At 50.7% G+C, this 55,468-nt stretch carries 61 protein-coding genes (2 of these 61 only partly in view); 39 read left to right on the forward strand and 22 right to left on the reverse strand.

Going from position 1 to position 55,468, the window contains the following annotated elements; translation table 11 throughout:
• Positions 1–181, forward strand: the final stretch of a protein-coding gene (locus AB4876_RS08285) for an acyl-CoA dehydrogenase C-terminal domain-containing protein (RefSeq protein ID WP_368381176.1). Its footprint begins 1,610 nt before the window's first position; 181 of the gene's 1,791 nt are visible here — the last part of the coding sequence; its start codon lies off the left edge, out of view; it ends in the stop codon at positions 179–181.
• Between the two features lie 124 nt (positions 182–305).
• On the forward strand, positions 306–494 hold the full coding sequence (locus tag AB4876_RS08290; protein WP_368381177.1) for a DUF3094 family protein: 189 nt from the start codon (positions 306–308) through the stop codon (positions 492–494).
• A gap of 83 nt (positions 495–577) precedes the next feature.
• On the opposite strand, the gene AB4876_RS08295 is transcribed toward AB4876_RS08290, so the two are convergent.
• The gene (locus AB4876_RS08295; protein ID WP_368381178.1) at positions 578–1,438 is read right to left on the reverse strand and encodes a sterol desaturase family protein; all 861 of its coding nucleotides are present in this window, start codon (positions 1,436–1,438) and stop codon (positions 578–580) included.
• 115 nt (positions 1,439–1,553) lie between these two features.
• Here AB4876_RS08295 and AB4876_RS08300 point away from each other — a divergent pair, with 115 nt between their 5' ends.
• The 5 genes from AB4876_RS08300 (at position 1,554) to cobB (ending at position 4,519) form a co-directional block, all read left to right on the forward strand.
• Positions 1,554–2,468, forward strand: a complete 915-nt coding sequence (locus AB4876_RS08300) for a LysR substrate-binding domain-containing protein (RefSeq protein ID WP_368381179.1) — start codon at positions 1,554–1,556, stop codon at positions 2,466–2,468.
• Positions 2,469–2,562: 94 nt separating this feature from the next.
• A complete protein-coding gene (locus AB4876_RS08305; protein WP_368381180.1) occupies positions 2,563–2,988 on the forward strand; it encodes a VOC family protein in 426 nt (141 codons plus the stop codon).
• Positions 2,989–3,003: 15 nt separating this feature from the next.
• The gene (locus AB4876_RS08310; protein ID WP_368381181.1) at positions 3,004–3,483 is read left to right on the forward strand and encodes a GNAT family N-acetyltransferase; all 480 of its coding nucleotides are present in this window, start codon (positions 3,004–3,006) and stop codon (positions 3,481–3,483) included.
• A gap of 71 nt (positions 3,484–3,554) precedes the next feature.
• Entirely contained in the window at positions 3,555–3,806 is a 252-nt protein-coding gene (locus AB4876_RS08315) for an NINE protein (RefSeq protein WP_301030485.1), read from the forward strand.
• 2 nt (positions 3,807–3,808) lie between these two features.
• Entirely contained in the window at positions 3,809–4,519 is a 711-nt protein-coding gene (cobB, locus tag AB4876_RS08320; RefSeq protein ID WP_368381182.1) for a Sir2 family NAD+-dependent deacetylase, read from the forward strand.
• 4 nt (positions 4,520–4,523) lie between these two features.
• On the opposite strand, the gene AB4876_RS08325 is transcribed toward cobB, so the two are convergent.
• Positions 4,524–5,942: an aminotransferase-like domain-containing protein gene (locus AB4876_RS08325; protein WP_368381183.1), complete on the reverse strand. Its 1,419-nt coding sequence runs from the start codon at positions 5,940–5,942 to the stop codon at positions 4,524–4,526.
• A gap of 158 nt (positions 5,943–6,100) precedes the next feature.
• Between AB4876_RS08325 and AB4876_RS08330 the strand changes: the two genes are divergently transcribed.
• Together AB4876_RS08330 and AB4876_RS08335 are read left to right on the forward strand one after the other, a co-directional pair.
• Entirely contained in the window at positions 6,101–6,268 is a 168-nt protein-coding gene (locus AB4876_RS08330) for a hypothetical protein (RefSeq protein WP_301030481.1), read from the forward strand.
• Positions 6,269–6,278: 10 nt separating this feature from the next.
• Positions 6,279–7,067, forward strand: a complete 789-nt coding sequence (locus AB4876_RS08335; protein WP_368381184.1) for a PhzF family phenazine biosynthesis protein — start codon at positions 6,279–6,281, stop codon at positions 7,065–7,067.
• A 5-nt stretch (positions 7,068–7,072) separates the two neighbouring features.
• On the opposite strand, the gene AB4876_RS08340 is transcribed toward AB4876_RS08335, so the two are convergent.
• Positions 7,073–7,948 (reverse strand): AraC family transcriptional regulator, encoded by an 876-nt coding sequence (locus AB4876_RS08340; RefSeq protein WP_301030483.1) that lies wholly within the window; start codon positions 7,946–7,948, stop codon positions 7,073–7,075.
• 206 nt (positions 7,949–8,154) lie between these two features.
• Between AB4876_RS08340 and AB4876_RS08345 the strand changes: the two genes are divergently transcribed.
• The 11 genes from AB4876_RS08345 (at position 8,155) to AB4876_RS08395 (ending at position 21,129) form a co-directional block, all read left to right on the forward strand.
• Positions 8,155–9,573, forward strand: a complete 1,419-nt coding sequence (locus AB4876_RS08345; RefSeq protein WP_368381185.1) for an aldehyde dehydrogenase family protein — start codon at positions 8,155–8,157, stop codon at positions 9,571–9,573.
• A 97-nt stretch (positions 9,574–9,670) separates the two neighbouring features.
• Positions 9,671–10,831, forward strand: a complete 1,161-nt coding sequence (locus AB4876_RS08350; RefSeq protein ID WP_368381186.1) for an acyl-CoA dehydrogenase family protein — start codon at positions 9,671–9,673, stop codon at positions 10,829–10,831.
• On the forward strand, positions 10,828–11,619 hold the full coding sequence (locus AB4876_RS08355; RefSeq protein WP_368381187.1) for an enoyl-CoA hydratase: 792 nt from the start codon (positions 10,828–10,830) through the stop codon (positions 11,617–11,619). The genes AB4876_RS08350 and AB4876_RS08355 overlap by 4 nt, the downstream gene beginning before the upstream one ends.
• On the forward strand, positions 11,619–12,740 hold the full coding sequence (locus AB4876_RS08360) for an enoyl-CoA hydratase/isomerase family protein (RefSeq protein WP_368381188.1): 1,122 nt from the start codon (positions 11,619–11,621) through the stop codon (positions 12,738–12,740). The genes AB4876_RS08355 and AB4876_RS08360 overlap by 1 nt, the downstream gene beginning before the upstream one ends.
• Positions 12,741–12,866: 126 nt before the next feature.
• The gene (mmsB, locus tag AB4876_RS08365) at positions 12,867–13,751 is read left to right on the forward strand and encodes a 3-hydroxyisobutyrate dehydrogenase (RefSeq protein WP_368381189.1); all 885 of its coding nucleotides are present in this window, start codon (positions 12,867–12,869) and stop codon (positions 13,749–13,751) included.
• Positions 13,752–13,940: 189 nt separating this feature from the next.
• Positions 13,941–14,465 carry a shikimate kinase gene (locus AB4876_RS08370; RefSeq protein ID WP_368381190.1) on the forward strand — a complete coding sequence of 175 codons (525 nt, stop codon included), beginning with the start codon at positions 13,941–13,943 and terminating at the stop codon, positions 14,463–14,465.
• Positions 14,466–14,600: 135 nt separating this feature from the next.
• Positions 14,601–15,098: a 6-pyruvoyl trahydropterin synthase family protein gene (locus tag AB4876_RS08375; protein WP_368381191.1), complete on the forward strand. Its 498-nt coding sequence runs from the start codon at positions 14,601–14,603 to the stop codon at positions 15,096–15,098.
• A 21-nt stretch (positions 15,099–15,119) separates the two neighbouring features.
• On the forward strand, positions 15,120–15,824 hold the full coding sequence (locus AB4876_RS08380) for an SDR family NAD(P)-dependent oxidoreductase (RefSeq protein WP_368381192.1): 705 nt from the start codon (positions 15,120–15,122) through the stop codon (positions 15,822–15,824).
• Between the two features lie 618 nt (positions 15,825–16,442).
• Positions 16,443–18,365, forward strand: a complete 1,923-nt coding sequence (locus AB4876_RS08385; protein WP_301027628.1) for a PrkA family serine protein kinase — start codon at positions 16,443–16,445, stop codon at positions 18,363–18,365.
• A gap of 26 nt (positions 18,366–18,391) precedes the next feature.
• Positions 18,392–19,615 carry a YeaH/YhbH family protein gene (locus tag AB4876_RS08390; protein WP_368381193.1) on the forward strand — a complete coding sequence of 408 codons (1,224 nt, stop codon included), beginning with the start codon at positions 18,392–18,394 and terminating at the stop codon, positions 19,613–19,615.
• A complete protein-coding gene (locus AB4876_RS08395) occupies positions 19,612–21,129 on the forward strand; it encodes a SpoVR family protein (protein WP_368381194.1) in 1,518 nt (505 codons plus the stop codon). Before AB4876_RS08390 ends, AB4876_RS08395 begins: the two co-directional genes overlap by 4 nt.
• Before the next feature lie 44 nt (positions 21,130–21,173).
• Here the strand turns inward: AB4876_RS08395 and AB4876_RS08400 are convergent, their stop codons facing one another.
• Complete coding sequence (locus AB4876_RS08400) at positions 21,174–21,989, reverse strand: enoyl-CoA hydratase-related protein (protein WP_368381195.1); 816 nt, start codon at positions 21,987–21,989, stop codon at positions 21,174–21,176.
• A gap of 278 nt (positions 21,990–22,267) precedes the next feature.
• Here AB4876_RS08400 and AB4876_RS08405 point away from each other — a divergent pair, with 278 nt between their 5' ends.
• Positions 22,268–22,558, forward strand: coding sequence for a DUF6482 family protein (locus tag AB4876_RS08405; protein ID WP_368381196.1), 291 nt, complete (start codon positions 22,268–22,270; stop codon positions 22,556–22,558).
• 349 nt (positions 22,559–22,907) lie between these two features.
• Here AB4876_RS08405 and AB4876_RS08410 read toward each other — a convergent pair whose 3' ends face one another.
• The gene (locus AB4876_RS08410; RefSeq protein WP_368381197.1) at positions 22,908–23,285 is read right to left on the reverse strand and encodes a hypothetical protein; all 378 of its coding nucleotides are present in this window, start codon (positions 23,283–23,285) and stop codon (positions 22,908–22,910) included.
• Positions 23,286–23,752: 467 nt separating this feature from the next.
• On the opposite strand from AB4876_RS08410, the gene AB4876_RS08415 reads away from it, so the two are divergent.
• Entirely contained in the window at positions 23,753–27,934 is a 4,182-nt protein-coding gene (locus AB4876_RS08415; RefSeq protein WP_368381198.1) for a response regulator, read from the forward strand.
• 50 nt (positions 27,935–27,984) lie between these two features.
• A complete protein-coding gene (locus AB4876_RS08420) occupies positions 27,985–28,944 on the forward strand; it encodes a diguanylate cyclase (protein WP_368381200.1) in 960 nt (319 codons plus the stop codon).
• Here AB4876_RS08420 and AB4876_RS08425 read toward each other — a convergent pair.
• Together AB4876_RS08425 and AB4876_RS08430 are read right to left on the reverse strand one after the other, a co-directional pair.
• On the reverse strand, positions 28,936–30,036 hold the full coding sequence (locus AB4876_RS08425; protein ID WP_368381201.1) for an EAL domain-containing protein: 1,101 nt from the start codon (positions 30,034–30,036) through the stop codon (positions 28,936–28,938). The two genes, AB4876_RS08420 and AB4876_RS08425, sit on opposite strands and share 9 nt — an antisense overlap.
• 177 nt (positions 30,037–30,213) lie before the next feature.
• A complete protein-coding gene (locus AB4876_RS08430; protein WP_368381202.1) occupies positions 30,214–30,885 on the reverse strand; it encodes a pseudouridine synthase in 672 nt (223 codons plus the stop codon).
• 309 nt (positions 30,886–31,194) lie between these two features.
• On the opposite strand from AB4876_RS08430, the gene AB4876_RS08435 reads away from it, so the two are divergent.
• From AB4876_RS08435 to AB4876_RS08455, 5 genes are all read left to right on the forward strand, one after another.
• Positions 31,195–31,737, forward strand: coding sequence for an outer membrane beta-barrel protein (locus tag AB4876_RS08435; protein WP_368381203.1), 543 nt, complete (start codon positions 31,195–31,197; stop codon positions 31,735–31,737).
• 370 nt (positions 31,738–32,107) lie between these two features.
• Positions 32,108–33,631 (forward strand): PAS domain S-box protein, encoded by a 1,524-nt coding sequence (locus AB4876_RS08440; protein ID WP_368381204.1) that lies wholly within the window; start codon positions 32,108–32,110, stop codon positions 33,629–33,631.
• A complete protein-coding gene (locus AB4876_RS08445; protein ID WP_368381205.1) occupies positions 33,631–34,026 on the forward strand; it encodes a response regulator in 396 nt (131 codons plus the stop codon). Before AB4876_RS08440 ends, AB4876_RS08445 begins: the two co-directional genes overlap by 1 nt.
• The gene (locus tag AB4876_RS08450) at positions 34,019–34,399 is read left to right on the forward strand and encodes an Hpt domain-containing protein (protein ID WP_368381206.1); all 381 of its coding nucleotides are present in this window, start codon (positions 34,019–34,021) and stop codon (positions 34,397–34,399) included. The genes AB4876_RS08445 and AB4876_RS08450 overlap by 8 nt, the downstream gene beginning before the upstream one ends.
• A 111-nt stretch (positions 34,400–34,510) precedes the next feature.
• Positions 34,511–34,852: a BON domain-containing protein gene (locus AB4876_RS08455; protein ID WP_368381207.1), complete on the forward strand. Its 342-nt coding sequence runs from the start codon at positions 34,511–34,513 to the stop codon at positions 34,850–34,852.
• A gap of 147 nt (positions 34,853–34,999) precedes the next feature.
• Here the strand turns inward: AB4876_RS08455 and AB4876_RS08460 are convergent, their stop codons facing one another.
• The 3 genes from AB4876_RS08460 to AB4876_RS08470 form a co-directional block, all read right to left on the reverse strand.
• On the reverse strand, positions 35,000–35,320 hold the full coding sequence (locus tag AB4876_RS08460) for a 2Fe-2S iron-sulfur cluster-binding protein (RefSeq protein ID WP_368381208.1): 321 nt from the start codon (positions 35,318–35,320) through the stop codon (positions 35,000–35,002).
• 23 nt (positions 35,321–35,343) lie between these two features.
• The gene (locus tag AB4876_RS08465) at positions 35,344–36,564 is read right to left on the reverse strand and encodes an NAD(P)/FAD-dependent oxidoreductase (protein ID WP_368381209.1); all 1,221 of its coding nucleotides are present in this window, start codon (positions 36,562–36,564) and stop codon (positions 35,344–35,346) included.
• 317 nt (positions 36,565–36,881) lie between these two features.
• The gene (locus AB4876_RS08470; protein WP_368381210.1) at positions 36,882–37,679 is read right to left on the reverse strand and encodes an enoyl-CoA hydratase-related protein; all 798 of its coding nucleotides are present in this window, start codon (positions 37,677–37,679) and stop codon (positions 36,882–36,884) included.
• Between the two features lie 260 nt (positions 37,680–37,939).
• Between AB4876_RS08470 and AB4876_RS08475 the strand changes: the two genes are divergently transcribed.
• From AB4876_RS08475 to AB4876_RS08490, 4 genes are all read left to right on the forward strand, one after another.
• On the forward strand, positions 37,940–38,809 hold the full coding sequence (locus tag AB4876_RS08475) for an alpha/beta fold hydrolase (protein WP_368381211.1): 870 nt from the start codon (positions 37,940–37,942) through the stop codon (positions 38,807–38,809).
• Positions 38,810–38,868: 59 nt separating this feature from the next.
• Entirely contained in the window at positions 38,869–41,355 is a 2,487-nt protein-coding gene (locus AB4876_RS08480) for an ATP-dependent helicase (RefSeq protein WP_368381212.1), read from the forward strand.
• 135 nt (positions 41,356–41,490) lie between these two features.
• The gene (locus tag AB4876_RS08485) at positions 41,491–41,718 is read left to right on the forward strand and encodes a DUF6491 family protein (RefSeq protein ID WP_368381213.1); all 228 of its coding nucleotides are present in this window, start codon (positions 41,491–41,493) and stop codon (positions 41,716–41,718) included.
• Positions 41,718–41,882: a DUF6491 family protein gene (locus AB4876_RS08490; protein ID WP_368381214.1), complete on the forward strand. Its 165-nt coding sequence runs from the start codon at positions 41,718–41,720 to the stop codon at positions 41,880–41,882. Before AB4876_RS08485 ends, AB4876_RS08490 begins: the two co-directional genes overlap by 1 nt.
• A gap of 21 nt (positions 41,883–41,903) precedes the next feature.
• On the opposite strand, the gene mtnC is transcribed toward AB4876_RS08490, so the two are convergent.
• Genes mtnC through mtnA form a run of 4 tightly spaced genes read right to left on the reverse strand, consistent with a single transcriptional unit; the run spans position 41,904 to position 44,860 of the window.
• On the reverse strand, positions 41,904–42,584 hold the full coding sequence (gene mtnC / locus AB4876_RS08495; RefSeq protein WP_368381215.1) for an acireductone synthase: 681 nt from the start codon (positions 42,582–42,584) through the stop codon (positions 41,904–41,906).
• Positions 42,585–42,598: 14 nt separating this feature from the next.
• Positions 42,599–43,162: a 1,2-dihydroxy-3-keto-5-methylthiopentene dioxygenase gene (locus tag AB4876_RS08500; RefSeq protein ID WP_368381216.1), complete on the reverse strand. Its 564-nt coding sequence runs from the start codon at positions 43,160–43,162 to the stop codon at positions 42,599–42,601.
• Between the two features lie 8 nt (positions 43,163–43,170).
• A complete protein-coding gene (locus tag AB4876_RS08505; RefSeq protein WP_368381217.1) occupies positions 43,171–43,794 on the reverse strand; it encodes a methylthioribulose 1-phosphate dehydratase in 624 nt (207 codons plus the stop codon).
• A 13-nt stretch (positions 43,795–43,807) separates the two neighbouring features.
• Complete coding sequence (gene mtnA, locus AB4876_RS08510; protein WP_368381218.1) at positions 43,808–44,860, reverse strand: S-methyl-5-thioribose-1-phosphate isomerase; 1,053 nt, start codon at positions 44,858–44,860, stop codon at positions 43,808–43,810.
• A gap of 122 nt (positions 44,861–44,982) precedes the next feature.
• On the opposite strand from mtnA, the gene AB4876_RS08515 reads away from it, so the two are divergent.
• Positions 44,983–45,441, forward strand: coding sequence for a DUF2489 domain-containing protein (locus AB4876_RS08515; RefSeq protein WP_368381219.1), 459 nt, complete (start codon positions 44,983–44,985; stop codon positions 45,439–45,441).
• Between the two features lie 34 nt (positions 45,442–45,475).
• Here AB4876_RS08515 and AB4876_RS08520 read toward each other — a convergent pair whose 3' ends face one another.
• The 5 genes from AB4876_RS08520 to AB4876_RS08540 all read right to left on the reverse strand — a co-directional run bounded on the left by AB4876_RS08520 (position 45,476) and on the right by AB4876_RS08540 (position 49,995).
• A complete protein-coding gene (locus AB4876_RS08520; protein WP_368381220.1) occupies positions 45,476–46,081 on the reverse strand; it encodes a TetR/AcrR family transcriptional regulator in 606 nt (201 codons plus the stop codon).
• Positions 46,082–46,137: 56 nt separating this feature from the next.
• A complete protein-coding gene (locus tag AB4876_RS08525) occupies positions 46,138–47,013 on the reverse strand; it encodes a GIDE domain-containing protein (protein WP_368381221.1) in 876 nt (291 codons plus the stop codon).
• Positions 47,014–47,028: 15 nt separating this feature from the next.
• A complete protein-coding gene (locus AB4876_RS08530; protein WP_368381223.1) occupies positions 47,029–47,601 on the reverse strand; it encodes a LemA family protein in 573 nt (190 codons plus the stop codon).
• 93 nt (positions 47,602–47,694) lie between these two features.
• The gene (locus tag AB4876_RS08535; RefSeq protein WP_368381224.1) at positions 47,695–48,933 is read right to left on the reverse strand and encodes a cytochrome P450; all 1,239 of its coding nucleotides are present in this window, start codon (positions 48,931–48,933) and stop codon (positions 47,695–47,697) included.
• A gap of 51 nt (positions 48,934–48,984) precedes the next feature.
• The gene (locus tag AB4876_RS08540) at positions 48,985–49,995 is read right to left on the reverse strand and encodes a cysteine synthase A (protein ID WP_368381225.1); all 1,011 of its coding nucleotides are present in this window, start codon (positions 49,993–49,995) and stop codon (positions 48,985–48,987) included.
• A gap of 130 nt (positions 49,996–50,125) precedes the next feature.
• On the opposite strand from AB4876_RS08540, the gene AB4876_RS08545 reads away from it, so the two are divergent.
• Genes AB4876_RS08545 through AB4876_RS08555 form a run of 3 tightly spaced genes read left to right on the forward strand, consistent with a single transcriptional unit; the run spans position 50,126 to position 51,784 of the window.
• The gene (locus tag AB4876_RS08545) at positions 50,126–50,530 is read left to right on the forward strand and encodes a DoxX family protein (protein WP_368381226.1); all 405 of its coding nucleotides are present in this window, start codon (positions 50,126–50,128) and stop codon (positions 50,528–50,530) included.
• Positions 50,531–50,552: 22 nt separating this feature from the next.
• Complete coding sequence (locus AB4876_RS08550) at positions 50,553–51,116, forward strand: sigma-70 family RNA polymerase sigma factor (protein ID WP_368381227.1); 564 nt, start codon at positions 50,553–50,555, stop codon at positions 51,114–51,116.
• Positions 51,113–51,784 carry a ChrR family anti-sigma-E factor gene (locus AB4876_RS08555; RefSeq protein ID WP_368381228.1) on the forward strand — a complete coding sequence of 224 codons (672 nt, stop codon included), beginning with the start codon at positions 51,113–51,115 and terminating at the stop codon, positions 51,782–51,784. The genes AB4876_RS08550 and AB4876_RS08555 overlap by 4 nt, the downstream gene beginning before the upstream one ends.
• A gap of 104 nt (positions 51,785–51,888) precedes the next feature.
• Here the strand turns inward: AB4876_RS08555 and AB4876_RS08560 are convergent, their stop codons facing one another.
• The 3 genes from AB4876_RS08560 to AB4876_RS08570 form a co-directional block, all read right to left on the reverse strand.
• The gene (locus AB4876_RS08560) at positions 51,889–52,779 is read right to left on the reverse strand and encodes a GGDEF domain-containing response regulator (RefSeq protein ID WP_368381229.1); all 891 of its coding nucleotides are present in this window, start codon (positions 52,777–52,779) and stop codon (positions 51,889–51,891) included.
• Between the two features lie 6 nt (positions 52,780–52,785).
• The gene (locus AB4876_RS08565; protein WP_368381230.1) at positions 52,786–53,121 is read right to left on the reverse strand and encodes an Hpt domain-containing protein; all 336 of its coding nucleotides are present in this window, start codon (positions 53,119–53,121) and stop codon (positions 52,786–52,788) included.
• 128 nt (positions 53,122–53,249) lie between these two features.
• Positions 53,250–53,408 carry a hypothetical protein gene (locus AB4876_RS08570; protein WP_368381231.1) on the reverse strand — a complete coding sequence of 53 codons (159 nt, stop codon included), beginning with the start codon at positions 53,406–53,408 and terminating at the stop codon, positions 53,250–53,252.
• 199 nt (positions 53,409–53,607) lie between these two features.
• Here AB4876_RS08570 and AB4876_RS08575 point away from each other — a divergent pair, with 199 nt between their 5' ends.
• The 3 genes from AB4876_RS08575 to AB4876_RS08585 all read left to right on the forward strand — a co-directional run.
• A complete protein-coding gene (locus AB4876_RS08575) occupies positions 53,608–54,390 on the forward strand; it encodes a sulfite exporter TauE/SafE family protein (RefSeq protein WP_368381232.1) in 783 nt (260 codons plus the stop codon).
• A 209-nt stretch (positions 54,391–54,599) separates the two neighbouring features.
• Positions 54,600–55,013 (forward strand): alternative ribosome rescue aminoacyl-tRNA hydrolase ArfB, encoded by a 414-nt coding sequence (arfB, locus tag AB4876_RS08580; RefSeq protein ID WP_368381233.1) that lies wholly within the window; start codon positions 54,600–54,602, stop codon positions 55,011–55,013.
• A gap of 212 nt (positions 55,014–55,225) precedes the next feature.
• Positions 55,226–55,468, forward strand: partial view of a TetR/AcrR family transcriptional regulator gene (locus tag AB4876_RS08585; protein WP_368381234.1) — the 5' portion only. The gene runs 390 nt beyond the window's last position; the window shows 243 of its 633 coding nt (coding positions 1–243); it begins with the start codon at positions 55,226–55,228; its stop codon lies off the right edge, out of view.

The raw sequence follows: 55,468 nt of genomic DNA on the forward strand, positions 1-55,468 counted from the left end.
AATGATGTGCAAAGCCGTATTGAGTGGTGACTGCGCGCAGGGCGAAGCATTCGCGCAAGCGAAGCTGCATACTGCGCGCTTCTTTGTGCAGCGTTTATTGCCGCAGGCCAAAGGCTTGAGCGAGTCTATTCGCAACGGCAGTGCGAGTTTGATGGATATTCCAGAAGAGGCATTCATCTAAATTTGGTGTAAGCGGTAAAGCTGGAGAAGAAGGCGGCATCTTGCGATAATGATGCCGCCTTTTTTATTGCCTGCTATTTTGGCTGTTAGCCAAAGTGCGGTGATGCCCATACCGTGGTGAATCAATGGAAAACGAACACAATAAGCTCAATCCGGAAGACCAGGCTAAGGTCGACGCCTTTTTAAAACAAGGTTACAACGAGACTGACCGTAAGCCCTTTAGGCCGCTGAAATTATTGGGCATCCTGTTTGTTATTGTGTCTTTGATTACCGGTGGCAGTTTAATGCTTGCTCGTATGAGTGGGATTCACTAAGCGCCAATCTGGCGCGACAATGTGGTGTGTTCGAAGCACACCACATTTTCTTATGCTCCCTGTCTTTGTGGTTGATCGCTTTTTTAGCCAAGCTTCTTCATATCTACGGCAAAGTAGCGATACCAAACGCTGTGCTCTTCCTGGGGAGACTGCTTCCAGCCATATTGAGTCGGTCGCTCAGTTTCAATGGCAAGGGTGCCAAACAGCAGCCAATCGTATATCGCTAATAAATTACACATATTCTTAGCAGAGTTTTTACCCCGGGCATGATGATGGTGATGCTGGGTGGGGAAGGTAATAATATGGCAGAGGCCGCGCATGGTCTTACGCACCCACGGCCAAGGGTGATTCAAAAAATATAAATCGTAATTCCAGTTAACGTGGTTATGGGCTGCCCACAGTCCTTTGAACACCGTGCCAATCAAAAATACCTCAGTAAGCCCTAAGTAAAGACACAAAAACTGGAACCAGAAGTTGGGCATGATGAACCAAAACAGCCAATGCTCAACAAAGGTTTGGGTCACACTTAGCTCGCCACGACCATCGTTGCCGCCGGAAAAATGGTGCGGACGGTGACCCATTTTGAAAAGTTGCTGTAGTATTAGTAAGGGCTTCCAACGAGGCCTCCTGGCATGGGAAAAGAAATGAGCGCCACTGTGCAATAACTCCTCTATACAAATATAGGCGATAAGCACAGGCCAAAAGTAGTCTTGTTGAAGCCAGCTGAGACTGCCTTGAAAGTGTGGTGCCAGCTGCGTACCCAACCAGGCAATGACGAATATTAGTGCTGGTCGTTGAACGGCGCTAAGGCCAAATGCGGCAATGACCGCCATTCCCCAGTCTTCGCGGGATTTTTTGCCATTGCTGTTGCGGCCCGATTGCCACTCCCACACGGAGGCCAGAATAATAAATAGAATGACGGAGAGGCTAACGACTTTGTCCATGGCTGTATTCCTAATGCGCTTTATTGTTCTAACAGCATAGCGATCTTTGGTTATTTGTAAATTTGATGTTATATATAATAATTATCCATATTTAATATAATTTAGCCTAACTGATATGCTCAATTTACGCGGCGTTGACCTCAATTTGCTTTCGATCTTCGATGCCCTGATGCTTGAGGAGAATATGACCCGCGCGGCTGATCGCTTGGGTATGAGCCAGCCAGCGATGAGTGCAGCCTTGCAGCGGCTGCGTCTCACCTTTAAAGATGAATTATTTGTCCGCAGTCGCGTAGGAATGCAGCCAACGCCGCGAGCCCATGCCATTTACCCTCAAATTAGGGAGGCGCTGGCCTTAATTCGTGGTGCCCTAGCCAAAGATCAGCACTTTGAGCCAAGTGTCGATGAGCGCTGCTTTCGCCTACTCGGCGATAATTATTTTGAAGCCGTCGCCCTTGGTCCGTTAATGGCCCAGTTGCAGCAAGCAGGTTCAGGCCTGACGGTAGAGGCCCTGCCCTTTAGCGGTCAGGAGCAGGATCATTCCCTTAGTTTACGGCGAATAGACGTCGATGTAGTTATTGATTACCTGCCCTTGGCGCAGGACTATATTTGTAGCGAGTTACTCGCCGAGGAGCGTTTGGTGGTGATTGCCAGCGCCGATCATCCGCGGGTTCAAACCGAGCTCTCGCTGGAACAATACCTCGCCGAAGAGCATGTGTTTTTACCCCAGCGCAGCCGCGAGCGGAGTCAGTTAGAGCAGGCTTTGGGCGGTAAGCCCCTGCCGCGTAAAAAAGCGGCGCAGGTGCAGAATTTTTCCAGTATGTTGCCGGTGGTAGCGGCCACAGATTATCTCGCAGTGATGCCGTCGCGAATTCAGAAAATTTACGCAGGGGCGTTTGATTTACAGTGTTTTCAATTTCCATTGCCGATTGCGCCGATACCGATATGGATGATGTGGCCGGCTGCGTTAGATGGGGATCTAGCGCAGCAGTGGTTTCGCGGGCAGCTGCGGGGCTTGGTCAATAAGCTTTAATGGTCGTCGTGTTTAGGCGGCAAGTATTTAGACTAGGGACGTGGTCATTTGTTAGTCTGATTGGCAATGTGCTCCACTTAGAGGAGGTGTCGTTATGTCTGCTGTTTTGACTCATATCGCGCTACATGTTTTTGACCTAGACGCCTGCATCACTTTTTACCAAGATTATGCGGGTCTAAAATTAATCCACCAGCGTGAAAATAAGGCGGGGGGCGAGGTTGTTTGGCTGGCCGAAGAGGGCCGTGAGCAGGAGTTTATTTTAGTGTTGCTACCAGGTGGCCTAGGCCGTAAGCAGCTCGATACTGATTTTTCGCATTTGGGCTTTGCGCTGCCTAGTCGCGCTGCGGTGGACGCCATTGCCGAACAAGCAGATTTGGATGGCATACTGGCATGGGCTACACGAGAAGAACCTTATCCTGTTGGCTATTACTGTGGCCTGCGCGATCCCGACGGTAACTTTGTGGAATTCAGTTATGGTCAGCCCCTAGGGCCTGGCGCCGATGCAGCAAAGCTAAATTGAGTATTGGTCTGTTTTATGAAGATTGAAATTGCCAATTACCAAAACCCCCAAGATAGAGCTGGGATTGTGAAGTTAATGGCAGCGTATGCTTTAGACCCTATGGGTGGCGGCGAAGCATTGCCCGACGCGGTATTGGCGAATTTGTGTGATGCCCTCGCCGGTGAAATGGGCGCCATTAGCTTGTTGGCCTTTGACGGCGACAGCGCGGTGGCACTGCTCACCGCGCTGCGTGGTTTCTCAACGTTTAAATGCCAGCCGCTGCTCAATATTCACGACGTGATGGTCTTGCCCGAATACCGTGGTCAGGGCTTGAGCGCACAAATGATTACACAGCTTGAAGCGTATGCGCGGCGTCATGCTTACTGCAAAATGACACTGGAGGTGTTGGCGAATAATATCGGCGCGCAGCGAGTGTACGAGCGTTGTGGCTTCGCGCCATACCAGCTCGATCCGGAACAGGGCGCGGCGAGCTTTTGGCAGAAAGCGTTGATTTAGTTTGTGCTCACAACATCTATTGTAATAAACCACCAAGAAAAGGCATTCATTAATGAAAGGGACGGTACTCGATTTTAAAGACGGCATTGTTCGCATTTTTCTTTGGGGTGTTTGGCGTTCATAAATTTTACTTGGGCTATACCAAACAGGGGGTGATTATGGCGCTGGCCTTTCTGTTTGGTTTTGTTCTGGCGGGTTTGCCTTCCCTCGCTATAGCGATAATTGCCTTTGTTGAGTTTATTCTTTACATCATTAAATCAGGCGCTGAATTTGAGCAGACCTATGTGCTCAGCCAGCGGCCTTGGTTTTGGGGTCGGATATAAGTATGACGTATCAGCGGGTAGTGGTATTGACCGGTGCGGGAATTTCCGCAGAGTCGGGTATTAAGACTTTTCGTGCGGCAGATGGCCTTTGGGAGGAGCACCGAGTTGAAGACGTGGCGACCCCAGAGGGTTTTGCTGCCAACCCAGAGTTAGTGCAGCGTTTCTACAATGAGCGCCGCCGCCAATTATTAAGCGCAGAGGTAGCGGTAAATCCCGCTCATGTAGCGCTTGCTGAATTTGAGAAAAAATTTACCGGTGAATTTTTACTCGTTACTCAAAACATTGATGATCTTCACGAGCGCGCGGGCTCGCAAAAACTTATTCACATGCACGGCGAATTACTCAAAATGCAGTGCAGCTATAGCGGTGTGGTCTATCCAATCGACACCGATATCAGTACCGAGGCTCGCTGCGCCTGTTGCGGGCTTCGCAGCGGCCTGCGCCCGCACATCGTATGGTTTGGCGAGATGCCCTTGGGAATGGATGAGATTTACACCGCCCTGGAGCATTGTGATTTGTTTATTGCGGTGGGTACCTCTGGCAATGTTTATCCTGCGGCGGGTTTTGTACAAGCGGCGGGAAGTGTTGGCGCGCATACCATCGAGGTGAACCTTGAACCCTCGGCAGTGCAATCGGCATTTTCAGAAACTCGGTATGGGCTGGCGAGTATTGAATTGCCGCGTTTGCTCAATGAATTGTTGAATGCGTCGTAAGGGCTTAGTCGCATTGCGCGCGGGCCAGTGCGCCCAGCGTGGCTAGGCCTTGCTCTAATTGTAAATTCCATGGACAGGCACAGGAAATTCGCAAGCAGTGGCGATATTTCTCGCTGGCGGTAAACAGTGGGCCAGCGGCAATACTGATATTTTTTGCTAGTGCCTGTTCGGCTAACAATAATGTGTCGACCTGCTTGGGAAGCTCCAGCCACAGCGCATAGCCACCACGAGGTTGAGTTATTTGGGTGCCGTTAGGCATATGCCGCGCTAAGGCTTCTCGGATGCGTGCCGTTGAGGTGGCCAGTGCGGCGCGCATACGGTGCAGATGACGGTCGTATTCGCCGCTGAGCAGTAGGCGCTCGGCAGCTAATTGGGGGATGGTTGCACTGGCGGCATTTAGGGTAAATTTTTGGTAGTTCAGCTCTTCGCTGTATTTGCCACCGGCGATCCAGCCGATTCGCAGACCAGGCGAGAGCGATTTCGATAGCGAGGAGCAATACAACACATCGCTGGCGTTGTCATGATACTTGGCAATTCCAGGGCGCTGTTGCTCAAAGCTCAATTCACCGTATATATCATCTTCAATCAGTGGAATATGCGCGGCGCTGAGCATGGCCACCAAGTCTCTTTTGCGGGTATCGCTTAATGTGGCGCCGGTGGGATTACTAAAGTTGGTGACCACAATGCAGGCTTTGACTGGCCATTTTTCAATTGCTAACTGCAAGGCTTCTAGAGAAATGCCGTGCTGAGGGTCAGTAGGTATTTCTAGGGCTTGTAGCCCAAGTGAGTCAATTATCTGAAGCAGCCCGTAAAACAGCGGTGATTCTAACGCAACAATATCGCCCGCTTTACAAGTAACTTTTAGGGCCAGATATAAGGCTTCTTGGCAGCCTTGAGTAATGGTGATGTCGTCGGCTTGTAGTTGGCAGCCGAGCGCATTCATGCGCTTGGCGAGTTGTTGGCGCAAGCCTAAATAGCCTGGTGGAAACTCATAACCATTGCCGCGGCAGTGGGGGTGGCGGGCCGCGCTTGCTAAAGCGCGCTCAAGCGCGGTTACGGGTAAAAAGCTGGCATCGGGAACAGTAGCTCCCAAGCGCAGCATATTAGGTCGGTTGGCTGCAGATATGACCTGCATTACCCGTTGTTGGCTACCGATGAGGGTGGGTTTAGTATTGGGCCGAGATTCGCTAGGGCAACACACCATGTTTTCAAAGCGAGCTTTAATATAAAAGCCGGAGCGAGGCCGCGCCTCGATATATTGTTCCTGCTCCAAATAGCGGTAAGCGGCTAGGGCTGTAGACAGGCTGACACCGTGGGCTTCACTGGCTTGGCGCACGCCGGGCAGCTTGTTACCAATTTTGAGCTGACCTTGTTCTATATGCTTGGCGATCTGACTGGCAATTTGCCGGTAGCGTGGTGGCATTGAGCTTTCCTCGTGGGAGCTGTTATGCATAACAGATGCTCATAATATTGGTCTGTACTGCATCAAAATAAAAATAGTGTATCTGTTATGGTTTTTCGTGTCGCGCTAATCTGGGGTCGTGCAAGTCGCTGCACGGGTGACGCGGAAAGGAGTCAGTAATGAAGACGTTAAAGCCACTTTTTTACTATTTAAAAAGCGTACCGCTATTATCGTATTTGGCTAATACCTTGTTCGTCGCAGTAGTGCTGGCGGTGATAATAATATTACTTGCGGGCGAGAGCGGAATAAGCGCTCAGGAACGGGAGTGGTGGTGGAATATTCATTAGGATTGAGATTATGAAATATTACGTTGTGGATGCTTTTAGTACCGAGCGGTTTGCGGGTAACCCCGCCGCGGTGTGTTTGCTTGAGGGCGAAATGTCAGATGCGGAGATGCAGTCTTTGGCCGCTGAGTTTAGTTTGTCCGAAACCGCGTATTTACGGTTACTTGCCGATGGTCGATACAGTTTGCGCTGGTTTACACCGCTGATCGAGGTCAATCTCTGCGGTCACGCAACTTTGGCTGCCGCCCATGTGCTGTGGCAGCAGTGTGCTATTGCCAGCACGGCTCTGCGTTTCGAAACTCGCAGTGGTGAGCTGGCTGCTAGTTTTCTCGCCGATGGCATCGCACTGGAATTTCCCCTCGTGGTGACTCAGCCTCTTGCTGGCGACACGCAATTGCGTGGCGTGGCGGATAATATTCTCGCGACGTGTCGCGCTGGCGAGGATTTGCTCATAGAACTGGCTGATGTCGCAACTGTGCAGAGTTTTATACCAGACCTCGCTGCGGTTTCCGCCCTGCCAGCGCGGGGTTTGATTGTAACTGCCAAGACCGGTGGCGGGGGTGGGAATCAGGTGGATTTTGTTTCGCGGTTTTTTGCACCGGCTGCAGGAATTGATGAAGACCCAGTAACAGGCTCCGCCCATTGCGCTTTGGCGCATTACTGGTCGCAAAAATTGGGCCGTGAGACTATGCGGGGCAGGCAGCTATCTACTCGTGGCGGTGAAGTTGGGGTGGCAATTGCTGGCGACAAAGTGATTTTGTCGGGGCAGGCAGTGACCGTGATGGGCGGCGAGATTTTTTAAGCGTGTTAACTGCGGCGGTGCTGGCGATATTCGCTAGGTGCGAGGCCAATGGTCTTTTTAAATAGCCGAGAAAAATAATAAGCGTCGTCGTAACCCACTGCGCCGGCTACCTGTTTTACCGATTGGCTGGTGCTGTCGAGTAAATAGCAGGCTCGCTGAATTTTCATATTAATAAAATACTGAATTGGCGACTGGCCGGTGTGGGCTTTAAACTTTTTGGTGAAGTGGTACTTCGATAATTTGGCGCCTGCCGCCAGTTCGTCGAGGTTGAGCTGGCCGTGAATATGCTCCTGCATGGTGGCGCGCAGTCGCTCCCAGTTTAAGGCCTTACCGCTTTGCGGGCGTTGTTGGCGTACTAATAAGGCGATGTAGCTGAGCAGCGCCTGCAGCTGATGGCCACCCTGCATAAATTCGGCAAATTGATAGGCGCTGCGGCGCAATTCAGAAAGGCCGTCAAAAATGCGTACCACTCGCGGTTGCACGCCAATATTCACGCAGGGGCTGCTGAGTTGAATGTGTTGGTAAAAATCCGCGGCGAGCTTACCTTGAAAATGTAGCCAGTAAATTGTCCATGGGTCTTTGGCGTCGGCTTTGTAAGCGTGAGGATGATCTGGTGGCAGTAGAATAATATCGCCGCTATTGATGCGGTAGTGTTTGTCGTCGCACATTAAAGTGCCTTTGCCGGCAATGCAGTAAATAAGTAGATGGCTGTCGTGTTGTTGGCGCTGCATGCGGTGGCCAAAAGCGGCGGGATAATAGCCCATGGCAAGGGGGTACAAACCCTCGGTTAAGGGGTGGGCGGCCAGCTGAGTTTGCACAAATTGCGGTGTGAGGAAGCGAATACCCTGAGGTGGTAGTGGCCAATCTGAGGTAATGGGCATGTTAAGCCTTTGGATTTAAGGGGTTTTTTTCTAATTTTCGAGTAATGTGTAGACCAAAGTCTATGCGCAATATAATCCATCAAGTCGGCAATATAATCAATCCTACCGGATTCCTAACTGTGTTTATATGGTTGCCCTATTTATGCGCAGCTGGACGTGAGTCAGCTGAGCTATTGTAAGCCACAAAAATAACCCGGAGAGATACCATGGCCGCTGAAACCGCCGTTGCTACTACAGAAGAGGCGCAACTTGTGCAGTCTCTGATTGCCCGCTCGCGCGCCGCGCAAGCTCAGATTGCCGATTATAGCCAAGAGCAAGTCGACGAACTGATCACCGCTATGGTGTGGTCTGTTGCCCGTCAAGACGTTGCTGAGAAAATTGCTAAGTTCACGGTAGAAGAGACCCAGCTTGGTAACTATGACGGCAAGTTCCTGAAAATATTCAAAAAAACTCGCGCCGCACTGTTCGATATTATCAATGACAAGTCAGTGGGCGTGCTGGAAGAAGACAAAGAACGCAATATCGTTAAAATCGCTAAGCCAGTGGGTGTTATCGGCGCATTAACGCCTTGCACCAACCCAGAAGCGACGCCGGTGATTAAGGCAATCTCTGCCATTAAAGGTCGTAACTCGATTATTGTTGCGCCGCACCCGCGCTCTAAGCTAACCAATAAGATGATCTGCGATTTGATGCGCGGCGCGCTTAAGGCCTGCGGTGCTCCCGAGGATTTGGTTATTTCTATGGACAGCCCGTCGATGGAAGGCACTGCTGAATTGATGAAGCAGTGCGACCGTATTCTGGCTACCGGCGGCGCGCCAATGGTTAAATCTGCATACTCAAGCGGCACCCCAGCACTGGGTGTGGGCGCAGGTAATGCGGTTATCACTGTTGATGACACTGCAGACCTAGACGAAGCAGCTGAAAAAATCCGTATTTCTAAAACCTTGGATCTGGCGGCCTCGTGCTCTTCAGACAACGCGGTTATCGCCTTTGAATCAAACGTCGACGCGCTGCTTGAAAAACTGCAAGCCCAGGGCGGCTATATCTGTAACGCTGAAGAGAAAGCTAAGTTGCAGAGTATCATTTGGGAAGATGGTCACATCGCGGCACGTATCGTTGCTCAGCCCGCTAGCGTTCTGGCTGAAATGTCGGGTATTGACCTGCCCGAAGGCAAGACCTTTTTAATCGTGCCAGAAACTGGCGCCGGCCCAGAGTACCCATTCTCTGGCGAGAAAATGTCTGTTGTTATGGCCTTCTACACCGTGAAAGACATAGATGGCGCCATTGCCATGACCAACGCCATTCAGGCGTATCAGGGGCAAGGTCACTCATGCGGTATTTATTCCTACAGCGATGAGAACATCATGAAGTTTGCTTACGCCACCAAAACCTCGCGGGTTATGGTTAACCAGCCACAGGCGCCGTCTAACAGCGGTAACTTATGGAATGGTATGCGTCAAACCTTCTCACTCGGTTGTGGTTCTTGGGGTAATAACAGCACCAATAACAACATCACTTGGCGTGATCTGATTAACGAAACCTGGGTGTCTAAGCCACTGGCAGTAACCAAAGTGATTCCATCTGACGAAGAACTGTTCGGCAAAGTAATGGACAAGTTCAAGTAAGTTTCGCTTTTAAACGCCGCAGCTTCTGCGGCGTTTTTATTCTTGTTTTGATATCAATCCGTTTTATATCAATTCGTTACATGATAAAGAGAACAACATGGACTTTAACCTTTCTGACGATCAAAAAGCGTTCGCCGAAAGTGCGCGGTCATTTGCCGACGGCGTGTTCAAGCCGAATGCGGCCCAGTGGGACGCAGAGCATATTTTTCCCAAGGATGCCTTAAAACAAGCCGGTGAGCTGGGCTTTATGGGTATGTATACCCCTGAAGACGCCGGCGGCTTGGGTATGAGTCGCCTTGATACCAGTGTCATTGTTGAAGAGTTGGCGCGGGGTTGTACCTCTACAGCTGCATTTTTGACGATTCACAATATGGCGACCAGTATGGTTGGCACCTACGGCAAGCCCGCCTTAATCGAGGAGTGGTGTGGCGATTTGGTGATGGGTGAAAAACTGGCATCTTACTGCCTAACTGAACCCAGCGCCGGTTCCGATGCGGGCAGCCTGCGTAGCACCGCCCGCGCCGATGGCGATAATTATATTGTTAACGGCAGTAAAATGTTTATCTCTGGCGCCGGCTCTACCGACTTGCTGGTGGTGATGTTGCGCACCGGTGGTGACGGCCCTAAAGGCATTAGCGCCTTTGCGATTCCGGCTAATGCCCCAGGCGTGAGCTACGGTAAAAAAGAAGAGAAAATGGGCTGGAATAGCCAGCCAACGCGCACCGTGAGCTTCGAAGACGTGGTGGTTCCGGCGGCGAATATGCTGGGCAGTGAAGGCCAAGGCTTTAAAATTGCCATGAAAGGTTTAGATGGCGGTCGTATTAATATCGCCACCTGCTCGATTGGTACCGCGCAAGCCGCGCTGGAAGCGACCATTGAATACGTGAAAGAGCGTAAACAGTTTGGTCAGGCGATTGCCGACTTTCAAAACACCCAGTTTAAATTGGCTGATATGACCACTGACCTAGTGGCGGCGCGGCAGATGGTGCGTTTGGCGGCATTTAAATTGGATAGCGGCGACCCAGAAGCAAGCACCTATTGCGCGATGGCAAAACGCTTTGCTACCGATGCCTGTTTCACCATTTGCAATGACGCCCTGCAATTGCACGGCGGTTACGGTTACATTAAGGAGTACCCACTAGAACGTCATGTTCGCGACAGTCGCGTGCACCAGATTCTGGAAGGGACCAATGAAATTATGCGGGTCATTATTGGCCGACGTTTATTAATAGATGGCGCCTTGGAGGTGATTAAGTGAGCAACTACAGTCCCACAGAAAAACTAAAAGTAGAGATCATTGACCATACAGCTTTGATTACCATCGACAATCCTGGTGCAAATACTTGGGATGCCGAGTCTTTAAGTGGTATGCGCGAGCTAATCGCCAACTTAAATGCCGACAAAAATATTTACAGCCTTGTGATTACTGGCGCTGGCGAGAAATTTTTCTCAGCCGGTGCAGATTTAAAAATGTTTGCCAGCGGCGACAAAGCGGTTGCTCAAGATATTGGTTTGAAATTTGGCCAAGCCTTTGAAGCATTGGCTGATTTCCGCGGTGTTTCAATTGCGGCGATTAATGGCTTTGCGATGGGTGGCGGTTTGGAATGCGCCTTGGCCTGTGATATCCGCATTGCTGAAGCCCACGCCCAAATGGCTCTGCCAGAAGCGAAAGTAGGCTTGCTGCCCTGCGCTGGTGGTACCCAGCGTTTATCCGCGTTGGTTGGTCCGGGTTGGGCTAAACGTATTATATTGTGCGGCGAGCGTATTAAAGCGGATAAGGCGCTGAGTCTCGGCTTGGTTGAAGAAGTGGTTGAATCCGGCACGGCGAAAGCAGCGGCACTGGCCTTGGCGGCGCAGGTTGCTCAGCAGAGCCCTGTATCTGTCAGCTTCTGTAAAGAGTTGATTCACAAGCCCCGTGAAGCAGTTATGCCACAAGGTTTGTTGTTGGAGCGCGAGCGTTTCATTCAGTTATTCGACACCTTGGATCAAAAAGAAGGCGTGAATGCGTTTCTTGAAAAACGCAGCCCAGAGTGGAAGAACGCGTAATGGAAGCGCATGTAGAAGAAGTTTTGTTTGAAGAGCGCCGCTCGGCAAGTGGTCCAGCGATTGGTGTAATTACGCTGAACGTAGAAAAGACCCTCAATTCACTGACCTTGAATATGGTCGAGCTGATGCTGGTCAAACTGCGCGAATGGCGTGAGCGCAGCGATATTGCCTGTGTTTTTGTCCACGGCGCTGGCCCAAAAGCACTGTGTGCTGGCGGTGATGTGCAGGCCTTGTACAAATCGTCTGTTGAGCAGCGTGGCGGCCCCTGCGAATACGCAGAGGCGTTCTTTGAGCAGGAATACCGCGTTGACTACCTGCTACACCAATTCGACAAGCCGGTCATTGTTTGGGGCCACGGTATTGTTATGGGCGGCGGCATGGGCGTGTTTGCGGCGGGCAGCTATCGAGTTGTCACCGAAAAAACCCGCTTGGCCATGCCCGAGATCACCATTGGCTTATACCCTGATGTTGGTGGCAGCTATTTTTTGAACCGTATGCCTGGCAAGGCGGGTTTGTTCTTGGCCTTAACCGGCGCGTCTTTTAACGCTGCCGACGCGCTGTATCTTGGCTTGGCAGAAGGCTTTATTGAGCATCAGTATGCTGACGAGGTGTTGAGCGCGCTAACTGATGTAGCCTGGTCTACTGGCGTTGCCGACAACCAAGAGCGCGTTTTTGACTTAATGGCGGGCTTTGCTGCCCGCTCAAAAGCAGCATTGCCTGCGGGCAATGTTGAAGTCGCCGCTGCAGAAATTGAGCAGCTGTGTGCTGGTGAAGACGATCTTGCGGTGATTAATAGCATTATTGCGGCGCAATCTGAAAACCCCTGGGTTCAGAAAGCTGCCGCGACCTTGGCGTCAGGCTCACCACTAAGCGCGCGCTTGATTGCCGAGCAAATTCGCCGCTGCAAGGGCTTGAGTTTGAAAGCGGCGTTTCAGGCCGAGGCATTGCTATCAACCACGATTATTCGTCAGCCCGAGTTTGCCGAAGGTGTTCGCGCTTTGTTAATAGACAAAGACAAGAACCCCGCGTGGCAGCACACGTCGCCGGCCGAGGTACCGCAGTCTTTAATCGATCATCATTTTACCGCGCCGTGGCCAGAGAACCCTCTGCACGACCTATAAATGGTATCGATTTTAAGCAGGAAAATTAAAAGCTAAGCAAGGGTTTTGGGGCGGCCTAGGTTGCTCCATTTTTTGATCTTCGGGCGGCCACTGGGTCGTCAGTAATCTAATAAATAGGTGAGGAATATGGCTAAGGTAGCGTTTATTGGTTTAGGAAATATGGGCGGGCCAATGGCCGCCAATCTCGTTAAAGCTGGCCACCAAGTGACGGTTTTTGACTTGGTTGACGCTGCGATGGACGCGGTAGTTGCGCAGGGCGCCAGCAAAGCGGCCACGGCACTAGAGGCCCTCGCTAGCGCCGACACGGTGATCACGATGCTGCCAGCGGGCAAGCATGTTGCGGGCTTATACCTCGGTGACGAAGGTTTAATCGCTAAAGCGAATCCCGGCACCTTGTTTATGGATTGCAGCACCATTGATGCAGAAACTGCCCGTAAAGTGGGCGAGGCAGCGACAGCTAAAGGCTTGCAGATGATCGACGCGCCGGTTTCCGGTGGCGTTAAAGCAGCTCAGGCTGGCACTTTGGCCTTCATGTGTGGCGGTGACGCTGAGGCATTTGCGCGTGGCAAGCAAGTTCTCGAGGGTATGGGTAAAAACATCTTCCTCGCCGGTGATCACGGCGCCGGCCAGATCGCTAAGATCTGCAATAATATGCTCCTCGCCGTGCACATGATTGGTACCGCAGAAGCACTACAGCTGGGTGCAAACAACGGCCTTGACCCCAAGGTTTTGTCAGAGATTATGCTTAATAGCTCTGGCCGGAACTGGTCACTAGAGACTTATAACCCCTATCCAGACGTCATGCCAACCGCTCCCGCGTCGAACGATTATAAGCCAGGCTTTATGGTTCAGTTGATGCTGAAGGATCTTGGCTTGGCAATGGAAAACAGCTTGAGCACCCAGAGCTCTGTGCCAATGGGGGCGCTGGCTCGCAGCTTGTATGCGTCCTTCTCATCGAAAGGTAATGCCCAGCGCGATTTCTCGGCAATATTAGAAATGTTTCAGGCTTAATTAGCCCCAATCATTTTTCCCTTAGTAAGTGCTTTGGCAGTGACCGCTTTGCGGCCACTGCCTTTTTTTATTGTGCCTAGTGTGTTTATTTTTACTGTATATGTGGCAATGTGACGGCAATTCCCTTGTGGAACTGAGCTTGAGGCACACCTTTAGAGACGCACGCTTTGAAAAATACTGAGATCACAGATGTCTAAGAATATGGGCGAAGCCAACAAGTGCCCCGCTATTATTTTGATTGGTATGCCCGGCGCGGGTAAATCGACCATTGGTGCTGGTCTGGCGAACGCGCGCGGGCTACCGCTGGTGGATACCGATCGTTTGATCGAGCAGGAGGCTGGGCATACCTTGCAGGCGCTACTCGATGAGCGCGGTTACCTCGGCTTGCGAAAGCGAGAAGAGCAGGTTTTATTAGCCCATAATTTTACTGGTCAGGTAGTCGCTACCGGCGGCAGCGCGGTGTATAGCGCGCTGGCGATGAGACATTTAAAAGCTTGTGGCCCCTGTGTGTTTTTGGATATTCCGCTGGCAGAAATTGAGCAGCGAGTTCAAAATTTTAATGACCGCGGCATTGCGGGCCCCGTCGGACAGACATTGGCGCAGGTCTATGCCGAGCGCCTACCGCTATATCAGCGCTACGCTGATATCGTGGTTAATGGTAGTGGTTTGAGCGAAGCCGAATTATTGAAGGCAGTGCAGGCTTCGCTTAGCTGAGTGTTGCAGCGGGTTTTGCTTGCACCGGCTATGGAGAGTTAAGCTGTGGGGAGTTAAGCTAGGCGCTGATTTTACTAAGTATTTAATCGTCTGCGTTATTGCTCACCACGATAAAGATAAGGAACTGCCCCAGTAATGCCTGTTAAAGCCTACACATGTATTGAGATTAGCAAGGAAGATCTAAAATTTTCCGGCGCGCATTTCACCATATTCTCCGCCACCGATCGCGAGCGATTACACGGTCATAACTTCAAAGTTAGCCTGTTGTTGACCGCTGATGTCGGTGAGAACGGCATGTGCTTTAGCTATGTAGAGATCAAAACTCGACTGCGCAAGCTTTGCGCCCAGCTCGATGAATACACTTTGCTGCCAGCAGAATCCCCCTATATGCGGGTGCGCAGCGAAGGGCCTCACTATATTGCCGAGTTTAATGGCGAAGAAATCCCATTTTTGATCTCAGATACCCTGTTGTTGCCGGTGCGCAATACCACGGTGGAGGAGTTCGCCCGCTATCTGCTGGAGCTCTTACTCTGCGATGCGCCATTTATTGAAGGCAACGAGATTCGTGAATTAACAATGAAAGTGTCCTCAGGCCCTGGTCAGTGGGGATCAGCGAGCTGGACCCGCGTTTAGCGGCGACTTAGAGAGTATCAAATGAATAAAGTATTGATTGTGAGCGGCGGCAGTCAGGGTATTGGCTATGCCACTGCACAGCGTTTTCAGGCCGAAGGTTACCACATTGTTAATTTGTCTCGGCGCGGCATTGCGCTTGAAGACGCCCAGCAGATCTGTGTTGATATGCAAAATGCAGACTGGCTGAGCAGCTGCGAGGCTGAGCTGCGGGTAATAGCGGGCAAGGCCGATCAGCTGGTGTTATTGCATAATGCTGCCCGTCATGACGGCGATAGCGTTGGCAATTTAGCGGCTGAGAATTTCCGTCAAGTATTACAGGTGAATTTGGTAGCGCCCCAGCAATTAAATGCGCTGCTGATTCCTTTGATGAAGCCAGGCTCTGCGATTCTTTATATGGGTTCAACCCTAAGCGAGAAAGCGGTAGCGGGCTGCGCCTCGTATATTGCCAGCAAGCACGGGGTTATTGGACTGATGCGCGCCACCACCCAAGATTTGATCGGCTCGGGAATTCATAGCGCCTGTATTTGCCCAGGCTTTACCGATACTGGCATGCTGAGGGGCATGCTCGGCGATGACCCTGCGGTGTTAGCCAATATTACCGGTATGGTTAGCTTTGGCCGCTTGATAGATCCCGCCGAAATTGCCGCTACTATTTGGTTCTGCGCGGCTAATCCGGTGATTAACGGCAGTGTTATTCACGCTAATCTCGGTCAAATTGAGCGCTAGATCCGCAATTTAGCGCTCCTTAATATTTTGACGTGATCGCACCGTAGTGGTGCGTCGTCGTGATCATCCTTCTTTACAGCCCCAGCACTGATTCGTATCCGCTGCTAGGGCGGCCTGTACAATTCCCCATTAACACTCTAAAGATCTAAACTTGCCGCGCTGTCTGTTACGCCGCATGCGCGCAGTGCTATGTATCTGCTTTTTTTAGGGGGAAATGGCGGTGGATCTGAGGCTGTTTAAAATTAATTTTTAAATGCGCTTTTAGTCTGGCCGCAATCTTGCTTAACACTTAATGACGACTTTAAAAGAGTAATTTAACCGCGGCGCGGTGAATTATTTTGTTGCTCACTTAGGCATATACCGGCGTTAGATAAGTAGTATCCAAGATGGTGAACTGCGCCAATTCGCACCATGATTTTAGCGTTACTTACATAGTATAAAGTTCAACAGGTGAGCGAATTTTATTTTATATTTATTCCGTAAATTATTGATAATCCAGCTGGATGGTCATCTCGTAACGGAGTACAGTAAAGATGCTTGCACACTTAAAGGGCGGTTAGAAATATCCCTTAGTCGGGGTTTTGGCGCCGCAGCACAGCACAGAAGGAGATTGCAAAGATGGGCATATTAGACAATGTTCGTGAGCAATACCTGAAGGGGCGCGAAGAAGAGATGTCCCTTGAGGCCTATTTAGACCTCTGTCGTCAGGACCCACTTGCTTACGCAACCCCCGCGGAGCGTATGCTGGCCGCCATTGGTGAGCCAGAGTTAATCGATACCCGCAAAGACCCGCGCTTGTCACGTATTTTTTCAAATCGTCTTATCCCGCGTTATCCCGCCTTTGAAGAATTTTACGGTCTTGAAGATGTCATTGCGCAGATTGTGGCGTTCTTTAAACACGCGGCTCAAGGCTTGGAGGAGCGCAAGCAGGTTCTGTATTTACTGGGCCCCGTTGGCGGCGGTAAATCCTCCATCGCAGAAAGATTAAAAAAATTAATGGAAGCGGCGCCAATTTATGCGCTGAAAGGCTCGCCAATTAATGAGTCGCCGCTGGGCTTGTTTGACCCGCTGCGCGATGGCGAACAACTGGAAAAAGAATACGGTATTCCCACGCGCTATCTCACCGGCCTGTCTTCGCCGTGGGCAATTAAACGCCTAGATGAGTACGAAGGTGATTTAACAAAATTCCGCGTGGTACGAATTCAACCTTCGGTCTTGAAACAGATTGCGGTTACAAAAACCGAACCCGGTGACGAGAACAACCAAGATATATCCACCTTGGTCGGTAAGGTAGATATTCGTAAACTTGAAGCTTATGCCCAAGACGATCCCGATGCCTACTCTTATTCCGGTGGTCTGTGTTTAGCCAACCAAGGTCTGCTTGAATTTGTGGAGATGTTCAAAGCGCCCATCAAAATGCTGCACCCGCTGTTAACCGCTACCCAAGAAGGCAATTACAAGGGCACTGAAGGTTTCTCGGCGATCCCTTTTCAAGGGGTGATTTTGGCTCACTCTAATGAGTCGGAATGGCTGACTTTTAGAAACGACAAGCACAACGAGGCGTTCCTTGATCGGGTGTATATCGTTAAGGTCCCCTATTGTTTGCAGGTGTCCGAAGAGGTCAAAATTTACGAGAAATTGATGCGCCACAGTTCCTTGTCTAAGGCGCCATGCGCACCCGGAACGCTGGAAATGTTGGCCCAGTTTACGGTTTTGTCTCGGCTCAAGGAGCCAGAGAATTCCAGTATTTACTCTAAAATGCGGGTCTATGACGGCGAATCCTTAAAAGACACCGATCCAGCTGCTAAATCCTTCCAAGAGTATCGCGATTACGCGGGCATCGACGAGGGCATGACCGGCATGTCGACCCGCTTTGCCTTTAAGGTATTGTCGGCCGTATTTAATTACGACAACGCCGAGATTGCCGCCAACCCCGTACATTTAATGTATGTGCTAGAGCAGCGTATTCTTCGCGAACAATTGCCGGAAGACACCCAGCGCACTTACCTAGAGTTTATCAAGGGCTGGCTCGCAGTGCGCTACGCCGAGTATGTGGGTAAGGAAATTCAAACCGCGTATTTGGAATCGTACTCAGAGTACGGTCAAAATATTTTTGATCGCTACGTGACCTTCGCCGATTATTGGATACAAGACGAAGATTATCGCGACCCAGAAACCGGTGCAATTTTTGATCGCGGCACCTTAAACAGCGAATTGGAAAAAATTGAAAAACCCGCGGGCATTGCCAACCCTAAAGATTTCCGCAACGAAATAGTCAATTTTGTATTGCGGGCCAGAGCGCAAAACGAGGGTCGCAATCCCAGCTGGACTAGCTACGAGAAATTGCGAGAGGTCATTGAGAAAAAAATGTTCTCAAGTACCGAAGAGCTGTTGCCCGTTATTTCCTTCAACGCCAAGGCCTCTGTGGAAGACAAGCAGAAGCACGAGAACTTTGTGACGCGTATGGTTGAGAAGGGCTATACCCCGAAACAGGTCAGACTGTTGTCCGAGTGGTATTTACGGGTTAGAAAATCGGGTTAATACTCTGTCAATGAAAGGGGCGTAATATGTCAATGATCATTGACCGCCGCCTGAATGATCGCAATAAAAACGCCAGCAATCGCCAGCGTTTTATCAGGCGTTACAAGGCGCAGCTGCGCAGATCGGTCGCCGATATTGTCGCCGACCGCTCGATTACCGACATGTCTCGGGGCGGCGAAGTTGGTATTCCGGTTAAAGATATTTCCGAACCAAAGTTTCGCGTTGGTCGCGGTGGCGACCGCGAAATGGTACATCCCGGCAACAAGGAGTTCACTACCGGTGACCGTATCGCCAAGCCGCCTTCTGGTGGCGGTGGTGGTGGCTCTGGCAGTGGCGAAGGTCAGGGCGAGGAAGGTCAAGACAACTTTATGTTCACACTCTCTAAAGAAGAGTTTATGAACTTGTTTTTTGACGATCTTGAACTGCCCCGCTTGGCGCGTAATGTGCTCGGTGATTCAAAGCAGTTTACCTATCGTCGTGCGGGTTACACGCCAAGTGGGGTGCCAGCGAATTTGTCGGTGCCGCGCTCCCTGCAAAACGCCATGGCCAGACGCATCGCCCTGCGCGCACCGTTGAATCGTGAATTAGCCGAATTAAAAGCGGGAGCTGGCACTGCTGAAGATATTGAGGCACTGGAAAAGCGGATTGAGCGAATTCCATTTTTAGACGAATACGATCTGCGTTTTCGTCATCGCGTAAAAGAACCCAAGCCAATTAGCCGTGCAGTGATGTTTTGCTTAATGGACGTGTCGGCGTCGATGTCGGAACAGAAGAAGGACCTGGCCAAGCGCTTTTTCACCTTGCTTTATCTTTTTCTTAGCCGTAAATACGAACACGTCGAGCTGGTCTTTATTCGTCACACCTCCAATGCAGAGGAGGTCGATGAGCAGGCGTTTTTTCACGACCCCCAAACTGGCGGTACCGTGGTGATGTCGGCCTTGAATTTAATGATCGAAATCCTCGAAGATCGTTACTCGCCGAGTCAGTGGAATATCTACGGCGCGCAAGTTTCCGACGGCGATGCCTTCGGCAGTGACCCTCAGCGTAGCGCGATGCGCCTCAGCAAAGATATTCTGCCCCTGTGCAGGTATTTCGCCTACGTCGAAATTCCCGACAGCCCTAGCAGTATTACTCCGCTGGCGGCGGCGTATAGCCAAATTCGTGACGCCACCTTTGCCATGAGTACGGTGATGGATCGCGGGGATGTTTACCCAGTGTTGCGGGAGCTGTTTCAGAGGGAGACTGCATGAGGCCATTGAAAGACAGCGTGTTATCGCGGGGTGGCGACTGGGACTTTGAGCTGTTGCAGCGCTACGATAAAGAAATTGGCATTATCGCCAAAGAGTTTGGCCTAGATACCTACCCCAATCAGATCGAGGTGATTGCCTCGGAACAAATGCTCGACGCCTACGCGTCTGTGGGTTTGCCAATAAGCTACGCGCACTGGAGTTACGGCAAGGAGTTTATTCAAAACGAGGAAGCCTACCGGCGCGGCCAGCGTGGCTTAGCCTATGAGCTGGTGATTAACTCCGACCCCTGTATTGCCTATTTAATGGAAGATAACAGCATGCCCATGCAGGCGCTGGTAATTGCCCACGCTTGCTACGGACACAATTCCTTTTTTAAAGGTAATTACTTGTTTAAGCAGTGGACCAGCGCCGACGCCATTGTCGATTACATGGTATTTGCTCGAAAGTATATTTTTGAGTGCGAGCAGCGTTACGGCGAAGAGCGCGTAGAAGAGACCTTGGACGCCTGCCACGCCTTGATGGATCACGGCGTAGACCGCTTTCATCGGCCCTCGCCACTGTCGGCAGAGGATGAGCTCCAGCGCCAGCATGAGCGTGAAGAGCATGCCTGGAAACAGTACGACGATATTTGGCGCACTGTGCCACAAAAGCCCGATGACGGCGCAAGTGCAAAAAAGAAAAAGCGCGTATTCCCTCCGGAGCCCCAGGAAAACCTGCTGTATTTTATTGAAAAATACTCGCCGACACTTGAACCCTGGCAACGTGAAATTGTGCGCATAGTGCGCAAGCTGGCCCAGTATTTTTACCCCCAAGGTTTAACCAAGGTGATGAACGAGGGCTGGGCGACCTTTTGGCACTATACCTTACTCAACAGCATGTATGATCGCGGCTTGGTGGATGACGGCTTTATGTTCGAGATTCTGCAGTCGCACACCAACGTGGTGATGCAGCCTGGTTTTGATCACCCCGGCTATTCAGGCATAAATCCCTACGCTCTTGGTTTTGCAATGATGCGCGATATTCGACGCATTTGTGAGGAGCCAGATGACGAAGACCGCGAATGGTTTCCTGATATTGTTGGCAAGGACTGGCGCGAGGTACTGGATTTTGCCATGCGCAATTACAAAGATGAGTCTTTTATTGCTCAGTATTTATCCCCTAAGTTGATCCGTGAATTTCATTTGTTCGCCATTGCCGACGAGCACAAGGCTGATCATTTGCGGGTGGAGGCTATTCACAATGAAGAAGGCTACCGCGAGGTGCGCCGATTACTCTCCAAACAATACAATCGGGATGTCGTGGTACCCGATATTCAGATTGTTCGCTACGAACACATGGCCGACCGATCCTTGGTATTGCGTTATAACCGCTTGCGTCAGCGACCGCTTACTGACGATGCTGCGGAGGTTTTAAAGCATCTGAGTCGGCTGTGGGGTTTTACCGTTACCATGGAAATTTTCGAGGAGGGTAAGGGAGTCGTAGATAAGATCGAGGTGGCCCCAGCCGGAGCGTAGATGCTCGCTCGGCGAGGGCTGATTTATAAGACCAATTTACCTGCTCAGTTGCCCTCAAATTTTGCGATTGTTTTATTGAGAAAGGCATCTAAAGCGCGCTGATGGTCGGCGGTGTGATGGCACTGAGCTTGGACATCGGCGCATACATCGAGAAAATCCCCTAATTCCTGCCGCTGGGCGGCTTTCATAAGCCGTTTACTTAGTCGTAGTGCCTGCGGTGGCTTGCTGGCGTAAGACGCTGCATATCGCTCTGCGGTCGCCATTAAATCCTCTGCAGCCACGCACTCTAATAATAACCCCATGCTTAAGGCTTCGGCGCTGTCGATTATTCGGCCGCTAAAGGTGAGTTCGGCAGCGCGCTGGTAGCCTACAAGGCGCTGTAAGAACCACGCGCCGCCATCGCCGGGAATAATACCTAGGTTGATGAAGGTTTCACCGAAGCGAGTGTGCTCACAGCCTATGCGCAGATCAGACATGCTGCATAGATCAAAGCCTGCGCCAACTGCTGCGCCGTTAACTGCGGCAATGGTGACTATCTCAGCGCTGTGCATCGCACGCGAAATGCGTTGAATTCCGTTGCGGTAACTCTCGCTGATCTCAGCGGGCGTGCCGCCAAACATACCCTGCTTATCACGCATATCTTTAACGTTGCCGCCGGAGCTAAAGGCTTTACCTGCGCCGGTAATAATGAGACAGGAGATCGCCTTATTGGCATTGGCCCAGTCGAGGGTGGAGCATAGGTCGTCAATCAAGGTAGTGCCGGTCAATGCGTTGCGCAGGTCGTCGCGCTCAAAGCGCAAAATGGCATAGCCGTCTTTAACGGTAAGCGAGGCATCGTTGACTAGTGGTGTTTGAATCATAGTATTTTCCAAATTTAACCCAGTAATAGAGAGTGGTCATTTGATGATTGGCTTTCAGTATAGCAAAAGCGGGTGGGGTACAGAGGGGCAAGAGTTGAGGCTACTGGCGATAAATGTTTCTTGGCCCTGTTTTTGCTTTAACTTTATTGGTGGTCTTTAGGTCAGGTGTTTTCGGCGGATAAAGAGAATATTTTTGTGCATCTTTTTATTTGGTTTTTTACGTATCAAAAATACCTGTGTTACTAAAAGTATCTTGTTTTAGAATAAAAGGTGTAATCATGACCAAAGTATTTACAGACCAGCTTGCGGCCTTGCCCTTGTCTAAAGTGTTTATTAACGCAACTGGGGCTGGGATGTATATCGCCGCGATTGCTCTCGAAGGTCGTTTGCTGAATATCTACGAGGCTGATGACAAACCCTTAACCAGGTCGTCCTTAACTGCCATGCAACAGTGCTTGGCAGCTTGCGGCTGTCCTCCGCAATCTTTCATTATTAAGGTTGGCGCTGGCATCGAGTCGTTGTGTCAATTTGCAGAGCCCGATATGGGCAGGATTGTTCTTGCGATGTGAATATTGGTTACAAAATTGGACGGTGAATGGTTGCGGTCTATTATGGCCGTATCTGCGCTGAAGTGGGGCAGTGTTAAGGCCGTTAATGGCGCTAACCCATGGGAATGCATTGTTTTTTTATTGAAACTTTACGGTGCGAGCGACGGTGTTAACAGTTTAGTTAAAGCTGGGATTAACTAGAGATAGTCGAATTTATTTACATAAATGAAGGATAACTGTCGATACCGTAATCAGGTGATAATCGAGCTGGTCGCGTACTTTATACCAGATTACCTGGCATTACCGCCCCCAATATTGCGATCTCCTGCCCCATAGCTGATGTTAAGTGCCGGTAGGTTAAGATGGCGGCTTATTCTTTCAGCGACGAAACCTCAAGTACCGCGATTACGTACTGTCGATTGCGAAGCTTGAATTCAAAGTGACCGCTTACATTCAATACTAAGTCGAACTGGCGAGGACTCTGTGGCCCGAGTTGCAGCGTGGTGCCGTAGCCGCTGAGTTGTAACTCGTCGGTGATTGTCGCCTGGATGTAGAGCTGCAATTGATCGCCAAGCTGGGCGTGGATGACCGCTGGGCCGGCGCTAAGCCCTGACTCGTCTATGGTCCAGCTAGCTACATGGCTATTCAGGGGCTTTTCAAGGGCAGGCGGCGTTGATCGCAAAAACACAATGGCGTAGATAACAATGACAAAGGCGGTGAGTGAGTAGACCATTTTAGGTTGCGCCATAGCCGTATTCCCTGCTTTATCACGACAGATTGCTGTCGAGTGGGTGTTTGCTGGTGCAGGGGATTAGGTCTGCACCTGCTTGCTATTGTTAGATATAAAGCCGCGCTATGCTAGTATGCAAACTCAATTTTGTTAGTTATAGCTTGTTAAACCGGTCATCTCTTGAGTTCGTTAGGAAAGTCATACCTGTTTAGCGGCCTAGGGGGATTTCAGTCGCTGAATTGGTGGTGGCCTTCGTCGTTGTCTGCACTCAGGGTGCGGTAATAAAGTTGCAGCCTAGGTCGCGTCCATTTTCTGTCAAGTAGGCTGCTGTAATCGGATTTGTGCTAACGGCACCTCCTTACTGCCGTTTTATGCATATTTGCAGTCTGAAAGAAAGCCGGTCAGCTCGATAATTCTACCTACTGCATAAATGCTTAGTGCTGCTTTATGATAAGTACACAACAATTAAATAAAGGGAATATTGCGTGTTTGGAAATCTGCGGGAAATTGTGAAATCATTTAACTTAGGATTTTTAGCGATTGTACTGCTTATTTTTGCTGCCGTTACTATCGTAATGATTCCGGTCTCCGACCACAATGTTCGCAGTAATGAAGAGCGTCAATTACAAAGCCATTTGCGCAATTTAGTCGATGCCCGAAGCAAGGCGTTTATGGCGAGCATGGAGCGCTTAAAACGCGATACCCTGTTTTTGTCCGAAACACCGCCGGTATCCGCTATTATTCGGGCCCATGAAAACGGCGGCGTAGATCCCAAAGCCCAAGATACCACCGCGGAATGGGGTAATCGTCTCCAAGAAATATTCGCTGCTTACCTCGGAACCAACCCCAGTGTTCAACAAGTTCGCTATATTGGTGTTGCCAATAATGGCCAAGAGTTAGTGCGAGTTGACCGAGAAGGTGGGCACATTCTTGTTGTGGATGATTCTCTGCTACAGCAAAAGGCCGACCGTGATTATTTTGTTGAAATTTTGGGCCGGCGGCCGGGCGAAGTCTATGTGTCGCGTATTGATCTCAATCGCGAGCTTGGCGAAATTGAGGAGCCCTATGTTCCCACTTTACGACTGGCAACGTCTGTTACCGATTCCAATGGTGATGTTTTTGGTATGGTCGTTGTTAATGTTAATTTGGTGGATACCTTTAATGTTTTACAGGCAGATTTCGAGGAAGGTGAGCGCCTATATATATTAAATGCACGGGGTGATTTTTTACTACATCCCGACGCTAGTAAAACTTTTGGCTTTGAACTCGGAAAACCCTATCGCTGGGGCGATGAGTTTGCAGGCAGTCTTAGCAACGGAGTTTCGCAAATAAATCGCATTGCAGATGGTGAGTTTTTGCATTCAGCAGTACGCACCATCTATTACGATCAAGAAAATTTTATCAGCCTAGTTATTGCAGCTGATAATAGTGCGGTAGATCAAGTGGTGTTTGACTCCCGTCTGTATAACCTCGGTTTATTGTTTTGTTTGCTGATGTTGACCGTTGCCTTCTTGTATTTGGTTGCAATGAATCTGCGCCGCAAGGCGACACTGCAGGCGCAAAACTCCTCACTTGCCGCGATTGTCGCTGGATCGAATGACGCCATTATCAGTGAAACCTTAGATGGAGTTGTCAATAGTTGGAATCATGCCGCGGAGCAGATGTTTGGTTATAGCACTCAAGAGGCCGTGGGCAAAAAGCTAGGTAGTCTTATTGTACCAGAGGCGCTTGAGGGAGAAGCCTCAAAGCTGCGTCGGCGCGTTTCTAGTGGCGATACCATTCCCAATTTTGAAACCTTGCGTCGGCATTGTGATACTCGGGTGATCGATGTTTCGGTAACGGTGTCGCCGGTAAAGGGCTCAGATGGAAAGATTATTGCTGCTGCCAATATTATTCGGGATATTACCGAAGTGAAGGCGGCTCAGCGCCAATTGCTAGACCTAAATCAGAGTCTTGAGCTGCAAGTTGCGACACGCACCAAAGAGTTAGAGGCAGCTTCGGCATTGCAAGAGGCCATTTTTGAAAACGCCGGTTACGCGATTTTTGCCAATCGGCCTGACGGCATAATTACTCTTTTTAACCCCGCAGCAGAGAAAATGTTGGGCTATTCCGCAGAGGAGCTAGTTAACAAACAGTCTATGCAAATACTGTTTGTTAAAGACGAAATTGAAGCGGCGTTGGGCGAAATGGCAAAGCGCGAAGCTCAGCGTGGCACGAAAAAAATAACACAAGAAGTTAATTTTGAACGGGAGTGGGAATTTGTTCGCAAAGATGGGTCGCGACTTCCAGTACAGCTAAAAAGTAATACGCTTTACGACAAAGATAATAATGTTACTGGTTATATCGGTATAGCGAGAGATTTGACTAACCATAAAAAACAGCAAATAGAACTGGTTGATGCGAAGGCCAAAGCGGAAGAAGCGAGTAAAACCAAGAGCGAATTTTTGGCAAATATGAGCCATGAAATTCGTACTCCAATGAATGCCGTGCTGGGAATGCTGAATTTACTCAAATATACTGACATGACTGAGCGGCAGTTGGATTATGTAGCAAAAGCCAGCGGCGCAGCCGAAGCGCTATTGGGAATTATCAATGATATTTTAGACTTTTCAAAAATTGAAGCGGGAAAATTGTTACTGGATGTTCGCCCCTTTGCAATTGATGAAGTGCTGCGCGATATAGCAGTTATTCTAAGTATGAATGTCAGTGAGAAAAATGTTGAAATTTTATTCAATATAGATTCTTCCGTTCCCAAGTTAATGCTTGGCGATTCTTTACGGATTAAACAAATTCTAATTAACCTCGCCGGCAATGCGGTTAAATTTACCGATCATGGAGAGGTGATGTTGTCGGTGTTTGTGCAGCATGAGCGCGGCCAGCGTTTAGTCTTGGGCTTTAAAGTAAGCGACACTGGCATTGGTATGTCGCCAGAACAGCAAAAACGGGTTTTTGAGTCATTTACCCAAGCAGAGGCGGCAACTACTAGGCGCTTTGGCGGCACTGGCTTGGGCTTGGTTATCTGTCAGCGCCTTATTCGTATGATGGGCGGCGAGCTAGAGGTTGAAAGCGAAGAGGGTAAGGGTAGTATTTTTTCGTTTTCACTTATTGCCGAAAAGGCTAGCGAGGAGCAGCTCGGCGAAGTTAAGCGCCGAGAATTGTCGCCCGAGTTAAAGAATATGCGCATATTGGTGATAGATGACAATGCCAATGCGCGGCAGATTATTGGCAGTATCTGTCAATCATTGGGTTGGGATGTTGAAGAGGCGCCCAGTGGCGAGCTTGGCTTGGCGAAAATTCAAAAGAGTATTACTGAAGAAAATCCCTATGACATCGCGTTTATCGATTGGATGATGCCACGCCTAGATGGTTGGCAGACGGCTAAGGCAATTCGTGAGATTGAGACCGAGCTTCCTCTACCGCGACTGATTATGGTTACCGCCCACGCGAAAGAGGTATTTGCTCAGCGAGTCGACGCTAGTAATGTACCGCTAGATGGCTTTTTGATGAAGCCAGTGACTGCCTCGGATATTTACAATGCCATAGCTCAATCTTTTGCAGATAAGGATTCGCGGCTGCAAGCTGTTACTCAGCAAGGGCAGACCGCGAAGGACGGCTTAGTGGGAATGAGAATACTGCTGGTTGAAGATAATATTACTAATCAGCAGGTAGCACGGGAATTACTGGCGATCGAAGGCGCGGAGGTAGTGGTGGCGGATAATGGGCTGATCGCGCTGGATTGTATTCGCGATGTTACGGCTCCTTTCGATGTGATATTGATGGATTTGCAAATGCCGGTGATGGATGGCTACACCGCGACCAAAGAGATTCGCAATACTTTAAAGCTTAGCGATTTGCCAATAGTGGCGATGACTGCTAACGCCATGCCAGCCGATCGAGCGGCTTGTTTAGCGGCGGGCATGAATGACCATATTGGTAAGCCGTTTGATCTTGGCGAGTTGGTTGTTGTCTTGCAAAAGGTATGTGGTCGCGAGCAAAGCACGGCGACTATCGCTGAGCCTAAAGTGGATATTGTGGCATTGCCGGAACCGCCTGAGGGCTTTTCTTTTAAAGAAGCGCTACTGCGAATGGGTAATAATCGCGCTCTGTACGCCAGTCAAGCGCGGATGTTTGCCAGCCGCCACGATCAGGATGTGAGTAAAATACGTGCTTTACTGCAGAGCGGCAGTCGGCCGGCTGCCGCGAGAGAGCTACATACTCTGCGAGGGGTATCTGCCACCTTGGGCGCTCAGGCTTTGGCGGCTTGTTTGTCGCAAGCTGAAGCCGCGGCCAAGGGCGTCGCTGAACTTGTTGATATTGAGGAGATGTTGGCGACAGCCGACGTTTTGCTGCAGCATGCCTGTATGGTTATGTTAGAGCTTGCCGATGCGCTTGCGCCGCCGACAGTGAGTGGGGAGCCTAGTATTGGCGGCAATGCAGAAGATAAAGACCAAGGCCTTGTCATCGATGCGGAGCTTAGCGCTAAATTGGATGAACTGGCGGCCTTGCTGAAAGACAGCAATATGCGAGCGCTGGACCTGTTTGCGGAATTAAATAGCTTTTTTACGGCCCAAAGTGATGCGGCTGCCGATGTGCAGAACGCAATGGCTGGGCTCGATTTCAGTGGCGCTTATGCCGCGCTTAGTAAGTTGAGGGACGATGCAGAATAAACTCGGATGTTTATATGGTATTACACATAAACAACTCTTGGACCTTGAAAATGACAGATATTAAGGCTTTGTTTTCGTCGGAATGGATGCCTGAGGCATTGATTCCTGCGCGGCCGCGACTACTTATTGTTGATGATCAGCCGGTTAACATCCAAGTTCTTTATCAAATATTTGGTAAAGACAGCGAGGTTTTTATGGCGACCAGTGGCCAGCAGGCGCTGGAAGTTTGCCGGCAAAAGTCACCAGATTTAATCTTGCTAGACGTGGTAATGCCAGAAATGGACGGTATTGAGGTTTGTACGCAACTTAAAGCTGACCCAGAAACTCACAATATCCCTGTGATTTTTGTCACCTCGCAAGATAGCCCTGAGGAGGAAACTAAGGGGCTAGAAGTGGGGGCGGTAGATTTCATCACCAAACCGGTAAATCCGGCGGTAGTTAGAGCGCGGGTGAAAACCCATTTAACGCTTAAAGTTCAGGCGGATGCCCTGCGGACATTAGCCTCGATAGACGGTTTAACGCGTATCCCCAATCGCCGTTTGTTTGATGACCGTTTAGCGGGGGAGTGGCGTGCGTGTCGGCGAGCTAATACTCAATTGTCAATTATCATGATCGATGTTGATCATTTCAAAAAATACAATGATCACTACGGGCATCTAGAGGGCGATACTTGTCTAAAAGAGGTTGCGAATGTTCTACGTGATGCTAATTGGCGTGGCCGGGACTTAGCCGCGCGCTACGGTGGTGAAGAGTTTGTATGCTTGTTGCCAGAAACCGATTTAGATGGCGCGCTAACTAAGGCTGAGAGTTTACGCACTGCGCTTGAAAATTTGGCTCTGCCCCACGCGGCATCCACAAATGCGTCTTGTGTCACCATTAGTGTTGGGGTCGCGACGATTTATCCTAAGGCGGAAGATGGTGTGGCCGCGTTGTTGGGCGCTGCAGATGAGCAATTGTATAAAGCCAAACAGGGCGGCAGAAATCGGGTTGAGGGCTGTGATTTAGGCTGATAAATTGGCGCCGGTGATCTCAGTGGGCCGACCAAAGTAAAAGCCTTGAAAGTAATTTATTCCCATCGCGAGGCAGGCATCGGCCACTTCTTTGGTTTCGATGCCTTCTGCCAATGTTGCAATCCCCATATCTTGAACCATCATATTAAGAGAGCTTAGTAAGCGCTTGTGGCTAGAGTCTTTGGTGGCTACGTTTTTAACAAGACATATATCAAATTTGAGGATGTCGGGAGGGACTTCGGCTAATTCCAGTAGGCGCGTCTGTCCAGCGCCAAAGTCATCATAGGCGAGGCGAATATTTAAGTCGGTTAGTCCTGCGCGAATCCGTTTCATAAGTTTGAGGTCCGTTACCGCAGTTTCATGCACCTCAAAAACGAGATGTAAATCTGGGTAGCAGCGCCGCAGGTGATGTAAGCCTGCAAATAATTTATCTGGGGTTTGGCACTCCTGTGGATGACAGTTAAAAAATAGAGGTGTATTGATGTTGGCGGCGCTGGCCATGGCAAAACTGCGCTGCCGAAATAGTTCACTTAAGGCGAATTCCTTCGACATTTGTTCTGCGATCATAAAGAGTTCAAAGGGGTTCTCATTTAAATTGGGATGGCGACCACGCCCCAGTAATTCGTGACCATACAGATCGCCATGCTGGTCCATAATGCACTGTTGGTAGGTGGTGACGAGCTCGCGGTCTAATAATTCGAGAAACTCTCGCCCGCGAATCGGGTAGTTGTGCGTTAAGGCTTGGTGGTTAATTCGAGTGCGATCGTCTGCGCAGTTATCGTCAAGCTTCGGGGCTTGCTTTAGACAATATTCTACGCCGGCAAAATGAACTACATCACCTTTGTGTAAGGCTGCAGTCTCGCTGACGCGTTGATGGTTAATGAAACTGCCATTAGTGCTGCCAAGGTCGGTGAGCGTTAATGTGTCGTCGACCCACTCAATACGCGCGTGACGTCGCGAAAGTGCCGAGTTATTGATCGTAAAATCGCAATCTGCACTGCGACCAATCGTAATTGGCAAGGTGTGAAGTGTTATCTGCTGAGGGATATCCATGCTTCTGCTGAAGCTTTCTAAATAATAGTGACTATCCATGACACGCTATTTCGCACTCCTGACTCAGCGAACCTGATATTGAGCTGACAGCTAAATATACCGGATCTGCGACTTGAGGTCATTCCCTTATTGCTTCGTTAAATATTGCCGTTTCGCGCCTTACTTGAACTGATTTAATTCACTAATTTTAATTTGATGGCCTACTTAATAACGTACTTAAAACGGGCAGGGGCATTGTACGGTCATTCTCTGCCTAGAAACAGGATGTTCGAAACTTAAACTGTCGGCGTGCAGAAGCAGGCGCTCAGCGAGCGCGTGAGTCTGCGGGCTGCCGTAAAGGTCGCAGCCCAATATTGGGTGACCAAACTCACGGCTGTGAATGCGAAGCTGGTGGGTCCTGCCTGTGCTTGGCGTAAAGGCAACACGAGTGCGGGACGGGTTTTGCAGGTGGTTAATAACTTGATAGCGGCTAGCGGCGTATTTGCCTTCATCGGCACAAATTTTTTGCAGAGGAAAGTTCGCCTTATCTTTGGCAATGGGGGCGACTATTTCCCCCGAGTCATTTGCCACCGTCCCCATCAGTATACTGATATAGGTTTTGGCCACCGTTCGGTTTTGAAATTGCCGGGTGAGCTCGGCGTTCACCACCTTGCTTAGGGCCACGAGCATAATACCTGAGGTGCCAAAATCGAGGCGATGTGCCAATGTTGCTTGGGGGTAGCTCTGCACTAAACGAAAATGCACTGAGTCTTTGTTGAGGGGGTTTTTGCCAGATAGGCTTAATAGCCCGCTGGGCTTGTTGATGAGGAGGATGTGTTCATCCTGAAACAGCAGGCTTATCTGTTCGTGGCAGGCTGGGGCAATGAAGTCATCTCCTGAATTGTTCATCTTGCTTTAACTCGCCGAAGTTTGTGAGCGCTGCTCGAAGCTGAAATACAATTTAAAGGCGCAGTATACCGAATCTATCCCTAATCACCGTATTTTGTGTGGCACTGAGGAACTAAGCTTTTATCGCGAACAAAAGCTGTTAATTGTGGCGTTGTAAACGCATAGCTAAATTTGCGTAGGGCTTGATATGATGGCGAAGGCATCGGCGAAAGTTGGAGTAAGGCTTTACAGCCTACTTTGGAGTTGCAGCAAAGGTGTCATTTACAAGGATTTTAGACGTGTATCGGGTCATTTTACGGGGATGTTGTTATGAATAAAAAAATGGGTCTAGCGAGTGTGGTGCTGGCGGCGGCAATGCCGCTGGCAAGTATGGCAGAGCCTGGAACAATCTACGTAAGCGGTCAGTTTGGTAAGACTAGTTACGATTTGGGTAGTAGCTCGCCCAATGTCGATGACGAAGACAATGGCTATAGCATGGGTATTGGCGTGCGGATGGGGCCAAATGTGTCGGTAGAGGGGGGGTATGTTGATTTGGGTGAGGTGTCCGGTAGCAATGACTCAGTAGAGACTGGCGGCGCGTTTGCCGGTTTGGGCCTGTTTATTCCGCTGCAGCCCGGTTTTGAATTAACTGGCCGAGTCGGTTTAATTGCATGGGATCGCGACACTAAAATAAGCATTGGCGGCGTATCGAGCAGCGAAAGTGAAGATGGCACTGACCTTTACTACGGTATTGGCGCTGCGTTCCAAGTCAGCCGTGAACTGCACTTAACTGTTGGTTTTGACCGCTACGATATCGACGATACCGATGTAGATATGCTGTCTTTGGGCGCTAAATTCTATTTTGCCCTGTAATAACGTTTAATAGGCGCGATAAGAAAAGCAGCGGCTACGCTGAGCTGCTTTTCTTTCGTTCTCACCCCTCTTAGCTCAGGCGCGCAGCTTGTTGCAGGGTCCCCGGTGCGCATCTTAAGTAGGATGCATCGGCCAATTCAGCGCTATTACCCCAAAAATATACTATGCTCGAGATATTCACCTAGGATTGGCGCTATCTCGTCTTATTGTGGTGGCATGCTGATTGTTATTTATTTCTTTATTTTTCAATGACTAAGCTACGTAATGAGCTTGCTGTCGGTCGGTAAGTACATCCCCCAGTTACTGCTGTGCTTTTAAGCCGTTTACACTAGCTTATGAAATAATAAGTCTCTGCTTATCAGGAGATAGAATGAAGGGTCAGGATGCAGTAAATGATTTACTGTCGCGTACTAAGGCTATTGTTGAAACGATCGTTGATGGTGTGATTACCATCAGTGATCGGGGTTTAATTGAAACGGTTAACCCAGCTGCAGAAAACATATTTGGCTACCGCTTAGATGAGCTGTCTGGTCGAAATGTCTCTATGTTAATGCCAAACCCCTACCGCAAAGAGCATGATGGCTATCTTAATAATTACCTTAATACCGGTGAGAAGAAAATTATTGGTATTGGTCGCGAAGTAACTGGTCTGCGCAAAGACGGTACGACCTTTCCATTAGAACTGGCTATTAGTGAAATGGAAGTTAACGGCCAGCGTATGTTTACCGGTATTGTGCGGGATATTTCCCAGCGTAAAGTGACCGAAGACAAATTGCGTGAACTGTTTTCACGCACTAAGGCGATTCTAGACACCATTGTTGATGGCGTGATTACCATCAGTGATCGGGGCAGGATAGAAACAGTTAACCCCGCTGCCGAAAAGATTTTTGGTTATCGTTTAGAAGAGCTTAGTGGCCGTAATGTATCGATGCTTATGCCCGCGCCGTACCAGCATGAACACGATCAATATTTAGCAAATTATTTGGATACCGGAGAAAAGAAAATCATTGGTATCGGCCGTGAAGTTACTGGCCGACGCAAAGATGGTTCGACCTTTCCGTTGGAATTGGCGATTAGCGAAATGGAAGTCAATGGCCAGCGCATGTTTACTGGTATTGTCCGCGATATTTCTGAGCGCAAGGAGACCGAAGAGAAGCTGCGCGAAGCAATGCGCCGCGTGCATGAACAGCGAATTAAAGACGAGTTTATCGCCACGGTGAGTCATGAGCTGCGCACCCCGCTGACGTCGATTAAGGCCTCCTTGGAATTGATTATTGGGCATGCAGTTGCGGAGGGCTCGGATCAGGAAAAGATGCTGATTAGCATCGCTCATAAAAACAGCGACCGCTTGTTACTGCTGATAAATGATATTCTGGATATATCAAAGATCGAATCTGAAAAAATGAAGTTAAACCTGAGGCGAGTATCGGTACGCTCCTTTTTGGAAACCGCTATATCGGATAATCAGGCCTATGCTGAAAAGCATCATGTAAAGTATAGCTTGCTTAGCTGTCCTAAAAGCCTACATATCCATGTGGACCCTGATCGGTTGATGCAAGTAATGAGTAATTTAATGTCGAATGCTGCTAAATTTTCTCATCAGGACTCGCTAATCGAGGTAGAGGCAGGGCAAAGGGGGGATAATGTTCGTATTACGGTACGTGATAAGGGGCCGGGGATTCCCTTAGACTTTCAGAGTAGGGTGTTTGAAAAGTTTACGCAGGCAGATACCTCGGATAAACGGCAGATGAGCGGCACCGGCTTGGGGCTCCATATTTCAAAATCGATTGTTGAGCGGCATCATGGCGAACTCTCCTTTAAGTCGGTCATCGGCGAGGGCACTGAGTTCTATATTGATCTTAAACAGCAATTGCAACGACAGGGAAACCAGTGATGAATAGCGTAGCGGCACTGGAAAAAATCTTATATATCGAGGACGAACCAGATATTCGCCTAGTCGCTGAAATTGCTCTGCGTCAGGTTGGGCAATTAGATGTTGTTACCTGTGCGAGCGGCGAAGAGGGCTTGGCGGTAATTCATGAGGTCATGCCCCAGTTGATTATTTTGGACGTCATGATGCCTGGTATGGATGGGCCACAAATCCTCAGCAAGCTCCGAGCAATGCCGGAATTTATGCTGACGCCAGTGATTTTTATTACCGCTAAGGTCCAGCCCGACGAAGTTGAACAATTTAAGCAGCTCGGCGCAGTCGATGTGATTACCAAGCCGTTTAATCCTATGACCTTGGCGCAGGACGTGCGCGCCATATGGGCGACGTGTCATGAATAAAGACGAGTCTAGTGGGAGCGCTAGCGTGGATTCACAATTACTTGAACTTCAAAAGGAGTATGTTGCTAGTTTGCCAGCACGCCTTGTGCCGGTTATGGCAAGTTGGCAGTGCTGTGTCGATAGTAATTATGCCGCAGATTTGCTGCAAGAGGTCTACCGCGCTGTGCACGCGATTGCAGGTACCTCAAGCATGCTCAACGTCACGCCCGTTAATGAGTTAAGTAACAAGGCCCAGGAGTTAATACACGGACTGATGGCGGCCGACGATATGGATGCGGAGCGCTTGCTTGACCTCGGTAAAACCCTAAAAACACTGGAATCGGTAATACTGGCTGGCAAGGTTAAGGCGCCACCTATCAATTTACACGGCTAATTAGGCCGCTCGCCCATCACTAAATCTACTTTATGTTAAGCCCCGTATAAAACTTTGTTAGTGCGTCTTTAGTTGGCGCTTCGTTAACTTAGTTTCGATGGGAATATACGCATGAATTATTTTAGCTTAAAAGCAGGGCTCGTAATTTTGGCGGCCATGTTACTGAACAGCCACATTGTATTTGCCGCAGGCGCCGAAGCTAAAAAGACTTTATTTGTTGTCCAAGACTCCCAGTTTAGCGTAACCGGCAGTGATGAGCAGCTCAGTCAATCGGTAATTCAGCAATTGCAAAGCGATGCCAAATTGGCTGGTTATGTTCAAGTCAGTAACCGCAATGGTGCAATCAGTATTTCGGGGACGGTAGCGTCGGTGTCGATGATTTATCGCATAGTGGAGATCACCAAGGACTTGCCGGGCGTGCAAAGAGTGGATGTGAGTCAGCTCGATACCTGAGTGTTCAGTACACTTATGCCGTGAGGGTGTTGTGGTATTGATATGAATATAAGCGTGTTTTGCAGAGTATAGAGCTGAAGGCTGGGTGTGGTACAGGGTGGTGAACAAGCGGGGAGGTGTTCTTCCCCGCTTGCTGAATCGCCGTAATTAATACTGAGATTCTGGCATGGCAATAACGATGCCATCCATTTCGTCAGTGATAATAACCTGACAGCTCAAACGGCTAGTTTCTTGAGGCTCAAGCACGCAATCGAGCATGTCGGTTTCGGTGCTGTCGGCTGGACTTACTTTCGCTACCCAAGCTGGATCGATATAGCAATGGCAGGTCGCGCAGCTACAACAGCCGCCACATTCGCCCAAGATGCCGTCTATACCGTTGTCGACAGCGGCTTGCATAATACTGGTGCCAGTTTCGGCGTGGACTTCTTGGGTACTTCCGTCATGTGACTTATAAATAATTAAAGGCATGTTATTTCTTCTCGTATTTCGTATTAGTTAAAAGCGTCTTTGATTTCAATGGATTCGTCAGCGAGCTTCAATGGGTCTGCAGATTGGCCTGCAGTTAAAGCGCGCTTGCTCATCATGAACTCTTTCGGGCGATTGATTGCATCTACTGCAATCAAGTTACCCTCGCTGAAGTAGAACGCGGCAAAGCTGCGACCTTGCTCGCTATCACCGCGAATGACTACTTGATCAAAGCCTTGGGACAGACCTGCAATTTGCAGCTTTAGATCGTACTGATCTGACCAGAACCACGGCAGGGCACGGTAAACTTCCGGTTTGCCGCAAATAGCCTTGGCGGCTATTTTAGCTTGATCGGTGGCATTTTGTACTGATTCTAAACGCAGTTGACGTTTGTAAATTGGGTTGTAATGGTTGCTACAGTCACCGGCGGCAAAAATGTCACTGTCGTTGGTGGTTGCGAACTCATCAACCACAATACCGTTGTCGATAGTGAGGTCGGCGGCTTCTGCGAGTTCGACATTGGGTAGCACGCCAACGCCGATAATAACCAAGTCGGCCGGAATAGTGCTGCCATCGGCTAGGCGTACGCCTTCAACGTGTTGTTCGCCAGTAATGGCGTCAACACCAGCTTCGGTGCGAATATCGACACCTTCCTCGGTGTGGATTCGGGTGTAAAACGCCGATACTTCCGGTGCGGTTACGCGCTGTAAAACCCGCGACATGGCTTCGATAACGGTAACGTTCATGCCAATTTTGCGCAGTGATGCGGCGGTTTCAAGGCCGATATAGCCGCCGCCGATAATGACCGCTGATTTCCCAGGGCCAGTAAATTTGTGGGTTTGCTTAACATCGTTGAGGTCGCGCATATAAAATACCCCAGCCAGCTCGCTGCCAACAAAGGGGATTTTGCGCACGCGGGCACCGGTGGTGAGCACGAGTTTGGTATAGGGAATCTCAGCATCATCTTCGAGAATGATCTTTTTAGCGTCGCGATCAATGCGAGAAACTCGACTACCTAGCAGCAGGTCCACCTTGTTTTTGGTGTAGAAGTCGGCCGCGCGAATAAGTAGGTCCTCTTCGGTCTTTTCGCCGACAAAAAATGCTTTAGAGAGTGGTGGGCGGTGGTAGGGTAGGTAGGGCTCATCACCGACGATGGATATTTTTCCTTCCCAGCCTTCTTGGCGCAGGCTTGACACCAGTTGGGCGGCAGCATGACTGGCGCCGATTACAATGCAATGTTCACTCATATCTGTTTTCCAGGAGGTTCTTTTTTTTAATGTCATGTCAGCAGCATGACGCCTATTTTTTTTATCAGTCTGTTCGCCTCGGCAGTTGCATGATCAGGGCGAGTAAAACCGGAGCTGTATTGTCGGCGATTTTGCAGGCAATTGCATAGGCTTGGCGTATTAAATCGAGTTCAGTTTACAAATTTTTGACTGTCTTGATATTGTAAACAGGAAACGAAGCTAATTTTGCTGGGTTTGGCACCATTGTCGTGCATGGAAACCGCGTCAGCGGTGATAACAAGCCTCCTTTTTTGTTATCACCCTGTAACCAATTTTGCTTATTTGCCTTCGAATTTCGCTGCGCGTTTTTCTACAAAAGCCGCGACACCCTCGTCAAAATCGGTGGTTTGCCCGGCAATTTTTTGCAGTTCACGTTCACATTGGAGGCTGCTTTCCCAATCGGCATCCACTGCGGTCCACACTGCTTTGCGGATCAGGCTCAGCGCGATGGTCGGGCCTTTTGCAAAAGCGAGGGCCAGGTTAAAGGCTTCCTGCTCTAAGTCGGCGTCGGCGACGACGCGATTGATTAAACCCCATTCCAGCGCTTTTTCGGCTTTAAGCCGCTCGCCGGTTAGCATCAGTTCCATGGTGCGTACGCGGCCAATAGTGCGGCTTAAAAGGTGGGTGGCGCCGCCGTCGGGGACGAGTCCAATTTTAGAGAAAATCTGAATGAAGGCGGCGTTCTCGCTGGCAACCACCATGTCGCCGGCCAGCGCGAGGGACGCGCCAAAGCCTGCTGCACTGCCGCGCACGGCGGTGATCCAGGGAATTGGCAGGTTTTTCAATTTGAGCATAATTGGGTTTAGGTGACTTTCTAATACCAGCCCGATATCCCGCTCGCTGCGATTTTCCGGCGTTGGCGCAAGTGGGTTGCTGGGGTCTAGCGAAGCACCGGAGCAGAAGCCGCGGCCCGCGCCGCTAATGATAAGTGCGCGCGCATTATTGGCAATATGATCAATGGCAGTGTTTATCTCCTTCACCATGATTGGGGTGAGGGCATTGAGTGTTGCCGGTACATTTAGGGTGAGTATGCCGACCGACTCGCGGATCTCGACTGTTATTTCCTGAAAATTCATCTTTTATCCTTTAGCAATATCGTCATGGCGGCTTAGATCGCTCAGTAGTGCTGGCCCAGCCTTAAATGCCCCTAGTGTGGAGCAGACCGGTATTTTGCATGTCTTGGGCCTTGTGTGCCATCTATCGGCACTATAAAGACAGTTTTGGAGTTCGATTTTCCTGCTCTGCGGCCTCACGCGTTGGTTGTTAGCACTGCTTAGGTTAAGGCTTTGTGGCATTATAGTGCAGATTATTTGCCTGATAGCAGAGACCTTCACGGATGGAATCCTTTGGCCCAACCTCACACAGTTATTTCTCCCAGCGTTTGCGCATGCACTATGTCGACTGGGGCAACCCTGATGCGCCGCCCCTAATTTTATTGCACGGCGGGCGGGATCACTGCCGCAACTGGGACTGGGTGGCAGAGCATTTGCGAAAGGATTGGCACGTTATTGCCCCAGATTTACGCGGTCATGGTGACAGCGCTTGGTCGCCAGATGGCTATTACAGTCACGACGCTTACTTATGTGACCTAGATCAGCTCATCCAGCAAAAAAATCTTGGTCCAGCGACGATTATTGCGCACTCAATGGGGGGCACGGTCGCGGTGCGCTACGCGGCAGTGTATCCAGAAAAGGTAAAAAAACTGGTGTTGATCGAAGGCGTTGGTTTAGCGCCAGAGACTGTCGATGCGCAGCACAATATGCCTTTTGTCGAAAAAATGCGCGATTGGATAGCTTATCGTCACGGCTTGGCGGCGCGCACGCCGCGTCGTTACGCGTGTTTAGCTGACGCAATTCAGCGCATGCACAATGAGAACAAGCATCTTAGTGCCGAGCAGGCGCGGCATTTGACCATTCACGGTATTTCGCAGAACGAGGATGGTACTTATAGCTGGAAATTTGATAATTACAGCCGCCGCCTCAGTCCAATGGATATTGGTGAGGAGCAGTTGCGGGCTCTAATTGCCGAGGTTAAATGCCCGACCTTATTGGCTTGGGGCACGGAGACCTTTATGTCTGATCCTGTTGAAAATGGGCGCTTCGCGCACTTTCAAGATGCCCGTATTATCTATTATCAAGATGCTGGCCACTGGTTACACCACGATCAATTAGATGCCTTTATCGCGGATGTAAATGCGTTTATATAGTCTAGTGAGCCAAGCTCGTTGCATCGCACTGTCCTCAAACGAGTAACCAAGCCACCTTTATGCTTACCAAAGAACAGCAGCGCGTCACTCGCCATCGCCGCGGCCACGCCCGCGTTACCGCGGTGGCGGGCGCCGGTAAAACCACCACGATGGTGCGCTATGTATTAGAGCGCTTGCGCGATGGCATGGATCCGCGGCTGATTCGGGTGGTGATGTTTAACAAAGCCGCGCAAGAAGATTTTAGTCGTAAGTTGCGCGAGGCCGCCGGCGCCAATACCGCGCTGCCGCCGGTGCGCACTTTTCACGCCATGGGCCGAAATTTGGCCATGTCTCTAGCGAAAGAGGGACATTTGCCGGCGTTTGATCCCTCGCCACTTGGCGAAGCGCAGGCGCGCTTGGAAATGCTCAAGGCCCTGCAGGCCTCCGCGGGAACCAGCGTCCAGCGCAGCGCAATATACGACGAACAGCAGCAATGGCTAGACACCTTCGCAGGCTTTGTCGACTTGGCCAAGTCGACACTGGCGGAGCCAGAATCAAGCTTTATTGAAGGGGGCTATCCAGAGCAATATCAGCTTTTCATCGAGGCCTTTGCCCGGTTTGAGCAGTGGCGCAAACGGGCGGCGCGGGTCAGCTTTGCCGATTTTTTGTATGACCCCTGCCGAGTGATTGCCGCCGATCCCGAGTTGGCCGAGTTCTTAGCCAATCGGGTTGAATTGTTCGTTGTTGATGAGTTTCAAGATATCAATGACATCCAGTTTTTTATGCTTAAAACCTTGGCCGGTGAGCGCGCTCGGCTGCAGGTGGTTGGTGACGCGGATCAGTGTATTTACGAGTTTCGCGGCGCCAAACCCGAGTACATGCTCAATTATTTTGGCGACAGCTATCCCCATCAACACTATGAAATGTCGCGCACCTTTCGCTACGGCCACCAGTTAGCCCTAGCGGCTGCGCAGTTAATCAGCCACAACCAGCGGCGCGACCCCGTGTTGTGTATCAGTGCGGCGTCGGCAGCGCCCACCCATGTTGAGCTCTGCTTGCAATCCGCAGATGGCGCCGTCTTTGCGCAGGCCTGCGAGGCCGAGCGCGCGGCGGGTCATCGCTATAGCGATATGGTATTTTTGTGCCGTACTTGGGCGCAGGCGGCGCCGGTCGAGCTGGCCCTGCTTAAGCGGGGTATTCCCAATCGCGTGATGGGCGGCAGTCGAGTGCTCGAGCGCGGCGAAGTCAAAGTCTTAGTTACCTTAATCCGCTTAATGACGGGGCAGTTTTCGGACCTGGCGGCGGAGCCTGGCGCTGCTGTTGATGACGGTGACACACCTAGCCGCCTGCTGTTTGATTTACTGAAGTTCTGCGAGTTAAAAATTCGTCACGAGGTGTTGCGCGGATATGCGGAGCGCATTGCCGAGTTTGGCTTTACGGCCTTGCAGCGCTCCGAAGACAGCTTGTCGATTTATCAGGAAAAACGTCTGCAGCGCCTTGGTGAGGTGCTGAGCGATTTACAGGACGAGCATTTGGTTGGCCGCGGATTAAATCGCTTCATCGCTCAGCTCGACCTACTGACCTTAATGCGCGACAACGCGCTGAGCCAAGAAGACGGTGAAAACCGCGCGGCTACGGTGACGGCGTTTATTGAATTTGTGGCCCTACAAAAGGATCAAAGCCCAGCTGGGGTGCTGGGGATGTTGGCGGCGCTGAGTAATCACGGTGGGGCTGAAACCGCTGAGATTTTGCCGAGCGGACTCGCGAATATTGACGCAGTAACCATAACCACCATGCATCGCAGCAAGGGACTGGAGTGGCCGGTGGTGATGCTGCCGGGTTTAAGCGCCCATTACATGCCTTATCAGGCCGGTAATCGTCGCCGCCAGGAGCGCGACCAGATCGAGGCGGAGCGGCGCTTGATGTATGTTGCGATGACTCGCGCTATAGATGCCTTGTATTTATTCGCACCGGGCCTTGATGTTAAAAATGGCTGGTCAACCGAGCAACGGCCAGAATTACACCAATTGCCGAGCCCTTTTTTAGCAGAAATGAATTTGATCTTGGCGCAGCGGGTCGCGGAGCAGCTGCACGATGCCAAGAGCTCCTTTGACCTTGTTAAAGGCGGGGGCGCCAATGTAGCCGAACGCTATTTAGATGCTGTGGTCCCCGATTGGCAGTCGTCGAGCGCAGCTGTGGATATGAGCACCGGTACGCTTGGCACCGCTCGATTATTGCTGGGCACTTGGTGTAAACACGCTAGTTACGGCGATGGTCGCATTATTGAGCTTGATGAACAGGGCGTGTGTATACAATTTGGCAGTCAGCGTCGTTTCTTTCCGCACTTGCTTGCGCAACGTTTGCTGCAGCCAGTGCTGGCGCCAGAGTCTAAGTCGGTGAGTGATGGTTTGGCCGCGCGCGCGTATCGGGTGGGCGATATTCTGGAGCACCGTAAGTTTGGTCGCGGCGCTGTGCTGGCTGTCGATCAGCGCAATATTCAGCTGAAATTTAGCTCAGGGATGAAAACTTTCCGCTTGGCCTTATTCGAGGCAGATTACTTACATTGATTTTAATGCTGATACCGTCGCAACCATTTTGTCTGCTTGAGATGATGAGTTTTGATGGGTAGCTGAACCTCCCCGTGGGCCTACGGTCAGAAAGAGGTGCGGCAGCTTTGCGCACCTTCATTCTCGGAGGTGGATATGAGTATAAAATTGATTAGGTTTGGCGCCACACTATGCGTGCTGGCAAGTATTGTTGCGTGTTCTACCGTGAAGGAAGAGCGTGGCCTAGATGAGCGTTTAGCGGAGTCTGGTTATCGGCCGGGCGAGAGCGTCGATCGTATTAGCTCCTACCGAATTAGCGATTGGACCTACCTCGATGATCGCCATTTGATTTTTAGCAATGGAATTTCTGAACACTATATTTAGTGAGCTTAAATCGACCCTGTGCGGATTTGCGCGGCTCGCAAGAATTGGCATTTAAAACGCGGACTAATAGTCTGACTCGCTTTGATGATGTGCTGGTACCTAGCGACGGTTTACCGGTGCACTGCGGTATCGAGGCGATCTCGAAGGTGTACCGCAGCCAATAAGCGGCTATATCGAATTTGCGTTTAGTCCAACGCAATATCGGTAAAGGTGTCTAAGCACTGGTGGCGGGGGTGCTGGAGCATATCGCCCTCGCGCTGCAACCACGCGGTGTGCATGCCTGCTTCGGCGGCGGCATCCAGTTCTTCGACGATATCCGACAGAAATAAAATCTCTTCTGCGGGCAGGTCTAGGGCTTGCTGGATTTTCTGATAGGAGTTCGCTTCGCGCTTTGGCCCAGTTACCGTATCGAAATAGCCTTGGAATAAAGTTGTTAAATCCCCGCCCTCGTTAAAGCCGAAGAATAATTTTTGGGCGTAGACTGACCCTGAAGAATAGACATAAAGGGCTAAGCCCTGTTGATGCCATTTGTGTAGAGTGGCTAAGGCATCGGGGTAAATATGTGCTTTGTAATCGCCATTACGGTAGCCCTGCTCCCACACCAAGCCCTGTAGTGCTTTCAGTGGTGTGACTTTTTGGTCGCTGGCAATCCATTGCAGGAGCTGGGTAATTAAGGCTTCAGTATCGTCAGTGGCGAGCTTGGAGATGCGGGCGACTTCTTGTAAAGCGTCATCCACTGCAGGGATTGAGCGATTTTCCCGAATAAAGGTCGGTAGGTGCTTTGCGGCATACGGAAATAACACTTCGTGAACAAAATGAATTGAGCTGGTGGTGCCTTCAATATCGGTAACAATGGCCTTAATCACAATAGCTCCTCAGTTTACTGGCTGGCGGCAATACGGGATTCAATGCGCGAATAGTGCTCGGCAATGTCGCTGCCAGTGTAGTTGGCCACCCAGCCGTCGGGGTTGTTAAAAAACCGAATCGCAACAAGGTCGGGCTCGGGGCCTAAATCAAACCAATGTTGGGTGTTAGCGGGCACGCTCAATAAGTCGCCTTTTTCGCACAGTATTTCAAAAACCTGATCGCCAAGGTGCAGGGCAAATAAACCTTGGCCCTGCACAAAGAAACGTACCTCGTCTTCGCTGTGGGTATGTTCGGCCAAAAACTTTTGGCGGAGCGCGTCTTTTTGGGGGTTGTGGCGGTCAATGCTAATTACGTCGACACTCTGGTAACCCTGCTCATTAATAAGCCGCTGAACGTCGCTGGCGTAGGCCTTCAATACGCGTTCTTGGCTGTCGCCAGCCTGAATGTCGTCGCGGGTTTGCCATTGTTCAAAGCGAATACCGGCAGCGGCGAGTTCGGTCGTGATGGTGGCGGGGTCATTAGTTTGGGTGCGCGGTTGTTGGCTGTTGCTATCTGAGTAAACAGTGAGAGTGCTCATGGTGGCTCCTAGCGGCTGAGGCGCAATTGTTCGAGTTCGCATTGTAAAAGAAAGTCGAGGGCTTCGAGCTTGCGCAGGCAGGTGTCCAGATCGCTGCCCCAGCAATACACGCCGTGCCCGCGAATTAAATAGCCAGGGCAATTGGGGTGCTCGGCGAGATAGCTGTCTGCCTTGGCAGCCAGGGAGTCGATTTCTTGGGTATTGGCAAATATGGGGATGGTCACGCTGGTGGCGTGGGTATCGATGCCGGTAAAGGCTTTTAATAGTTCGTAATCGCTGAGCTTGAGCAGTGATTTACCTGCCATCGCCATCGATAAAACTGTTGCGGCGGGGGAGTGGCAGTGCAGTACTGCGCCAATCTCTGGGAAGCGGGCGTACAGCTGGGTGTGCAGGGCGGTTTCTGCCGAGGGCTTGCCGCTGCTAATTGGCTGGGCATTGAGGTCGACAGCGATGAAATCGGTGGGGCTAAGTCGGCCCTTGTGCTTGCCCGAGGCGGTGACGATGGCCGAGTCTGCATCTAACCGACAGGAGAAATTACCGCTGGTCGCCGGTACCCAACCGCGCTGGTAAAGGTCTTCGCCAGCGGCGGCCAAAGCGACGGCCTGGTGATAGAAAAGTTTGCTGTCGATCATAGCTTGCCTACCTTTACTGTTGCGCCGCCGCTTGCAAATGGGCCAGTACTTTGGCGCGGTCGGGTTGATGAATAATGCCGTGTTCGGTAACGATAGCATCGATTAAATCGGCTGGCGTTACGTCAAAAGCGGGATTGGCAATTGCCACATTTTCTGGCGCGATGCGCTGGCCAAAACTGTGACTGATCTCTTCGCTGGGCCGCTGTTCAATGGGGATTTGCGGGCCGTCTATGGTCGCGTCGAAGGTGCTGGTGGGCGCGGCAACCATCACTTTTACGCCGTGGTATTTGGCGATGATGGCTAAATTATAGGTGCCGATTTTATTGGCAGCGTCGCCATTGGCGGCCACTCGGTCGGCGCCGACAATTATCCAGCTGGGGCGCTGCTCGCGCATTAGGTGAGCGGCTGCACCTTCAATTGCCAAGGTTACCGGAATGCCGTCGCTCATCAACTCCCAGCTAGTGAGTCGTGCGCCCTGCAGCCACGGCCGGGTTTCGCCGGCAATAACGCCGCGAATATGGCCGTCGCGATGGGCCGAGCGAATCACACCCAGCGCAGTGCCATAGCCGCCGGTGGCGAGCGCGCCCGCGTTGCAGTGGGTGTACACAATGCTGTTTGCAGGAATTAAACTGGCGCCAAAATCGCCAATGCGCTGATTAATTTCGATGTCTTCGGCGTGAATCTGCTCGGCTAATTGGCATAGCGCGGTGACTAAATCGCGGCTGCCATGCTCTTCAATGGCGCGGTCACAGCGTTCTAAGGCCCAAAATAAATTAACCGCGGTGGGGCGGGAATCGGCGAGGGCCGCGCGCGCAGGCTGTAAAGCCTGCTTCCAGTCGGCGGCATTTGCCATGGGTTTATTTGCAAACTGCTGGGCAGCTAAGGCCATGCCGTAAGCGGCGGCAATGCCAATGGCTGGGGCGCCGCGAACCACCATGCTGCGAATGGCGTCGGCTACAGCCAGCGGCTCGCTATACGAGATATAGTCGATGCGATTGGGTAAAATGCGTTGATCGAGCAAGGCTAATTGATTTGCCGACCATTTAATTGCGCTGGGGCTTGTCACTTGGTGCCTCCGTTTTTCGGGGCGGCAATTATAAGGCAGAGCCGGCCGCGCTCCTAGGCGTTTGGCGCTGTGGATGTCAGAATGGCGGCTTAATGGGCAAATAATACACGGCGGAGACAGTAATGGCGGAATACGGAGTTTGGCTACTTGCGGCTAGTCTAGTGGTTTTGGTGCTGGCAGCAGTGGCAATCCGCCTGTTATGGCGTTTGCGTGAGCAGACCCAGCGCGAAAACAGGGAGCGCGCCGAGTATGAACGCGGTGCTGCGGAGCAGGGCCTTGAAGCGCGGCAGGGTATTTCGATTCTGGCTCGAAGCTACGTGGGCGGTCAGCTTGGTGCCAGCGAACTGGCATTGCGGGTTGCCGTTTTGGCAGAGACAGCGCAAGTCGAAGCAGCATTTGCTGACGATATCGCAGTTTTTACCGAAATGGCCGCGGCGCTGGCACATATCCCAACACATCGCGATTGGAAGGCTCTTAGCAGCGAGCAGCGGGCGACTTATAGTGCTGAGATGGCGCTACTAGAAGCAAGTTATAGCGACAAGATACACACTGCTGCTGGGCATCTTTGCACTCTACGTTAGGGAGACGAATGCACCAGAATAATAGGGTGTCCGCCTATTCAGCGTTTTTTTGCTGACGCATTAATTGATTTAAACCGTTAACCAAGTTCTGCTGAAATTGCAGTTGGGCCTCAAGCTGCTCGGGCTGCAATGGATCTACCCCAAAAATAGAGTGGTGCAGCGGTGCCAAGGTCACATAGCCTAAAATCATACAGTGAAAGGCCATCGCGGTGGGCACGTCAATCCAGCCTTTGTCTGGATTTTCGGCGGGGTCGCTGATCGAGGCGAAAAACTGGCGGTACCAGCGGTCACTCAATAAATCCAAGGTTTCGTCTTTGGCGAGGGTGGCGTGCTGAACAATGCGCGCGGTATTGGGCTTGCTCGCGAGTAATGACATAACTTGATAAATTTGCTGACGGGTGTCGGTAAAGTCGGCGTCGGTTGCCATGCCTTGGGTCGCTTCCGCCAGCGGCGTAAATAAGCGCTCACAAACCTGCTCGTAAATGGCAAATTTATTGCTGTAATGCTTGTAAATGCCGGGGCTGCTAATGCCAACCTGCGCGGCAATTTCACTCACAGAAGTTGCTGCAAAGCCCTGCTGGGCAAACAGGTTCTCGGCGATGTCGAGTATGCGTTGCTTGGTGTTGCGGCGGGTGGCCATTGTACTGTCCTTCTTATACAAATTTAGGTGAGCCGGTTTTGGCTCTAATAGGTGAACTACGCTTGAAGTATCTGCCAAACAAATGCAGTGGTTCCCGCTACGCTGGCGAGCAGCAAAAAAAATGCCTGCCAGCGGAAACCTTTGCTCAGCGATTCTGGTTCTGAGCAGGCAATCATATAGGGTTGTCGACGACTGGGCGAATAGCTGATGGTGTGTATTGGGTTTTGCGGCGCTTGTTTATTAATATCGCGCTGGGCTTTGCGCAGCGCTTCGGCGCGCACTAAATCCCATTCTTGAAGGTCTATTTCACCGTCGCCATTGCGATCGAAGCGCGTCACCAGCGTATCGTAATCTTGCTTCCATTCATTCAGTATTTCCGTCATTGCGCGCTGCTGTAATTCACTGTTGCTCGGTGGGTTACGGGTTTCGAATTGGCCAATGACGTAGAGCAGGTCGTCGGCACAGAGTATTTCTTCGGTATAGCGGTAGCGACTGCCAAATAAGCTGTGGCTGCTGGTAGTGCCGCTTGGGTGTCGCTCGCTGCCTTTCCACGTTTTTTTGCGCTGAGTACTGACGTCGGCGCGATCTGGGTAAACCACACAGTCGCCACTGCCATCATTAAGCATAAAGGGCTGGTCGCTGGTTTTGCGCTCCACGCTGCGCCAGCTGCTGTTTTTTCCCGAGGATTCGTAGCGCTCAATATTGTACTTATACCAAAGACAGGGGGTTTGGCTCAGGCCACTGAGCAGCATATTGCCGAGACCAGCTTTCGCGAAACCAATTAATTCCACATAGCCTTGGTGCGCTGAGCGAATTTTGGAGGTTGGTGTGTCTTCAATTACGCGGGCGGCCAGTAAGCTGCTGAGGCTGCCGTAGCCGCAGCCCAGCGCTATGGCGCCGCTGATGCCTAAGGCCAAGTAGTCGAGTGCCATGCTTATTTGCCGTGCTTAATCAAACAGGGATTTGACGTTGACGTCGCGCAGTTCTTCTTTTTTAAATTTAAGCAGATCGAAGGCTTTAAAACGGAACCAGCGGGCAATGATGACATCGGGAAATTGCTCGATGCGCACGTTGTTATTGTTGACCGCTTCATTGTAGACCTCGCGGCGATCGGCAATGGCATTTTCCAGCGCCGAAATGCGTTCTTGTAGCGCGGTAAAGCTGCTGTCTGCTTTTAGGTCTGGGTAATTTTCAGCCAGCGCAAACAGTTGACCCATGGCGGCGCGCATGCCCGTTTCGGCTTGGCCGAGGGCGACCATGTCGTGGTTGGACTGGGCGACGGAGACCTGCTGGCGGGCGGCAATGACTTTGGTTAGCGTCTCCTGCTCGTGCTTCATATACTGTTTGCAGGTTTCGATAAGCTTGGGCAGTTCGTCGTGGCGCTGCTTGAGTAGTACGTCAATGTTAGCGAGGTGTTTGCTTACGCTGTGCTTAAGACTCACAAGGCCGTTATAGAGCATGACAATATAAAAAATACTAAAAATAACAATGCCAAGGCTGATGATGAGACCGATTTCCATGTCTGGTTCCTTTGCTGATTTTAATTTTAGTACGGGGCGATTTAGGTCCCAGTGGCGATAGTTGTGGCAATAAATGTATTGCTCATATTAGTCTTAAAGACCTGCATCAAAGCGAATTGGCATTTTTTTAATGCCGTTAACAAAATAAGAGCGGATATATTCAATCTCGCCCGTGGGCTGAGCATTACGCAAGCGCGGAATCAGCTCTTCAAACATCACCAACAATTCTAGACGGGCCAGGTGCGAGCCTATGCAAAAATGTTGGCCAATGCCAAAGGAGCGCAATTGCTGGCCGAGTTTGGGCATGCGCTCGGCGCGGCGCACATCAAACTGCATGGCGTCGTCGCCAAATACCGCCTCGTCGTGATTGACGGCGTGGTAGTGCAAAATCACTTTGTCGCCAGCTTTAATGGCTTGTCCACCCAGCGCAATATCTTGAGTCGCGGTGCGGCGCATTTGCGTAAATGCGGTGTTGTAACGCAGTATTTCGTCAACCGCGGCGGCAATTTTGTCGGGGTTGGCGGCTAAATAGGCTAGTTGATCGGGGTGTTCCATGAGTAAGCGCATACCCTGCGACATTACCGTACGGGTCGATTCATTGCCGCCGACCAGTATTAAAATAAACATCCACGCAAAATCTTCTTCTGAAATCGGTACGCCGTCGACATCGCCATCTAGTAGGGTGCCGGTGATATTGTTCATTGGGTTAAGGCGGTGTTGCTCGGCAAGTTTTAAAGCGTAATTGATACACTCGCCAGCGGCGATTTGGCCGTCTTCTTCGCTGGTGGCCATGTCGGGGTCATCGGCGTAGATCATGGTGTTGGTCCACTCAAAGAACTGTTTGCGGTCAGTGAGGGGAACGCCAAGCAATTCGAGTATGGCAATCAGCGGTAATTCGGCGGCAACTTCTTCGACAAACTCACATTCACCGCGCGGGCTTACGGCGTCGATAATACGTTTGGCATGCACTCTAAAGGCGGCTTCATAAGTGTCGACCCGCTTGGGGGTGAAGGCTTCGTGTACGATGCGGCGGACTTTCTGGTGGCGTGGCGGGTCCATATTAATAATGGTATGGCTGAAAATGAAATCCACCATGTCTTGGGGGTGCTCCATGGGAAAGGAGCTGCGCAGCGCCGAGGAGAACAGCGCGGGGTTCTTGGAAACGTAGTCCAACTCCTTGTGGCCCACCACCGCCCAGTAAGGCACGCCGGTAATGGGGTCGTCCATTTTGAGCACGGGGCCAGCTTGGCGCAGCTGGCGTAGTAGTTCGTAGGGCATGCCCTTCGCATAAGTGTCGGGGTTTAGTAAGTTGGCAAAGGGGCATTCCGACATGATGGCGTCTCTGGGTTAAGTGGCTTAGTGTGAGCTTGCTGGTTATAGATCCTAATTACGGGTCCAGTCCGGCGCTGGCAGGCCCATGTTCTCTAAAAATACGGGGTTGAATAGCTTGCTTTTATAGCGGTCGCCGTAGTCGCACAGTATGGTCACAATGGTGTGGCCGGGGCCGAGTTTACGTGCTAATTGTACCGCCCCCGCAATATTGATTGCCGAGGAGCCGCCTAGACACAGGCCTTCGTGGCGCAGCATATTAAAGATATAAGGCAGTGCTTCGGCATCGCTAACCTCAAATGCTTCGTCAACGGCGGCAAGGCGTAAGTTGTCGGTTACCAGACTGATGCCGATGCCTTCGGCTATTGAGCGACCATCGCCACGCAATTCACCGTTGGTGAAATAATTGTAGAGCGATGAACCCTTGGGGTCGGCAATGCCAATGGTGATATTGGGCTTGTGGGCTTTTAAGGCGCGGCTAACGCCAGCCAAGGTGCCGCCGGTGCCCACAGCGCAAATAAAACCGTCAATTTCACCGCCGGTTTGCTGCCAGATTTCTTGGCCAGTGGTGCGTTCATGGATATCAGTATTCGCGGTATTGTCAAATTGGCGAGCCCATATCGCGCCATTGGGCTCAGTTTCATTGAGACTTTCAGCTAAGCGCCGCGCAGTGTGAATATAGTGGTTGGGATCGCTATAGCTAGTGGCGGGAACGAGGCGCAGGTCGGCGCCATAAAGATCGAGTAATTCAATCTTTTCGCGGCTTTGGCTGTAGGGCATGACCACCACGCTGCGATAGCCGAGGGCGTTGGCTATTAAGGTTAGGCCAATGCCGGTGTTGCCGGCGGTACCTTCAACAATGGTGCCGCCTGGGCGCAGCGTGCCCTTGGCTTCGGCGTCGCGAATGATGCCTAGTGCGGTTCGGTCTTTAACAGAACCGCCAGGGTTTAAAAATTCTGCTTTGCCCAGAATGGTACAGCCGGTGAGTTCGGACACCTGCTTAAGCAAGATTAGCGGGGTATCGCCAATAAGGTCGGGCATAGACTTAAATGTGGGCAACGACATGATTTACTCCGTTTTTTTACAAGTCTAATGGTATAGGTGGGGGGCGGCAGCGGCAATGCTAATTATTAGATGGTGCTATGCTAGGCAGTGCGTAATACTTTGCGCCGAATAAGAATGTATTGGGATGTCTATGTTGAAATTTATTCTGCGCTCTCTGGTGTGCGTGGTCTTTTTATTAGGTGGATTAGGTCACTTTTTTTTTGCCAGTGAATTTGCAGCCATTGTTCCGCCGTTGCTACCCTGGCCGATGTTGATTGTGTGGTTTACAGGCGTCGTGGAGCTGCTGATCGTGGTTGGCATGCTGTGGCCTAAACCGCGTGTGTTGGCGGGAAGGTTGGCGGCAATCTATTGCGTACTGGTGCTGCCTGCCAATATATACCAAGGACTAAGTGTTGACCCTAGCTCTGGCGTAGCGATGGGCCCAGAGTATTTGTGGTGGCGCATACCACTGCAGTTTGTATTAATTGCCGCTATATTGTGGTCGACAAATGATAATGCAGAGACCTTGATCCATGCTCGCAGTAGCGACGTATAAACAGTTAACAAGGGGTTTATAGATGGTAGAGCTTGCCGTTGAGCAAGTCCGCAGTGGCGAATTCTGGGCTGATTGCATGGACCAGATTGCCCGCGAGCGGGATAAAAACAGCTTTATGTTGCTGTTTGATTATTTTTCACCCCGAGTAAATGCCTATTTATTGGGTCAAGGGGCGGAGCCGTCGATGGCCGAGGATCTCACCCAAGAGGCCTTGTTGGCGCTGTGGAATAAGGCGCACTTGTACAACCGCGACAAGGCGGCGGTAAGTACTTGGTTGTTTCGGGTGGCCAGAAATTTGTGGATCGATCGCTTGCGTAAGCAGCGAGGAGTCGCCTATGAGTCGGACGAGAATTTAGCGGAAACCGTCGACGATGAAGTTCGCTTAAATGCCGATGGCGACCGCTTGAGGGCGGTGTTAGATACCCTGCCGCAAAATCAGGCGCAGGTGGTTTACAAGTCTTATTACGAAGGTAAAAGCCACAGTGAAATTGCTGAAGAAACGGGAATGCCACTGGGCAGCGTGAAATCAAGTTTGCGGCTGGCGATAAAAGCTTTCCGTCAGTATTTTGGAGAAGATGGCGTATGAGCCAGATTGAACATCATCCCACTCAAGAGACTTTGCTTAGCTATGCGGCTGGTTCGCTGCCTGCAAGCTTGGCGTTGGTTGTGGGCTGTCATTTGCAATATTGCCGGCAGTGCCGATCCGGTGTTAGCGCTGGTGAGGCGCTGGGAGCTGAGCTGATGGTGGCCTTGTCGCCACAGGCGCTATCTGACCGCGCGCGAGACAGCGTGTTTGCACGTTTAGATGAGCAGCAGGCTGGCGGTGAAATAGGGCGAGAACCTAAGTCGGTAATAGTGAATAGCATGGAAAGCTCAGTGCCACGTTTATTACAAGGGGTTCTGCAGCAAGATGATCTTGATGCTCTGCCGTGGAAGCGGACGATTGCTCCTGGCCTGAAACAGATTGTGCTTAACTGCGGTGAGGGTGACGTGCGCTTGCTGCGGATAAGCGCGGGTAAAAAAATGCCGGTACATGGGCACGGTGGTAGCGAGCTAACGATGATCCTACGTGGTGGTTACAGCGATAGCTTGGGCAAGTTTAATAGGGGGGATGTCGCTGATCTTGAGGTCGGAGTTGAGCATCAGCCGATGGCTGACAGTGATGAAGACTGTATTTGTCTGGCTGGTATGGATGCGCCGCTTGTGTTTAAAGGCTGGTTAGCGCGATTGATACAGCCGATTGTTGGGATGTAGTGCTTGGTGATACACATAAAAACGGCAGCTTCGGCTGCCGTTTTTATGTGTGAATACTATGTTGGATAGAGCAGGTAGCTAGTATTTTTTTACCTGCGCAGATCTTAATCTGCGCAGACTATGCGATTACGGCCTGAGCGCTTGGCGGTAAATAAGGCCTGGTCGGCGCGTTCAAAAAAAGTGTTTTGATTGGTGTCGCGGCCGCGATCATATTGAGCGATACCAATACTAACGGTGAGGTCAATGCTGACGTCGTCCCCTACTAAGGTCGGCTGAAACTGGATAGCGGAGCGCACTCGCTCGGCGACACCCCAAGCTTCATTCTGATCGGTGGCGGGGAGTAAAATCACGAATTCTTCACCACCGTAGCGGCCAACTTGATCGTACTCGCGCAGATTTGTATTTAGGATATTTACCACGTGTTTTAGGGCGACGTCACCTGCCGCGTGGCCGTAGGTGTCGTTGACGACTTTAAAGTGGTCTATGTCGACAACCATAATAGAAAACGGACTGCGCTTGCGGGCGGACTCGGCGATGCTGGTGGTAAATAGTTCGTCAATCATGCGCCGATTCCAGCACTGAGTCAGGGCGTCTCGGGAGGCGAGCTGATTCAATGTTTGCTCTAGGCGAACGATTCGGCTGCCGGCAGCAATGCGAACTTTGAGTACACGGTGGTCAAAGGGTTTGTTTAGGAAATCGTCGGCGCCGGCTTCCATGGCTTCAATTATGGCTTCATTACCTTCTTTGCCGGTGAGCATCAGAATGTAAAAGAACTGACCGTCTTCACGCTTGCGAATGGTTTTGCACAGCTCTGGGCCGCTCATGCCAGGCATCGACCAGTCGATAATAAGTAGATGCGGCGCAGTATCAACTTCAAGCTTCTTTAACGCTTTCTCGCCATTTTCGGCGAGGATGGGCACAAAACCCCACTCTTCTAGTGCGGCACTAAGCGCGAGTCGGGTTACTGCGTCATCGTCGACAATCAGTACATCCATAGAGAGTTATAGTCCTGCCATCTGCTTTAGTTCTGTACTCAGCGTGTCTAGCTTGTCTTTCGCAGTAAGCCAATTTGCCCGCCATTGCTGCGCATCTGCTTCTAGTGCACTTTTTTCTAGTGCACTGATTTCTTGATAATAGCTGGTATTTGCAAAGTTGCCGAGGGCGCTTTTAAGTCGGTGTACGGCATTGGATAAGGCTTTTGGGTCACCCTGTTCCATTTGGAGTTCAATACTATCAATCATAGCAGGAAGCTCGCTTAGAAACAGTTGCGATATAGCGGTAATAAGACTGGCCTTGTTCCGTGTAATATCCTGAACGCGTTGCGGATCCAGTATCATATCTTCCTTGTGCCTATACAGATGATCGGGGCGTGATATCGGATATTATACCATTTTCCCAGAACTTTCAGTCTGATATGGAATATCGCCCCGCAGGGGGAGTGTTTGCTAGGCTGTAGATTTTGTGATCAATTGCTTAAGGCGGTCACGCACAGTGCTAGGGCGACGCCTATCGCAACCATGGGGAGGACGCCAATACTAAGCTGGGTAGCCGATGCGGTAGCGACGAGCAGTGCGATGTTACCAATAAGTGGGATGCTAATATTGATGCTATTTGCGTTGCTCATAGTTCCTCCGGCCTAGCTGGGTGAATCATATTGTTAGTCTGAAACTGGTATGTGAAGTTCATTTTAGCGACATCACGTGTGGCTACGATTCGAGCTTATACTTACAGAATGGGTATATATGCATATACGGTGATCGTAATTGGGCGGTTTGGCGGTGGAGTGGAAATGTGCTTGAGATGAACTTCTGGAGCGGTCGAGAGTGTTAGATGCGAGTGGTTTGGCTGAACTTAACCCGTGGTTGGTGTTGCTATTGCTTGTCGTGGGCGTGGTGGCTGGCTTTATCAATACCTTGGCTGGCGGCGGCTCGAATTTGACCCTGCCAGCGCTGATGGTAATGGGCTTGCCCGCCGATGTGGCTAATGCCACCAACCGAGTCGGGGTATTGATGCAATCGCTGAGTGGGGTGCGGGATTTTGATCGCCACGGCCAATTGGCGCGGGATGATATTTGGGGGGTATTAAAGCCAGTTTTAATTGGCTCGGTGTTTGGTGCGGTGGCAGCCGCGTTTGCGCCGGTCGAGTTTTTGAAGCCCGCTCTGTTGTTGGCGATGGTGACAATGGCCCTAATTATCCTCGTTAAGCCCAGTGTGGTGGCGCCACCCTTGGGTACCCCTGCCAAACGGGTTGAAGAAAGTCCTAAGGCGATTTGGGGTTTGTTCTTTGCTGGGGTTTATGGCGGCTTTGTGCAAGCGGGTGTGGGTTTTGTATTAATTGCCGCCTTAGCGGGTGGTTTGCGTTACGACTTAGTGAAGACCAGTGCTTTAAAAATGCTGTGTACGGCGGCGTTAACGGTTGCGGCCTTGGCTGTGTTTGTTTGGCAGGGGCTGGTGGCTTGGCTGCCCGGTATTATTCTTGCCTGCGGCTCGGTTGTCGGCGCAAAAATTGGTGTACGTATAGCCTTAAAGGCGAGTCAGCGCGGCTTGAAATGGTTTTTGTTTGTTATGACGCTGGTGGCGAGCCTCTTCGCCTTGCTCAAAGATTAAGGAGTTTAGGGTTTCAATAGCGGATGATTGGACGGCTTTTGTACGCGGGGCAGCGCTAAGTTGGCTTAGGTCTGCATTTTCACATTCAGGGCTTGCTATAATAGCGCTCTAATTCTTCGTAATTGTTAACAGGCAGGGTGCTAAGAATTCATCGTGTTGTTTAAGTCATAGTATTACCCAAGCCATCGCGGCGTAGTTGAGCAGTTAATATGATTAGTCTTTCCAGCCATCTCATCATCCCTAGTGATGAGCTAGATATTAGCGCGATCCGGGCTACGGGTTCCGGCGGGCAAAATGTCAATAAAGTGTCTACCGCTATTCATCTGCGCTTTGATGTGGTGAATTCTTCGCTGCCCGATTTTTATAAGCAGCGTTTGCTCAATTTAAGCGATCAGCGGATAACCTCCGATGGTGTGATAGTCATCAAGGCTCAGAGCCACCGCACCCAAGAGAAAAACCGCCAAGAAGCCTTAGATCGCCTGAAGGACTTGATCTTGGCTGCCACGGTGATAAAAAAGAGTCGCCGCCCAACTAGGCCAACCAAGGGCTCGCAATTGCGACGAGTTGACAAAAAAGTTAAGCGTGGGCGAACTAAGTCGTTGCGGGGCAAGCCTGTACTATAAAACTTGGCCGTTGCTTGGCTGTAGTAACGTGCGGATATTTCAAACACTGCAAAAAATTCCCTGTATAGTCTACATCAGCATATTGCTGCTAGATGTGCGCGATATATGCGCCACATAGGTGATTAAGGTATTGTTTTTGTAATAAAATACTTTGGATAAGCTCAGAGCATAGCTTCGCTCAGTAAAGCTAATTATTGAAAAGAGGTAGGCAGGTGGCAAAGGAAAAGAAAGCAGCTAATAACGGCACCGAAGTGAAGGTGCGAGCTAAGCGAATGTCGCCGGCGGCTAGGCGCCAGCAAATATTGTTGTGCGCGGTAGATGTGTTTGCCACTCAAGGTATAGAAAAATCGACTCATGCCGATATTGCCAAACTTGCTGGTGTTGCCAGTCCAACCGTATTTCATTATTTTCCGACAATGGAAGATTTGCAATCAGCTGTTATCAAGGAAGTGCGT

The organism is Zhongshania guokunii, from assembly GCF_040892635.1.
Taxonomy (GTDB): Bacteria; Pseudomonadota; Gammaproteobacteria; order Pseudomonadales; family Spongiibacteraceae; genus Spongiibacter; species Spongiibacter guokunii.

Coding starts and splice junctions, on each gene's coding strand:
- AB4876_RS08295 (WP_368381178.1), bottom strand. CDS start 1,438: ATGGACAAAGTCGTTAGCCTCTCCGTCATTCTATTTATTATTCTGGCC.
- AB4876_RS08425 (WP_368381201.1), bottom strand. CDS start 30,036: ATGGATAGTCACTATTATTTAGAAAGCTTCAGCAGAAGCATGGATATC.
- AB4876_RS08440 (WP_368381204.1), top strand. CDS start 32,108: ATGAAGGGTCAGGATGCAGTAAATGATTTACTGTCGCGTACTAAGGCT.
- AB4876_RS08430 (WP_368381202.1), bottom strand. CDS start 30,885: ATGAACAATTCAGGAGATGACTTCATTGCCCCAGCCTGCCACGAACAG.
- AB4876_RS08385 (WP_301027628.1), top strand. CDS start 16,443: ATGGGCATATTAGACAATGTTCGTGAGCAATACCTGAAGGGGCGCGAA.
- AB4876_RS08520 (WP_368381220.1), bottom strand. CDS start 46,081: ATGGCCACCCGCCGCAACACCAAGCAACGCATACTCGACATCGCCGAG.
- AB4876_RS08435 (WP_368381203.1), top strand. CDS start 31,195: ATGAATAAAAAAATGGGTCTAGCGAGTGTGGTGCTGGCGGCGGCAATG.
- AB4876_RS08545 (WP_368381226.1), top strand. CDS start 50,126: ATGTTGAAATTTATTCTGCGCTCTCTGGTGTGCGTGGTCTTTTTATTA.
- AB4876_RS08555 (WP_368381228.1), top strand. CDS start 51,113: ATGAGCCAGATTGAACATCATCCCACTCAAGAGACTTTGCTTAGCTAT.
- AB4876_RS08445 (WP_368381205.1), top strand. CDS start 33,631: ATGAATAGCGTAGCGGCACTGGAAAAAATCTTATATATCGAGGACGAA.
- AB4876_RS08395 (WP_368381194.1), top strand. CDS start 19,612: ATGAGGCCATTGAAAGACAGCGTGTTATCGCGGGGTGGCGACTGGGAC.
- arfB (WP_368381233.1), top strand. CDS start 54,600: ATGATTAGTCTTTCCAGCCATCTCATCATCCCTAGTGATGAGCTAGAT.
- AB4876_RS08570 (WP_368381231.1), bottom strand. CDS start 53,408: ATGAGCAACGCAAATAGCATCAATATTAGCATCCCACTTATTGGTAAC.
- AB4876_RS08560 (WP_368381229.1), bottom strand. CDS start 52,779: ATGGATGTACTGATTGTCGACGATGACGCAGTAACCCGACTCGCGCTT.
- AB4876_RS08500 (WP_368381216.1), bottom strand. CDS start 43,162: ATGAGCACTCTCACTGTTTACTCAGATAGCAACAGCCAACAACCGCGC.
- AB4876_RS08350 (WP_368381186.1), top strand. CDS start 9,671: ATGGACTTTAACCTTTCTGACGATCAAAAAGCGTTCGCCGAAAGTGCG.
- AB4876_RS08390 (WP_368381193.1), top strand. CDS start 18,392: ATGTCAATGATCATTGACCGCCGCCTGAATGATCGCAATAAAAACGCC.
- AB4876_RS08305 (WP_368381180.1), top strand. CDS start 2,563: ATGTCTGCTGTTTTGACTCATATCGCGCTACATGTTTTTGACCTAGAC.
- AB4876_RS08535 (WP_368381224.1), bottom strand. CDS start 48,933: ATGTCGGAATGCCCCTTTGCCAACTTACTAAACCCCGACACTTATGCG.
- AB4876_RS08360 (WP_368381188.1), top strand. CDS start 11,619: ATGGAAGCGCATGTAGAAGAAGTTTTGTTTGAAGAGCGCCGCTCGGCA.
- AB4876_RS08550 (WP_368381227.1), top strand. CDS start 50,553: ATGGTAGAGCTTGCCGTTGAGCAAGTCCGCAGTGGCGAATTCTGGGCT.
- AB4876_RS08530 (WP_368381223.1), bottom strand. CDS start 47,601: ATGGAAATCGGTCTCATCATCAGCCTTGGCATTGTTATTTTTAGTATT.
- cobB (WP_368381182.1), top strand. CDS start 3,809: ATGACGTATCAGCGGGTAGTGGTATTGACCGGTGCGGGAATTTCCGCA.
- AB4876_RS08375 (WP_368381191.1), top strand. CDS start 14,601: ATGCCTGTTAAAGCCTACACATGTATTGAGATTAGCAAGGAAGATCTA.
- AB4876_RS08485 (WP_368381213.1), top strand. CDS start 41,491: ATGAGTATAAAATTGATTAGGTTTGGCGCCACACTATGCGTGCTGGCA.
- AB4876_RS08380 (WP_368381192.1), top strand. CDS start 15,120: ATGAATAAAGTATTGATTGTGAGCGGCGGCAGTCAGGGTATTGGCTAT.
- AB4876_RS08290 (WP_368381177.1), top strand. CDS start 306: ATGGAAAACGAACACAATAAGCTCAATCCGGAAGACCAGGCTAAGGTC.
- AB4876_RS08330 (WP_301030481.1), top strand. CDS start 6,101: ATGAAGACGTTAAAGCCACTTTTTTACTATTTAAAAAGCGTACCGCTA.
- AB4876_RS08345 (WP_368381185.1), top strand. CDS start 8,155: ATGGCCGCTGAAACCGCCGTTGCTACTACAGAAGAGGCGCAACTTGTG.
- AB4876_RS08480 (WP_368381212.1), top strand. CDS start 38,869: ATGCTTACCAAAGAACAGCAGCGCGTCACTCGCCATCGCCGCGGCCAC.
- AB4876_RS08565 (WP_368381230.1), bottom strand. CDS start 53,121: ATGATACTGGATCCGCAACGCGTTCAGGATATTACACGGAACAAGGCC.
- AB4876_RS08335 (WP_368381184.1), top strand. CDS start 6,279: ATGAAATATTACGTTGTGGATGCTTTTAGTACCGAGCGGTTTGCGGGT.
- AB4876_RS08475 (WP_368381211.1), top strand. CDS start 37,940: ATGGAATCCTTTGGCCCAACCTCACACAGTTATTTCTCCCAGCGTTTG.
- AB4876_RS08410 (WP_368381197.1), bottom strand. CDS start 23,285: ATGGCGCAACCTAAAATGGTCTACTCACTCACCGCCTTTGTCATTGTT.
- AB4876_RS08525 (WP_368381221.1), bottom strand. CDS start 47,013: ATGGCACTCGACTACTTGGCCTTAGGCATCAGCGGCGCCATAGCGCTG.
- AB4876_RS08310 (WP_368381181.1), top strand. CDS start 3,004: ATGAAGATTGAAATTGCCAATTACCAAAACCCCCAAGATAGAGCTGGG.
- AB4876_RS08540 (WP_368381225.1), bottom strand. CDS start 49,995: ATGTCGTTGCCCACATTTAAGTCTATGCCCGACCTTATTGGCGATACC.
- AB4876_RS08325 (WP_368381183.1), bottom strand. CDS start 5,942: ATGCCACCACGCTACCGGCAAATTGCCAGTCAGATCGCCAAGCATATA.
- AB4876_RS08400 (WP_368381195.1), bottom strand. CDS start 21,989: ATGATTCAAACACCACTAGTCAACGATGCCTCGCTTACCGTTAAAGAC.
- AB4876_RS08455 (WP_368381207.1), top strand. CDS start 34,511: ATGAATTATTTTAGCTTAAAAGCAGGGCTCGTAATTTTGGCGGCCATG.
- AB4876_RS08340 (WP_301030483.1), bottom strand. CDS start 7,948: ATGCCCATTACCTCAGATTGGCCACTACCACCTCAGGGTATTCGCTTC.
- AB4876_RS08370 (WP_368381190.1), top strand. CDS start 13,941: ATGTCTAAGAATATGGGCGAAGCCAACAAGTGCCCCGCTATTATTTTG.
- AB4876_RS08300 (WP_368381179.1), top strand. CDS start 1,554: ATGCTCAATTTACGCGGCGTTGACCTCAATTTGCTTTCGATCTTCGAT.
- AB4876_RS08465 (WP_368381209.1), bottom strand. CDS start 36,564: ATGAGTGAACATTGCATTGTAATCGGCGCCAGTCATGCTGCCGCCCAA.
- AB4876_RS08405 (WP_368381196.1), top strand. CDS start 22,268: ATGACCAAAGTATTTACAGACCAGCTTGCGGCCTTGCCCTTGTCTAAA.
- AB4876_RS08450 (WP_368381206.1), top strand. CDS start 34,019: ATGAATAAAGACGAGTCTAGTGGGAGCGCTAGCGTGGATTCACAATTA.
- AB4876_RS08420 (WP_368381200.1), top strand. CDS start 27,985: ATGACAGATATTAAGGCTTTGTTTTCGTCGGAATGGATGCCTGAGGCA.
- AB4876_RS08515 (WP_368381219.1), top strand. CDS start 44,983: ATGGCGGAATACGGAGTTTGGCTACTTGCGGCTAGTCTAGTGGTTTTG.
- AB4876_RS08460 (WP_368381208.1), bottom strand. CDS start 35,320: ATGCCTTTAATTATTTATAAGTCACATGACGGAAGTACCCAAGAAGTC.
- AB4876_RS08505 (WP_368381217.1), bottom strand. CDS start 43,794: ATGATCGACAGCAAACTTTTCTATCACCAGGCCGTCGCTTTGGCCGCC.
- mmsB (WP_368381189.1), top strand. CDS start 12,867: ATGGCTAAGGTAGCGTTTATTGGTTTAGGAAATATGGGCGGGCCAATG.
- AB4876_RS08470 (WP_368381210.1), bottom strand. CDS start 37,679: ATGAATTTTCAGGAAATAACAGTCGAGATCCGCGAGTCGGTCGGCATA.